This window comes from Vibrio sp. ECSMB14106 (assembly GCF_000972265.1).
In the GTDB taxonomy this organism is placed as follows: domain Bacteria; phylum Pseudomonadota; class Gammaproteobacteria; order Enterobacterales; family Vibrionaceae; genus Vibrio; species Vibrio kanaloae.
Genome location: NZ_LAUM01000001.1, coordinates 346,029 through 388,363, shown reverse-complemented (window position 1 = coordinate 388,363; position 42,335 = coordinate 346,029). Strand labels below are relative to the sequence as shown.

The 42,335-nt window shown below is 43.3% G+C and carries 32 protein-coding genes (1 of these 32 only partly in view); 10 read left to right on the top strand and 22 right to left on the bottom strand.

What is annotated here, in order from left to right; genetic code table 11:
• Positions 1 to 300 precede the first annotated feature (300 nt).
• Positions 301 to 708, top strand: coding sequence for a SulA-like leucine-rich domain-containing protein (locus WR49_RS01640; protein ID WP_046222841.1), 408 nt, complete (start codon positions 301 to 303; stop codon positions 706 to 708).
• A 306-nt stretch (positions 709 to 1,014) separates the two neighbouring features.
• Positions 1,015 to 2,118, top strand: a complete 1,104-nt coding sequence (locus WR49_RS01635) for a phosphoribosylaminoimidazolesuccinocarboxamide synthase (RefSeq protein WP_017055177.1) — start codon at positions 1,015 to 1,017, stop codon at positions 2,116 to 2,118.
• 148 nt (positions 2,119 to 2,266) lie between these two features.
• Here WR49_RS01635 and WR49_RS01630 read toward each other — a convergent pair whose 3' ends face one another.
• On the bottom strand, positions 2,267 to 2,644 hold the full coding sequence (locus WR49_RS01630) for a hypothetical protein (RefSeq protein WP_046222840.1): 378 nt from the start codon (positions 2,642 to 2,644) through the stop codon (positions 2,267 to 2,269).
• A 204-nt stretch (positions 2,645 to 2,848) separates the two neighbouring features.
• Positions 2,849 to 5,227 carry a helicase-related protein gene (locus WR49_RS01625; protein ID WP_046222839.1) on the bottom strand — a complete coding sequence of 793 codons (2,379 nt, stop codon included), beginning with the start codon at positions 5,225 to 5,227 and terminating at the stop codon, positions 2,849 to 2,851.
• 184 nt (positions 5,228 to 5,411) lie between these two features.
• Between WR49_RS01625 and WR49_RS01620 the strand changes: the two genes are divergently transcribed.
• The 3 genes from WR49_RS01620 to WR49_RS01610 all read left to right on the top strand — a co-directional run bounded on the left by WR49_RS01620 (position 5,412) and on the right by WR49_RS01610 (position 9,618).
• Positions 5,412 to 7,100 (top strand): NAD-dependent malic enzyme, encoded by a 1,689-nt coding sequence (locus WR49_RS01620; RefSeq protein WP_017055173.1) that lies wholly within the window; start codon positions 5,412 to 5,414, stop codon positions 7,098 to 7,100.
• Between the two features lie 149 nt (positions 7,101 to 7,249).
• Positions 7,250 to 8,002 (top strand): SanA/YdcF family protein, encoded by a 753-nt coding sequence (locus tag WR49_RS01615; RefSeq protein ID WP_046222838.1) that lies wholly within the window; start codon positions 7,250 to 7,252, stop codon positions 8,000 to 8,002.
• 245 nt (positions 8,003 to 8,247) lie between these two features.
• A complete protein-coding gene (locus WR49_RS01610; RefSeq protein WP_046222837.1) occupies positions 8,248 to 9,618 on the top strand; it encodes an SLC13 family permease in 1,371 nt (456 codons plus the stop codon).
• 151 nt (positions 9,619 to 9,769) lie between these two features.
• Here the strand turns inward: WR49_RS01610 and WR49_RS01605 are convergent, their stop codons facing one another.
• Complete coding sequence (locus WR49_RS01605) at positions 9,770 to 11,065, bottom strand: GGDEF domain-containing protein (protein WP_046222836.1); 1,296 nt, start codon at positions 11,063 to 11,065, stop codon at positions 9,770 to 9,772.
• A 310-nt stretch (positions 11,066 to 11,375) separates the two neighbouring features.
• Between WR49_RS01605 and WR49_RS01600 the strand changes: the two genes are divergently transcribed.
• Positions 11,376 to 12,200, top strand: coding sequence for a DUF2797 domain-containing protein (locus WR49_RS01600; RefSeq protein WP_046222835.1), 825 nt, complete (start codon positions 11,376 to 11,378; stop codon positions 12,198 to 12,200).
• A gap of 213 nt (positions 12,201 to 12,413) precedes the next feature.
• On the opposite strand, the gene WR49_RS01595 is transcribed toward WR49_RS01600, so the two are convergent.
• From WR49_RS01595 to WR49_RS01585, 3 genes are all read right to left on the bottom strand, one after another.
• Positions 12,414 to 13,649, bottom strand: coding sequence for a cysteine desulfurase-like protein (locus WR49_RS01595; RefSeq protein WP_017055168.1), 1,236 nt, complete (start codon positions 13,647 to 13,649; stop codon positions 12,414 to 12,416).
• Positions 13,633 to 14,292: a 2OG-Fe dioxygenase family protein gene (locus WR49_RS01590; protein WP_197078516.1), complete on the bottom strand. Its 660-nt coding sequence runs from the start codon at positions 14,290 to 14,292 to the stop codon at positions 13,633 to 13,635. Before WR49_RS01590 ends, WR49_RS01595 begins: the two co-directional genes overlap by 17 nt.
• Positions 14,293 to 15,069: 777 nt before the next feature.
• Positions 15,070 to 16,737, bottom strand: coding sequence for a GGDEF domain-containing protein (locus tag WR49_RS01585; RefSeq protein WP_046222845.1), 1,668 nt, complete (start codon positions 16,735 to 16,737; stop codon positions 15,070 to 15,072).
• A gap of 526 nt (positions 16,738 to 17,263) precedes the next feature.
• On the opposite strand from WR49_RS01585, the gene trxB reads away from it, so the two are divergent.
• From trxB to cydC, 3 genes are all read left to right on the top strand, one after another.
• Entirely contained in the window at positions 17,264 to 18,223 is a 960-nt protein-coding gene (trxB, locus tag WR49_RS01580; RefSeq protein ID WP_046222833.1) for a thioredoxin-disulfide reductase, read from the top strand.
• A gap of 162 nt (positions 18,224 to 18,385) precedes the next feature.
• The gene (gene cydD, locus WR49_RS01575; protein WP_046222832.1) at positions 18,386 to 20,170 is read left to right on the top strand and encodes a heme ABC transporter permease/ATP-binding protein CydD; all 1,785 of its coding nucleotides are present in this window, start codon (positions 18,386 to 18,388) and stop codon (positions 20,168 to 20,170) included.
• Positions 20,163 to 21,884 carry a heme ABC transporter ATP-binding protein/permease CydC gene (gene cydC, locus WR49_RS01570; RefSeq protein WP_046222831.1) on the top strand — a complete coding sequence of 574 codons (1,722 nt, stop codon included), beginning with the start codon at positions 20,163 to 20,165 and terminating at the stop codon, positions 21,882 to 21,884. The genes cydD and cydC overlap by 8 nt, the downstream gene beginning before the upstream one ends.
• Before the next feature lie 324 nt (positions 21,885 to 22,208).
• Here the strand turns inward: cydC and WR49_RS01565 are convergent, their stop codons facing one another.
• The 9 genes from WR49_RS01565 to WR49_RS01525 all read right to left on the bottom strand — a co-directional run bounded on the left by WR49_RS01565 (position 22,209) and on the right by WR49_RS01525 (position 34,178).
• Positions 22,209 to 24,092, bottom strand: coding sequence for a methyl-accepting chemotaxis protein (locus WR49_RS01565; protein WP_046222830.1), 1,884 nt, complete (start codon positions 24,090 to 24,092; stop codon positions 22,209 to 22,211).
• Between the two features lie 314 nt (positions 24,093 to 24,406).
• The gene (locus WR49_RS01560; protein WP_017055160.1) at positions 24,407 to 25,978 is read right to left on the bottom strand and encodes a BCCT family transporter; all 1,572 of its coding nucleotides are present in this window, start codon (positions 25,976 to 25,978) and stop codon (positions 24,407 to 24,409) included.
• A 258-nt stretch (positions 25,979 to 26,236) separates the two neighbouring features.
• A complete protein-coding gene (locus WR49_RS01555; protein ID WP_017055159.1) occupies positions 26,237 to 27,835 on the bottom strand; it encodes a BCCT family transporter in 1,599 nt (532 codons plus the stop codon).
• Between the two features lie 169 nt (positions 27,836 to 28,004).
• Entirely contained in the window at positions 28,005 to 28,643 is a 639-nt protein-coding gene (locus WR49_RS01550) for a response regulator transcription factor (RefSeq protein WP_017055158.1), read from the bottom strand.
• The gene (locus WR49_RS01545; protein WP_046222829.1) at positions 28,636 to 29,991 is read right to left on the bottom strand and encodes a cache domain-containing protein; all 1,356 of its coding nucleotides are present in this window, start codon (positions 29,989 to 29,991) and stop codon (positions 28,636 to 28,638) included. The genes WR49_RS01550 and WR49_RS01545 overlap by 8 nt, the downstream gene beginning before the upstream one ends.
• Before the next feature lie 106 nt (positions 29,992 to 30,097).
• Positions 30,098 to 31,381, bottom strand: a complete 1,284-nt coding sequence (locus tag WR49_RS01540) for a TRAP transporter large permease (protein ID WP_046222828.1) — start codon at positions 31,379 to 31,381, stop codon at positions 30,098 to 30,100.
• A 9-nt stretch (positions 31,382 to 31,390) separates the two neighbouring features.
• On the bottom strand, positions 31,391 to 31,948 hold the full coding sequence (locus WR49_RS01535; RefSeq protein WP_082082728.1) for a TRAP transporter small permease subunit: 558 nt from the start codon (positions 31,946 to 31,948) through the stop codon (positions 31,391 to 31,393).
• A 227-nt stretch (positions 31,949 to 32,175) separates the two neighbouring features.
• A complete protein-coding gene (locus tag WR49_RS01530; protein ID WP_443083141.1) occupies positions 32,176 to 33,276 on the bottom strand; it encodes a TRAP transporter substrate-binding protein in 1,101 nt (366 codons plus the stop codon).
• 509 nt (positions 33,277 to 33,785) lie between these two features.
• Positions 33,786 to 34,178, bottom strand: a complete 393-nt coding sequence (locus tag WR49_RS01525; RefSeq protein WP_046222825.1) for a hypothetical protein — start codon at positions 34,176 to 34,178, stop codon at positions 33,786 to 33,788.
• A gap of 220 nt (positions 34,179 to 34,398) precedes the next feature.
• Here WR49_RS01525 and WR49_RS01520 point away from each other — a divergent pair, with 220 nt between their 5' ends.
• A complete protein-coding gene (locus WR49_RS01520; protein WP_046222824.1) occupies positions 34,399 to 35,199 on the top strand; it encodes a DUF2982 domain-containing protein in 801 nt (266 codons plus the stop codon).
• Positions 35,200 to 35,372: 173 nt separating this feature from the next.
• Here the strand turns inward: WR49_RS01520 and WR49_RS01515 are convergent, their stop codons facing one another.
• The 7 genes from WR49_RS01515 to WR49_RS01485 all read right to left on the bottom strand — a co-directional run.
• Complete coding sequence (locus WR49_RS01515; protein ID WP_017055151.1) at positions 35,373 to 36,026, bottom strand: MBL fold metallo-hydrolase; 654 nt, start codon at positions 36,024 to 36,026, stop codon at positions 35,373 to 35,375.
• A gap of 100 nt (positions 36,027 to 36,126) precedes the next feature.
• A complete protein-coding gene (locus WR49_RS01510; protein ID WP_046222823.1) occupies positions 36,127 to 36,675 on the bottom strand; it encodes a YcbK family protein in 549 nt (182 codons plus the stop codon).
• Between the two features lie 199 nt (positions 36,676 to 36,874).
• Positions 36,875 to 38,413, bottom strand: coding sequence for a L,D-transpeptidase family protein (locus WR49_RS01505; RefSeq protein WP_046222822.1), 1,539 nt, complete (start codon positions 38,411 to 38,413; stop codon positions 36,875 to 36,877).
• Positions 38,414 to 38,493: 80 nt separating this feature from the next.
• Positions 38,494 to 39,573 (bottom strand): DUF1513 domain-containing protein, encoded by a 1,080-nt coding sequence (locus tag WR49_RS01500; protein ID WP_046222821.1) that lies wholly within the window; start codon positions 39,571 to 39,573, stop codon positions 38,494 to 38,496.
• A complete protein-coding gene (locus WR49_RS01495) occupies positions 39,563 to 40,624 on the bottom strand; it encodes an imelysin family protein (protein ID WP_046222820.1) in 1,062 nt (353 codons plus the stop codon). Before WR49_RS01495 ends, WR49_RS01500 begins: the two co-directional genes overlap by 11 nt.
• 177 nt (positions 40,625 to 40,801) lie before the next feature.
• The gene (locus WR49_RS01490; protein ID WP_046222819.1) at positions 40,802 to 42,190 is read right to left on the bottom strand and encodes a di-heme oxidoreductase family protein; all 1,389 of its coding nucleotides are present in this window, start codon (positions 42,188 to 42,190) and stop codon (positions 40,802 to 40,804) included.
• A gap of 110 nt (positions 42,191 to 42,300) precedes the next feature.
• Positions 42,301 to 42,335: the final stretch of an imelysin family protein gene (locus WR49_RS01485; protein ID WP_046222818.1), read on the bottom strand. Its footprint extends 1,225 nt past the window's final position; only the last 35 of its 1,260 coding nucleotides appear in the window; its start codon lies beyond the right edge, outside the window; it ends in the stop codon at positions 42,301 to 42,303.

Below are 42,335 nucleotides of genomic sequence, written 5' to 3'. Positions count from 1 at the left end.
CTTATCTTCTTATCTTCTTATCTTCTTATCTTCTTATCTTCTTATCTTCTATACGGAGGTATACAGTACTTTTATGCAAAAACCACTGTATACACCTGTATGAAACTCACATATTTTTCAACTTATGAGACAAAATAGTAAATTCATTCGAATTTAATTTATTATTTACTTTCATATAGTTAGATGATCACTATCTATTTTTTTGACAAAGATCGTCCAATAATCCCGCAAAAAACGCTTGATCTTATAAGCAATCAAAACTACTGTATACACATACAGCATGTATATAAGGACAGCAAAATGATTCAAGCACACGTTAAAGCACAACACTCTAGCCCGCTAGTTCACTGCGCATTTACATCAGTTTCTCGTAAAAGCAAAAATTCAAACGAGGAAGCGTTGTTTGCAAGAATGGCGTTGCTGTCCAATCAACATCAGTGGTTACTGTTTACCGCTCAAACACCAAGACCATCAGCTAAACAGCTTAAGCAACATAATGTTTGCTGCGACCGCGTTATTCATATGAAAGCCTCTCATCAAATGACTGAGGTAGAAACTGTTGAGAAAGCAATCTGTTCTAAGAATGCTAGCGCGATTGTTGCAAGTGCATCGATTGACCAATTCAGCCAACAGTACCTAAGAACACTAGGGTTACGCTTTCAATGTGAAGTCTTCTTTATGGATGCAAATTCAGAGCGTATTCACTAAACCACCTTGCTTAATAACATTTTGGCTCAAAAACATAGCTCACAAACATAGCTTAATCTTTTAGCTAACAAAGTTAACTTAACAAACATAGCTCCAAAACAAAGTCCAAATATACTGCCTTCCCCCGCCCTACAATTCGCCAATTTTTTAGCGGATTGTTAGGCGGGGGTTTTTATTTAAATAATAGATTTAGCAATCGATTGCTTTTTCTCTGGAAGCAAATAGTAGATTGGGTATAATGCCCGTCTAATCATGTGCACACCGCACTTCTCTGTACGACGTTTGATAAAAAATAGGAATGTCTAAATGAGCCTTGCTGATCAAGTTCTTGCCGTAAATGATGACCTACCAATCCGTACTGATAAACCTGTCCACAGTGGCAAGGTTCGTTCGGTCTACTGGTTAACTGAAGAAGATAGCCAACGACTAATTAAAGAGAAAGGCTACGATGTAGCACCAGATGCGCCTTTAGCAATCATGGTGATCAGTGACCGTATCTCTGCATTTGATTGTATCTGGCGTGGTGAAGGGAATCTTAAAGGTGTTCCAGGTAAGGGAGCGGCTCTGAATGCTATCTCTAACCACTGGTTCAAATTGTTTAAAGACAACGGACTTGCTGACAGTCATATTCTTGATATCCCTCACCCGTTCGTATGGATTGTACAAAAAGCTCGCCCAGTCATGATCGAGGCGATTTGCCGTCAATACATCACAGGTTCAATGTGGCGTGCGTACGCGAACGGCGAACGTGAATTCTGTGGTATCGAGATGCCTGAAGGCCTTGAGAAAGACAAGAAGTTGCCTGAGCTACTGATCACGCCTTCAACAAAAGGAATTCTGAAAGGTATTCCTGGCGTTCCAGAAGCTGACGATGTGAACATCACTCGTAACAACATCGAAGATAACTTTGCAGCCTTCAACTTTACTCAAGCAAGCGACATCGCGCATTACGAAAAACTTCTTAAAGAAGGCTTCAACGTAATCAGCCAAGCGCTAGCAAAAGTAGATCAAACCTTTGTTGATACCAAATTTGAGTTTGGCTACGTCAACGATGCTCAAGGCAAAGAAAAACTTATCTACATGGACGAAGTTGGTACTCCAGATTCATCGCGTATCTGGGATACTCAGGAATACAACAACGGCAACATCGTTGAGAACTCAAAAGAAGGTTTCCGTCAGTTCTTGCTTAACTACTTCCCTGATGCAGACATCTTGTTAAACAAAGAACGTATGCCAGAGCGTGAAGCATTGGCTCGTGATAATGAACTTCCACTTGATTCGCTAATGTCTCTGTCTCGCACTTACCTTGATATCGCAGCGAAAATCACAGGTGCAGAGATCGTACTGAGCGAAAATCCTAAGCAAGAGATCATTGATGTACTGCGCGCTGACTATGGTCTAATCGACTAGTCGCTTAATTGCTTAATCTCAAAATAAAAAGCTAGAACGCTAATAAGCTCGTAGACACAAGTTTTAGATACTAAAAGGGCCTCAATATTGAGGCCCTTTTTACGTGTACGTTTTACTATTCCTGAGAGAGGTTGTAGGCGAACTGAAGTTACAGCCTAATCGTAAACTCTTCTCCAGAATTAACCGCAAGCACTAAATGACTACGCGATTCGATATACTCTATCTGCTCTTCTTCAAGAGAATATGGCATCACAACTTTGAGTTCATTTATTCCTTCTAGCTTGGCAAGCTTGAGCAAAGTGACAATGTTTGATTCATCACTTTTACGCGTAGACATTGATTTCAATGCCATCTGCCATAAGCGATCTTCTGGGCTTGCTAGCTCTTTAATGCTATCGCGCCAGACAGTACTGAATACTGGGGTAATGGTGGTAAGTGCTTCCAGGAAAGTCCATTTTTTACTGCATGAGGCGCCAAGAAATGTTGTGTAATCAAATTCTACACGCGTCTCTTTCTGTTTATCCATGATGTCCCCCGACACTTTGGCAACACAATATACTCAATATCCACCAACTTCTTTTATATAGCAATAGGATATAGAAGAATGGTCTTTTATGACCTTTTGATTGGTTAAAAATGCATATAAAAATCAAGTTTGTAACAAAATACGCACTGATAAATCACATATGCGCCTATTTGATTAATATTTTAGAGATAAAACTTATCTAAGCTATTTTATATCGATAATACGGCTCGCTTTTTTATATTGAATACGCCATCCTGACCATGTTGGTAGTTCCCAACGTTTTGGCGATAACTTGCGACCACCCGATTGATAATGCACGTAAATCAGCTTTCTTCCGGGGAAGTATTCAACATCAAGCTGCAAATCAGCAAGGCTCAAAGAAAACGGATATTTTTCTGAAAACTCTGAATAAAGCCAAGTTGGGATGCCTTCAAAGGGAATATCTGACTGTTCGAACATTTCTAGCTCGCTAATGTCAGTAACCCCTAAGACTCCAAGTTGCTCTATAAACCATCCCTCAAAACTCAATTGCTCAATCTCTGGGGTATTGTGTATTTTCTCATCGAGCCCAAGTCTCACGTACAACTGCCAATGCTTGATCTCTTGAGTGCGGAGTTCTGCAAAACCGGGAAGCTGAGCACCGCTGACTACGAGGTCTACGATAGGCTTCAATGACAATTGACCTTCAGCCGCCACGAGTTTAGTCATAATAGGGCGGCCGGCATAGACCAACGCCACCTCGGTAAAAACACCCTCATCATAAACAACAGTTTCACCTTGCTGCCATTCACCTAACTCTGCTTCGACCACTAGCTCTAGAGGCACTGGTGCGGTGGTGGTCGCTAACGTGAGTGTCTGCTTCACGCCACGCCCCGGCAAGGTATGAGTGTCCAACGCCAACATGGCTTGTGCATTATCAGGAAAACGACTCTGACGACCGAGTACCACTTCTAACGCTCCATTGGCAAAGGCTTCTTTCCTTTTAAGTCGGCGCACAAACATCAGTTCAGGATGCAGATTTACAATGGTCTTGAGCAGTTCAATGCGTTGGAAACGTGACGCGACTTCTAGCTGAGGAAGTTCAAACACCTCCCGCATTTGCTTAGCCAGTCCTTGTGCTTCATTCAGTGCTTGTTGGTCGATATCTAGATGCGGATAATCACGACCGCGAACAATCTGAATTAACAGGGTTAAATCACACCCTTCTTTTTCTTGCTGAGCCAGCGCTTCAAGATGCTCTGCATTGTTAGGTAATTGGTACAAACGAGCCGGAACAGACAACGCAGCAGTGAGATCCACCATGGCTTCTTTTAGTGCTTTGGTTTTGATTCGAGTAACAATGTCGGCATACAAAGCATCAATCGGCAACGGGTAAAGATTTTTACCGTGCTCAGTAATTTGATGGTCGATATCAATCGCTTCCATTGTCAGTAAGGTTTGGGTCGCACTATTTAGCGACCTCTCAGGAATAAGGTCAAGAAAAGACAAGCTCTCAAGCGAGGTGCCGCAACATGCTGCAGCCAACATAGGTTCAGTCAGCTCTTCACGCTGTAACTCAGGCGGTGTGACTAACTCTAACGCCGCATGCTCTCCATATAGACGAACGCAAACGCCATCCATTACCCTACCCGCGCGGCCAGCTCGCTGTTTGGCACTCGCTCGTGATATGGATTTAAGCATCAGTGTGGTTCTGCCATTACGCTGGACGGTGCGCCTTTCTAATCCTGAATCTATCACCACACCAATGTCAGGAATGGTTAATGACGTTTCTGCAACGTTGGTCGCAAGGATGACCTTTCTCAGGGTATTTCCTTCAACATTGATATTGCGACCCGATAACGCTGAATCTCGCTCTTTATCACTGACCGACGCATGCAATTTAACAACTTGGATATCTGGATTTTTCGCTAAGACTTGTTCGCATTGCACGATCTCTTTTTTACCCGGCAGAAAAACCAACATATCGCCAGAAGAAGCGATCAGCTGATGATTCACTTCTTCCGCAATACGCTGTTCTAGATGTCGAATATCAGGCAGTGTTCTGGATTCGTTCGCTCGGTGCTCAATCTCAACTTGATAAGTTCGCCCTTCACAGCTTATGCGATTCGCATCCAAATAATGAGCAAGGCGTTCCCCCTCAATGGTTGCTGATGTGATCACCAAACGATGACTCGCTTTTTGCTTCAGAATCGCCACCAGCAGATCAATGTCCCAGCGTCTCTCGTGAAACTCATCCACCACGATGACATCAAAGCTAACGAGTCCATCTTCTGATAACCAACGCAGCGCGATACCGGGCGTCACAAAAACGACGCTAGTTTGCTCGTTGTATTCTGATTCAAGCTTAATCGCATAGCCCACTTTGTTACCAAGCTTCTCGCCCGATTGTTGCGCTAAATATTTAGCGAGTGACGTACAAGCGATTCGTCTTGGTTCAACAACCAACACTCGCCCATGCGCTGATGCCCAAACTGGTAAGCGTGTTGATTTACCCGACCCGGTTTCAGCTTCGACAACAAGATGAGAATTAGAGATCTGTTCATAGAAAGTCTTTTGATAAGAATCGATGGGCAGTGATGACATACAGAAGGTAACTAATGAAAAACGGTGAGCAAAGTATAACGAATTATGACGTTAGAATTCGAAAAGTGTGGGACATAATTAAGAATATCATTTTGTTTGCTCAGATCTCGGAGAAACTATTTACAATTGAATAACTAAACCGTTATCATTTTTCAGTTACCCTTTCTCCCATATTAGGCATCCAATGAACAACGATAAACGCCCTCTATATATACCTTATGCTGGTCCTGCTCTACTAAGTACTCCTCTTCTAAACAAAGGCAGCGCATTCTCAGCTCAAGAACGTAGTTCTTTCAACCTTGAAGGCTTGTTACCGGAAACAACCGAAACAATTCAAGAGCAAGTTGAACGTGCTTACAAGCAATATTGCAACTTCGAAAGCGATATGGATAAGCATATCTACCTGCGTAATATCCAAGACACAAATGAAACGCTCTTTTATCGTTTAGTTCAAAACCACATTTCTGAAATGATGCCTATCATTTACACGCCAACAGTTGGCGCAGCATGTGAGAACTTTTCAAATATTTACCGTCGTGGTCGTGGCTTGTTTATCTCATATCCGAACCGCGATCGCATCGATGATCTACTGAATAATGCAACCAACCACAACGTAAAAGTTATCGTGGTAACTGATGGTGAGCGTATTCTTGGTTTGGGAGACCAAGGGATCGGTGGTATGGGTATTCCAATTGGTAAACTCGCACTTTATACAGCTTGTGGCGGCATCAGCCCAGCTTATATGCTACCAATCGTGCTTGATGTTGGTACTAACAACCCTCAACGTCTTGCAGACCCTATGTATATGGGTTGGCGTCACCCTCGTATCACAGGGGCTGATTACGATGCATTCGTTGAAGAGTTCATCCAAGCCGTTCAACGCCGTTGGCCTGATGCATTAGTACAATTCGAAGATTTCGCTCAAAAGAATGCAATGCCATTGCTTGAGCGCTATAAAGACCGCATCTGTTGTTTCAACGATGACATCCAAGGTACAGCAGCCGTCACTGTAGGTTCTCTACTTGCAGCATGTAAAGCCGCAAACAGCAAACTTTCAGAACAGCGTATTACCTTCTTAGGTGCAGGCTCTGCCGGGTGTGGTATCGCTGAAGCGATCATCGCGCAAATGGTATCTGAAGGTATCAGTGATGCTCAGGCTCGTTCTCAAGTGTACATGGTTGATCGTTGGGGCCTGCTACAAGAAGGCATGCAAAACCTACTTGATTTCCAACAACGCTTAGTTCAAACCAATGCGAATACTAAAGGTTGGGAAAGTGATAGCTCAGGCTTCTCACTACTGGATGTTGTTCGTCACGCAAAACCAACCGTTCTTGTTGGCGTATCTGGTGCTCCGGGTCTATTCAGTAAGGAAGTCATCCAAGAAATGAATCTACACTGTGAACGCCCTATTGTGTTCCCACTGTCTAACCCAACTAGCCGTGTTGAAGCAACACCAAACGACATCATTCGTTGGACTGATGGAAAAGCATTGGTAGCAACGGGTAGCCCATTTGAGCCAGTAACTCATAACGGCACAACTTACCCAATTGCTCAGTGTAACAATAGCTACATCTTCCCAGGGATCGGCCTTGGGGTACTTGCTGTGAATGCGTCACGCATCACTGACGAAATGCTAATGGAATCGAGTCGTGCGCTTGCAACGTGCTCTCCACTCGCAATCAATGGTTCAGGTGCTCTACTTCCACCATTGGAAGAGATCCATACCGTATCTAAGAAGATTGCTCTCGCTGTTGGTAAAAAAGCGATTGAACAAGGTGTAGCTCTAGAGATCACCGACGAAGCACTACAACAAGCCATTGACCAACACTTCTGGCAGCCGGTTTACCGTCGCTACAAGCGCACCGCATTCTAATAAAAATTGTTACGCTTCTAATCAAAGCCTCTGTAATCACAGGGGCTTTTTCTTTACACAGTCTTGTCTTTTTAACTGATTTTTCTCATTTTTATTTGGTATTATCGAACACCAAAAATTTAATGTTCAACCAAAGGGCCATACCGAGAGTGAAATTCGATTCTCACGTTTACCGTACCTACTTACTAAAAGCTTACCAAAAACTACAAGGGTTTATGTTCGGCGCCTTCCTCGTATTCTTGGTAAGCTGCGCTGCAATTATTGCTATCGATTATTGGGTTTCATGGCAAGCAGAAGATCGCATCATTTACGATATTGATGAAGTACCTGAGCGCGAAGTTGCGGTTGTCCTCGGCACCAGTAAATATTTAGGTCGAACACTCAACGATTATTATAAATACCGAATTGAAGCAGCTATCGAGTTGTTCAATCGTGAAAAGGTGAATCAATTTTTACTGAGTGGCGATAACGCTCACCGTTCTTACAATGAACCTTGGACGATGAAACGAGACTTATTGAAAGCAGGTGTTCCTGATGAACGAATCAATCTAGATTACGCTGGATTTAGGACATTAGACTCAATTGTTCGTGCAAAAAAAATATTCGACACAGATAACTTCCTGATCATCACTCAAAAGTTTCACTGTGAAAGAGCGCTATTTATCGCTAATTCTTATGATATACACGCAAAGTGTTTAGCGGTTTCTGGACCAACTCATCACTCGGGAATGACCATACGCTTACGTGAAGTGTTTGCCCGCACCAAAGCGTTTCTTGACCTATACATTATTGGGACCACACCTAAATTTCTTGGCCCGAAAGAGCCAATTCAACTAAATCCAAAACAAGAATCATCACCTATCCCTCCGCCTATTGCAGGACCAGCAGAGACTGATGTGTAGAAAACTACACATTTTTAATTTGTTACCTCACACTTCCCCACTGTTACACAAAAACACACCAACACTCCTTTATTAACTTAAGTAACATTATCCCAACAAAGCCCACCCCTACATCGAGTCAATGCATTAGCACTGTATAGCTTGAAACAAGATAATTCGAAAACTATATACCTCGAAAAAATAAGAAGCATCGCTCTTTGGGTCAGGTGCACCAATAAAACGAGGATAAACAAAAGGAGCGCCTTATGACGGCACTTGTTACTACACTGAAACACTGGCTGTTTACACGCAACAGCATGATCTTAATTGGTAATTTCTCGCTATTTGCGTTATTGCTCAACACCTTGCCTTTCGAAGCTCAAGTGAATACAGGTCTAAGTATTCTCGTATTTGTCGCGATTTTATGGTTAACCGAAGCCATTCACGTCAGCATCACAGCTTTGCTCATTCCACTTTTGGCTGTCTTGTTTGGTGTTTTCAACACATCGGCTGCATTATCTAACTTTTCCAACCCGATCATCTTTCTGTTTATGGGGGGGTTTGCTCTTGCGGCGGCACTCAACAAACAAGAACTAGATAAAGCGATTGCTGATAAGGTGCTTCTAATAGCAAAGGGGAAAATGTCTGTCGCCGTCTTCATGTTATTTGGCGTAAGTGCTGGGTTATCAATGTGGATCTCAAACACAGCCACCACTGCAATGATGCTTCCCCTTGTTCTTGGCATCATGAATAAAGTTGACCAAAGTGAAGACCGCAATACGTATGTGTTCGTGCTTCTGGGTATCGCCTATTGCGCATCCATTGGTGGTATTGCAACTTTAGTCGGCAGTCCTCCAAATGCAATCGCAGCAGCGGAAGTTGGCTTGAGTTTTACTGAGTGGATGGAACTGGGTCTACCGATCTCAATGATCTTGCTTCCAATCGCGATGGTCATCCTATATGCGATGACTAAACCTAAGCTAAACCACAAGTTTGAGTTAGACCACGCTCCTGTAGAGTGGACAAATAGTAAGAAAATCACTCTATCTATCTTCCTCTTAACCGTTACGCTTTGGATATTTGGAAAACCAATCAACGCAATGATTGGCGGGTTCTCTAAATTTGATAGCTTGGTTGCAATTGGTGCGATTGTACTGCTTGGTGCTTCTAGAGTTGTTGATTGGAAAGATGTCGAGAAATCAACGGATTGGGGTGTACTTATTCTGTTCGGCGGTGGTATCTGCTTAAGTAATGTTCTTAAAGAGACTGGTACCAGTGTCTTCTTAGCACACTCACTCAGTGGCTTCTTGGAAACGGCTGGCGTGCTTCTCACAATTCTTGCTGTAGTTGCTTTTGTTGTATTCCTGACTGAATTTGCGAGTAACACCGCAAGTGCCGCACTGCTTGTCCCTTTATTTGCGACTATTGCTGAAGCTCTTGGTATGTCACCCGTTATTTTATCAGCGTTGATCGCCGTAGCTGCGTCTTGTGCCTTTATGTTACCAGTTGCAACACCGCCTAACGCAATCGTGTTTGCCTCTGGTCATATCAAACAAAAAGAGATGATGCGAATCGGTATGGTGTTAAACCTAGTTTGTATCTTAGTACTTACGTTGTTCGCTTGGATTTTCTGGTAAACATTCAATGTTTAAAGAGTCGACCTGATAGGTCAATACTTATAGGAATGCTCTAAAAATTGGTTGCAGTTCCCCCGGCTCACCAATATAAAAAATGCCACACGTTACATATGTACGTGTGGCTTATAAACTAACTAAAACAATTTTCAGATTAGTGACTCAAGATCACCTGATTTCGCCCCGAATGTTTCGCTTGGTACAAAGCCTCATCTGCACGAGCAATCGTCTCCGACCCCTTTTCTTGCTTCATTTCCGCAACGCCAATACTGCAAGTCAGAGGATCACCATGCACCCAAAGATGCTGACTAACCAAAAATCGGACTTTCTCAGCCTTCCTCTGTGCTTCATCAGCATCAGTATCAGGACAGAAAACGATGAATTCCTCACCGCCCCACCTCACTAGCTTATCAGTGTCACATATCGAACTGCCGACCACCATTCCGAACTCTCGTAAAACATGATCCCCCATTTGATGTCCGTATTTATCATTCACACTCTTAAAGTAGTCCAGATCGAGGTACAAGATACTCAACTTTCCGTGGCCTCGCTTAACGTGTTGAGACTGCATTTTCAGCCACTCACGAACGGCATGCCGATTTAAGGTCCCAGTCAATTCATCACGATGAGCTAATTCTGAAAACTCTAAATTCTGATCTCGAAGCGCTTGGTTAAGACTTTTAAGATGAAGGTGTCTTTTCTCCACTATCAACATACGCTTTCTTGAACGATGCAGTTCTGAAACTAAAAATGCCGTACCAGTACAAACCCAAATAAACAGCAGAATCATAAATAGGCTCTCTGTTGAAATAGACGAACCTTCAAATTCAATGCTGCGTATCACGATTCGATGATGGCCGATTTTCGCTCCAGAACCCGTCGCAAACTCAACCATGTTAACGTTCGAATACTCTGGTAAGGAATGCTCAAGATCAATATTGTTATCGGAAAGCCACCATGTCATGACTTGTAGGTTGTTGATGGGAATTTCAATAACTCCACCATCCACGCCAGGCGAAAATTCCATTCCGTTGTACTTATGCGTGTACTCGTCATCAGGAACAGAGTAAGCCGGATTATAATTTCTCAAATACGTTCTTAAACGAGCACTAGAACCTTCGTCTGTATGATAATCAATATTCACTCTAAAGGTATGGTACTGGGAAAGATCAAGGCCAACGGTGATGTCTGGGTTGATACGAATCGATAGGCCGCAATATGGCCAAGGGTACTCCGACACCTTCAGTTCACAATCGAGGATGTATTGCTTGTCTTCAAATGAGATTTTAGAGGTACTAACGCCCATGTGGATTTGATCACTGGTCGCGATAAATTCGTATTTTTCAGGGGTAATAGAAGTGATTAAACGATTTCCGTTCACTCGGTAATATTGCATAATCGCAAGTGTCGCAATAACTAAAAAGATGACTATTTTATGGATCCACTTCACTTCTAAGTTTCCGGCTTACTGCTTCTAAAATATAAAACTAATGGTATAAGAATTCAGAAGACCATTAATTTTGCGACAATTTATAACTAATAGTTCATCTACAAACGTTATATCACGCGTGAACAAAATGTCATACTATAATTTATAAATGGAATTTTTTATCAGTTACCCACCATGATAATCAAATAATCTTACGTATAAAAACGGACTCTATTTGTTATACTCAGCGCATAATCATCGTTAACCGTGGCGCCTGCTTACAGAGCGTCCGAGTCGACGAAATAATAATCAAAATACAACGAGTAATGTCATGTCTTTATTAGCAAAAGGAACACTCAAGAAGATGAGTGCTTCGCTCGATGGTGCGGTGACCTACCGTCTACCTGTCGGTGAAGAGTTTGTGGAGCTAAACCCTCTGATTGGTAAAACCATTAATCTCACTCACACGGGTAATATTTTTTGCTGTTCGTGTGGTAAGAAAACCAAAAAAAGCTATTCTCAAGGCCACTGCTTCGTCTGCATGAAAAAGCTCGCTAGCTGTGATATGTGTATTATGAAACCAGAGACGTGCCACTATGATCAAGGAACGTGCCGTGAACCTGAATGGGGCGAAGCAAACTGCATGGTTGATCACTTCGTCTATCTTTCGAACACTTCAAGCCTTAAGGTTGGTATCACTCGTCATACTCAGATCCCCACTCGCTGGATCGATCAAGGTGCCACTCAAGGCTTACCAATCTTGAAAGTGAAAACACGTCAGATTTCTGGCCTGATTGAAGTTGAGTTAGCAAAGCACATTGCTGACAAAACCAACTGGCGCACGTTGCTAAAAGGCGACGGTGACGATATAGAGTTGGCAGAAAAAGCCAAAGAACTCTTGCCATTGGTTGAGGATAAAATCCAAGAGATCAAAGCTAAGTTTGGTGACGATGCTATCGAGATTCTGAGCGAAAACATCACTTCACTGAGCTACCCAGTTGAGCAACACCCAGTGAAGATTGTGTCGCATAACTTTGATAAGAATCCTGAGGTGACAGGTGTACTTCAAGGCATTAAAGGCCAATACCTAATCCTAGATACGGGCGTGATTAACATCCGTAAATTTGGCTCTTACGAAGTGGAAGTATCAGCTTAATCATTTGCTAACACGAGACGAAGTCTTTCTTAACTTTAGCTCTCAGTAAATTAAGTGTTGAACAACTCACAACCAGTACATGCACAGTCGGTGTGGCTATTGTTAAATCAATAAGCTCAATGAAATAAAAAGAGCATACTCCCTACTCAATACTATTGAGGCAAGTATGCTCTTTTCTAATTCGATAACGGCCAAGGTATTAGTTACTTCTTGCTAGTTACTTCGCAAGATCCCTTCAAGTACATTGAACAGCAAGTCGATCTCTTCAATCGAGTTGTAATGCATACAACCAATACGTACCACGCCCTGCTCTTCGATACCCAACTGCTTCACCAAACCTAGCGCATAGAAGTGTCCATTCCACACACAGATATTATGCTCACCCAGCTTCTTAGCGATAAACTCTGGAGAGTGGTTATCAAAGGTGATTGCGAACGTTGGGGTTCTTAGGTTCGAATCAAACTCTGTCTTACCATAGAGTTTTGCCCCTTCCAGATCGGACAAACGTTTTAGGAAGTACTCACTAAGCTTGCTTTCATGCTTACTATACAGCGCATAACTTTGCTCTAAACGAGAACGTAATGAATCGGCTGGATCACCTAACTGCGCCAAGTAATCCACCGCCGCAATCACACCCGCAAGGCCTTCAAAGCTTTGCGTACCTGTTTCAAAACGGCCTGGGCCAATGTTTGTCGCTGGCTCTACCTTGTAAGGCTTTAAAGTATGTAGCCATTGAGGTGAAATATAAGCAATGCCAACATGCGGGCCGAAGAATTTATAAGCTGAACATGCCAAGAAATCACAATTCAGCTGCTGAACATCGATCAAATGATGTGGAGCGTAATGCACGGCATCGACATAAACCTGCGCACCATGCTGATGTGCAAGTTCGATAACTTTCGCCATGTCGACAATCGAGCCCGTCGTGTTCGAAGCAAACGTCACCGCGACAAGCTTGGTTTTCTCATTCAGCAGCGACTCAAAGTGCGCCATATCCAAACTGCAATCTGACTCATCCACACGAACTTGGCGAACAATAGCGCCTTTGTCGTCTGCCGCTTGCTGCCAGCTCGATACATTAGAATAATGGTCTAACGCCGTGACGATAACTTCATCGCCTTCTTGCCAATCGCGGCTGATCGCTCGGCTAAGTTGGAAGGTCAGAGATGTCATGTTCGCGCCGAATACAACATTGCCTGAAGATTCAGTGTTGAGTAGCGCTTGTACCGCTTCTCTCGCTTGCTGCATTAAGCCTGTCGTCTTTTGGCTCGAAAAATAGTGACCGCCTAGGTTTGAATTAAAGTGCCCAAGATATTCCGTCATTGATGCTAAGACATTTTCAGGAACCTGAGAGCCCCCCGGCCCATCAAAAAAGGTCACAGGCTTACCGTTATGGTATTGGCCTAGCGCGCTAAACTGCTGGCGCACATCGTTAAGAGTGAAGGACATTGCGCGCATCCTTAGCCGTAAGAACAAACACATCCATATAGCCCATCTCATCGTGGTCTATGGTACGAATTGGTTGTGCATTATGCCAAAGCTTACTGTCAGCCAGCATTGCCACTTCACCATCGCCTAATACTTTTCTAAAGAATGGCGCTTCATGTGAGTCTTGATACAGCATGATTTCACCGCCCACAATGTTATGTCGGTTCACACCGATTAAGGCGATATGATCAAAACCATCTTGGTGAACACCTTCCGGAGCGACCTGAGTTTCTTCAAAGATAGCGGCAATGCGGATCTGATGAATTTCGATTTCTTGCCCGTCTTCAAGCCCATTCGTTTCAATAAACAGTTCACACATCTCTCGCATGCCTTCACTGCTTATAATTTTCGCTTCAATCGGCTCAAACTGGCGAACAACATCACCTTGAAAATGGTTAATATCTTCAGACTGAACAAAGTTATGTTTGTTTAGTTCAACGACCTGTCCGTTGCGGAATTTAACCACTGAGTACCTTCTCAATCGAAACTGACCATCTGCATGCTCCGTACTTGGAAGCTTGGAGAATGAAGGTGACAGCTCCTCAACCGCGTGGTTACTGAGATGGGTAATATGTAGGGTATTTTCGTGAGCATGTAACATCATCGACTCCTTAATGATTGTTAATCCACATTCGGCATTTAACGTTTTATTTACATAAAGGATACTTGAAGATCTTGCCAAATCAACAATAAACAATCATTTATCCCGTCAAATTTAATAATTAAGATGATAAAACCAAATTCCAAATAAAAAGCAGTGTATAACACCAGAATAAAAGATGACCAACTCTTAAAACTAGCACACTCCACTAGCCAGTTAAAAACACCTTAAATTTTTTATATAGCGATATTATTAACTATCCTAATAAATTTCACACTCTATCAACCCTTTTTCTTCAATACGCCAGTCTCCTTGCATAAGCTCAGTCCTCACTATCGCCATCATTCATTTCTATATTTTTGCACAGTAAAATACGACCTACCTATCAGATGCCAAGCTACTGATGACTTAGCCAACAAAATCAAGCTGGTTAATTTGCGAGTAACCCAAAATTCACAAGCCTTTTCTTGCCCGTCTGGACAGGTCGAGTTAGGGGGAACTCGGCCGCCCTCAAATAGAGTGCTTTCTAACAAAGCCTACAATTATAAATGATGCATTTATTTGGAATATGACGGTCTGCCTTTATATTCTAACTTAGAATTCGTTAAAAATTGGCGACTATAAAGAGTGGGGATGTTCTATACAAACCAGATGGGAGGGTAAGCAAGCTTGAAAGGTTGATCGCTAAAAGAACCATCTTTGGTGAAATTTACACCAAAAGTCAAAGCGAAAATAAGTTAACTAGACTTAAAACGATTCATTTAAAAATAGTACAATGAGCTAAATCTCAATTTCACTGGACCGATTTTTGAAACCGTTCTTCGAGCGCTTCTGCTGGTACATTCGCTGATCAGCTAAGCTCAAACACTCAGAAAAATTGGCACATTCGAAACTAAATGCGCTTCCAAAGCTGAGGCCAGATTGGGGCCAATCAGCACTGCGAATTTGGTCTTCGACCTGAGCCACCCTATGCTCGATCTGAGAATAAAGGGCCTCACCTTGTGTATCTTTATCAACTCTCAATAACCAGATAAATTCATCGCCACCAGCTCGATAAACCATTCCAAGGTCTGTAAATTGTTCTCGCATCATGCGGCTGGTGTATTCTAAAAAGCGATCCCCTTCATCATGACCATAAGTGTCATTAATCGATTTAAGGCCATCACAGTCGATAAAGACGATGCAATAAGAGTTATGTGCCAATTGTTTACTGGCATCATTAAAATCCAGTCGGTTTCCAAGTCCAGTCAAACTATCCACCCTAGACTGGATATACGTTTTCTGATGTTGACGCTGTTGAATCCGCAACCATTCAGTCAGTGACAATAAAATACAGATGCAATCGATTGCCAATGCAACAACAACTATCACTTCTGTCGAGCTCTGAGTCGGCAATGGCGTAACATGCGCAAAAATGTAATATATCAAGGCCGCGCCATAAAAAAGTCCACCGACCAAATAATACTTAGCGACAAAGTTTCGTTGATAAGCCATTACTATACCAGTCACTATCATCGTCGGTACCCAGATTGCTGCAATCAAATGAGACATAACAAAAGTCAGAGGGAACGGGGCAAAGACATTAATAAACCCAATAATGACACACAGCCAACTAAAGATATGAAAGATAAGATTAATACGAATAAAGTGTTGCGGAAATCCAAACAATAATCTTGTGTAATAGCTAGAAAAAGCAACCGCAAACGGAAACAATACCATCCCAAAATAAACGGGGTTCAAACTTTGGCTTGGTAGTAAGTACCCCCAAGCGCCAGAAGCGGCAAACCAGCCCAAACCATGCAGCCCGACATAGCCAGCACAAGCCAGTGTAACCGGCTGCTTAGTTTGAAAATAACAAAATAGAGCGAGAATTCCCAATGTCAGCATAACCGTGATAGAAGCTAAAGTGAGCGTATTATTGCGGAAAACACGAATATGAAATGCATGTTCAGGTTGAAGAGTTAAGTTAATTGCCGTTGGGAATTTTTTTGCTTCCAAGTAAAGCCAAAGTATTCCAGATTCTCCTGAATTCAATATTAGTGGGAAGCTTTGCCTGTGCAGATGCGGAATGCTCTTATCACTTAATTGGCCAAAATCGAATATTCGTCTAACCTGACCATTTTTTGATTGCCAGTAACCCCAACCTTGGTCCAAATAGTTGACACGGAGCGTAACAATTTGGTGTAACGACTTAATTCCGGGGTTGGCTAAATCAAGCCTCAGCCCAAACGCCCCTTCACCACCAAATATCGTTTCAATCCTTGAAGATGATTCGATATGTTCTCTTAATATGGGAAAATCGACCGGAGCAGATAATAGAGGCACTTCATACCATTTTACAGCCTCACCAGCTAACACAGATTGCTCCCCATTGACTTGCAACGGAGAAGCAAAGGCTAAATTTAGGCACACACTAAACACACTGATAAAAAGGAGGAGAATCTGCATATAGTTAAAATAATTCCGCATGATATATAAATATCAATAATAACACATACAAAAAAATAACAACCGAGAAACGCTCAATAATTCAAGTGTTAACCAACATTAAACCGATTCATTATCATATCGTTCATACCAAAAGAGGCGCCTTGTGATCGCTTATCTGCGACCTAATTTTGATGAACTCATGCAGTGTCCTTTAAGACAAATTTTTTAAGATAAAAACATAATATTCAGCTCTTTTTGTTTTCTACCCATCAGGACATATACAAAAAGAAATATCTGTTCTAGAAACATTATTCTCACGAAAGCTCTTAAAATGAGCAATCAAGTATTGCTATTTGCAAGAGTACTTCCTTAACTTATTACTTTTGGTCTAACACAGGAATACAAGACGCCATTTATTTCGGTTATGTTCTAACCTATAACGATTAATTACACTTCAGCCCTTGTTTAACCTTTTATTGCCTCCATATTTTCCATACAATCCTAAGCGATTATAAATAAAAACAAATTCAATTTCGGAGTCCTCATGAGCGACGTAAAGCACTGTAATTTATTGATTCTTGGTTCTGGCCCTGCTGGCTATACAGCTGCAGTTTACGCTGCTCGTGCAAACCTAAACCCAGTACTTGTTACCGGTATGCAGCAAGGTGGTCAGCTTACCACCACAACAGAAGTGGAAAACTGGCCGGGTGATGCTGAAGGTTTAACGGGTCCAGCACTAATGGATCGCATGAAAGAGCACGCAGAGCGCTTTGAAACAGAGATCCTGTTCGACCACATTAACGAAGTCGACCTATCAAACCGCCCTTTCCGCCTTAAAGGCGATTCTGGCGAGTACACATGTGACGCTTTGATCATCTCAACGGGCGCATCAGCTAAGTACCTAGGTTTAGATTCTGAAGAAGCATTCAAAGGCCGTGGCGTTTCTGCTTGTGCAACGTGTGATGGTTTTTTCTACCGCAACCAGAAAGTAGCGGTTGTGGGTGGTGGTAACACGGCGGTTGAAGAAGCACTTTACCTATCTAACATCGCGTCTGAAGTTCACCTAGTTCACCGTCGTGACACGTTCCGCGCTGAAAAGATTCTAGTGAAGCGTTTAATGGACAAAGTAGAGAACGGTAACATTGTTCTTCACACTAACCGCACGCTAGAAGAAGTTCTGGGCGACGATATGGGCGTTACTGGCGTTCGCATTAAAGATACTCAGTCTGACAAGACAGAAGATATCGAAGTAATGGGCGCGTTCATCGCTATCGGTCACCAGCCGAACACTGAAATCTTCAAAGGCCAAGTCGACATGAAAGATGACTACATCATCGTTCAGTCTGGTCTGGAAGGTAACGCAACACAAACCAGCATCCCAGGCGTGTTCGCTGCAGGTGATGTAATGGACCACAACTACCGCCAAGCAATCACTTCTGCCGGTACGGGTTGTATGGCTGCACTGGATGCTGAACGCTTCCTAGACGGCCTGAACGATAAATAAAATCTGAGATTACAGATTTAAATATCGAAGTCCTTGCCTCAGTGGATGCAGGGCGTCATCACAATTTGTTATAAATCCCTAGAGCCCAGTGGTATATCCACTGGGCTTTCTTTTGTATACTACTGGCCCTCAACGAATAATAATTATCATTAAGCCTTCATAATGGATAAGAAAAAACAACGCAGCTTGAATAAGTGGCTGAAGCAACAAAGTAAGTTAGCAAAACGCTGGCTTATGATTGCGATTAGCCTTGGCGTACTTTCAAGCGTGTTTTTAATTGCTCAAGCAGCTCTTCTCGCCTCTATTCTTCACCAGCTGATCATCGAGAATGTCGATAAATCTGAACTGGTTGGTCATTTCGCAGGCTTGGCATTATCGGTCGTTGGCCGTGCTGGCTGTACATGGGGACGTGAAATCGCAGGTTATCGCTGTGGTGAACAGATCCGTGTCTACATCAGACAACTCATCCTTGATAAGTTACGTGAGTTAGGCCCTGCTTATATCAAAGGCAAACCTGCGGGTACGTGGGCAACCCTATTGCTAGAGCAAGTTGAAGACATGCAAGACTTCTTCTCTCGCTACTTACCTCAGATGTCTTTGTCGGTGATGATTCCGTTTATCATTCTTGTAGTCGTGTTCCCGATAAACTGGGCTGCCGGCTTGATCTTCTTGATTACCGCGCCACTGGTACCGATGTTTATGGCGCTTGTCGGCATGAAAGCCGCAGATGCAAACCGTAAAAACTTCAAAGCACTTCAGCGTCTTTCAGGTCACTTTTACGACCGTTTGCAATCAATGACAACCATTCGTCTGTTTGATCGTACAAGCGCAGAAACAGAAGTATTGAAAGGTGCTTCTGAAGTGTTCCGAACTCGTACCATGGATGTATTGAAGATCGCTTTCTTGTCTTCTGCGGTTCTTGAGTTCTTCACATCTATCTCGATTGCGATGACGGCGGTTTACTTCGGTTTCACTTACATCGGTGAACTGAACTTTGGTCATTACGGCGTTGGCATTACTCTATTCGCGGGTCTGTTTATTCTTATCTTGGCACCGGAGTTTTACCAACCTCTGCGTGACTTAGGTACGTTCTACCACGCGAAGCAACAAGCGGTTGGCGCAGCCGAAAGTATTGTCGAGTTCCTAGAAACAGACATCACTAAGGTTAAATCAGGTGACACTCAACTAAACCCAACCCAAGGCATCAATATTGAAGCTCAAGACTTGAAAGTGTTGAGCCCTGAAGGTTTTCAACTGGTTGGCCCTATCTCGTTTGCGCTTAATACTCGCCAGTCGACTGCATTGGTTGGCCCAAGCGGTGCGGGTAAAACAAGTTTGATCAACGCCATACTTGGTTTCATGCCTTATGAAGGAAGCTTGAAAATCAATGGCATTGAATTGCGAGACCTAGACTTAGCCTCTTGGCGTAAGACGATTAGCTGGGTTGGTCAAAACCCGTTGCTACTGCACGGCACAATTCGTGACAACGTCACCCTTGGTAAGCAAAATATTACTGACCAAGTTGTCGAGAATGCACTCGAGCAATCTTTTGCTAACGAATTCGTAAACGAACACGGCTTGGATTACATGATTTCTGATCGTTCGGGCGGTCTGTCTGTTGGTCAATCTCAGCGTTTGGCTTTAGCTCGTGCGATGATTCAAGACGGTCAGTTCTGGTTGCTCGATGAACCTACTGCCAGCTTAGATACTCGTAGCGAACAGCTGGTAATGAAAGGCATCAATAGCAATATTGAAAGCCGCACTGCCCTGCTTGTAACGCACCAACTTGCTCCTCTTCAATCGGTCGATAATATTCTGGTTATGCGCGATGGTGGTCTTGTTGAACAAGGTCATTACTCTCAGCTTTCGACTGCGGGTGGTTTATTCGAAGAGATGCTTAACGCGAACTTAGCTCAACAAGATAATAAGGGTAATTTAGATGCGTGATTTACTGCCTTACCTGAAACTCTATAAAAAGCATTGGTTTGGCCTATCGCTGGGTATGCTATTAGCTTTTGCAACACTGTCGGCTTCAATTGGCTTGTTAACGCTATCAGGTTGGTTCATTTCAGCCTCTGCTGTTGCTGGCCTTACGATTGCGCGTGAAACCTTTAACTACATGCTACCGGGTGGTGGTGTACGTGGTTTAGCCATGGGCCGAACAGCGGGGCGTTGGGGCGAACGTGTTGTGAGCCACAATGCAACATTCAAACTGTTAACTGATCTACGTATCTTCTTCTTCAAAAAACTGGCACCGCTGATCCCAGGTCGTATTTCAAACCTTCGTGACGCAGACCTACTGAATCGTTTGGTTGCTGATGTCGACGCAATGGACCACGTGTATCTGCGTTTAGTAAGCCCAGTGACGGTTGGTGTGTTCGGAATTTTCTTTCTAACTCTTTTCCTGATGTGGTTCGATACTGCCCTTGGTTTAATTTTAGGTTCAATCCTTCTCATCATGCTTCTGGTTTGGCCGATCTTGTTCTACAAGCTGGGGAAACGTAACGGCGGTGAACTGACCCAAAACAAAGCAGAGCTGCGTGTTACGACACTAGATTGGATTGAAGGCTGCAGCGAGCTAACTCTGTTCGGTGCTGAAGAGCGTTACCGCAACGCCATTCTAGATACACAACAGAAGCTGATGGCGAATCAGTTTGTCAATGCCAACTTAACCGGCATGGCATCAGCTGCACTGATGCTGTTCAACGGTTTGACTCTGGTTCTTATGCTTTGGCTTGCTGCTGACGGCGTGGGTGGTAATGCACCAGACCCGTTCATCGCGCTAATGGCATTCGCAACTATGGCAAGTTTTGAACTGCTGATGCCTATTGCAGGTGCATTCCAGCATTTAGGTCAAACTCTGTCTTCTGCTCGTCGCTTGAACGAAGTAATTCTGTCTGAGCCTGAAGTTCAGTTCGCGGAAGAGAAGCTCGACATCAACAAGCCGCTTGATATTACGTTCTCAAACGTGACGTTCAACTACCCTGATTCTAAGCGCAGTGTTCTAAACGCAGTTGATCTAACGATTCTGGCAACGAATAAGGTTGCGATTGTTGGTCAAACTGGTTCTGGTAAATCAACTCTAATTCAACTTCTGACACGCTACTGGGATCCTAAAAAGGGTTACATCTCAATTGCGGGCATTGAACTGACACACTGGAATGAATCACAACTTCGTGAATCAATCAGCGTGGTCAGCCAACGAGTAGACATCTTGAATGGTACTCTCCGTGACAACTTGTTGATTGCAAGACCAGAAGCAACCGATGATCACTTAGCGAATATCCTAAAAGACGTTGGCCTAGAAAAGCTGCTTGAGAATAATGCACTTGATAGTTGGTTAGGTGACGGTGGTCGTCAACTTTCTGGTGGTGAGAAGCGCCGTATTGGTATCGCACGTGCGATTCTTCATGATGCCCCTATCCTGCTTCTCGATGAGCCAACAGAAGGCTTAGACAAGCAAACAGAGCAAAGTATTATGACAATGTTCGAAAAGCACTTTGAAGGTAAAACGGTTATATTCATCACGCACCGCTTGATTGGTCTAGAGTCGATGGATTCTATCGTTCTGATTGAACAAGGAGAGATTGTAGAAAATGGCTCTCACGAGAAGCTGTTAAACGAAGAAGGACGTTATTTCCAGCTTCGCCAAGCAATCTAGCTTCTTCATAAGTTATAAAAAACCATTCAAGGCCCGAGTTTATGCTCGGGCTTTTTTATCCGCTCCCTCGAACTATCAGTTCCTCTATGCACACCAAGCCGGTAACGCACACAGGAGACTAATGGTAGTGCCAATGTCAAACCGACGTTACCAGAACTGCAAGTTGATAACGCGCTATTTATGAGCGCTGAGTTACTCTGATTGGTATAACTCTCTCATGCGCAAATGCAAAAAAGCCGAATATGATAATCACATTCGGCTTTCAATTTCGTTGTAGCGTATTAACGACTAAACGTTACTTTCTTCTACTTTTTAGCTATTCACTTAAAGCTTGAAGCGGCTGATTTCGCTTTCTAGTTCATGAGACAGCTCAGAAAGCTGAGCAGCTTGTTCGGCGGCTTGGTGCGCTTCGTCTGCTAGTTCATTAGATACGTCACGAATTCCTTCGGTATTGCGAGTAATCTCAGATGTTACTGAAGCTTGCTCTTCTGCAGCTGAAGCAATCTGTGTCGCCATATCACTGATACGTTCAACGGCTGCATGAATTTGCGTTAGGCTCGCAGCTGCTGAGTTCGCGTCATCGACACTGGTTTCAGCAAGAGTACGACTATCATTCATGATGTTAACCGCTTTGCCTGTTGTGCCTTGGAGCAGTTCAATAGTCTGTTGAATCTCTTGCGTTGAACCATGTGTACGTTGACTCAACACTCGAACTTCATCCGCTACAACTGCGAAGCCTCGACCCTGCTCACCTGCACGTGCAGCTTCAATAGCAGCATTAAGTGCAAGTAAGTTAGTTTGCTCAGCGATGCCTTGAATGTTAGACAAGATAGTGTTGATGCTATTACCGTGCTCTTCTAGTTCTAGAATTACGTTAGTTGCGATTTGAACTTCTTGAGCAAGGTTTTGGATTGAGCTTTGAGTCTGTGTCACTTGACCAGTACCGTGTTCACACGCGCCAACGGCTTCAGATGAGTTCTGAGCGGTGTGGTCGGCGTTACCCGCGATCTCTTGTGTTGCAGCTGCCATTTCGTTAACAGCTGTTGCGACCATATTGATTTCGTCTTGTTGCATTTGGATACGAGAGCTACGCTCTTCAGCTTGAGAAGCCGTTTGACGTGCTTGGTTACCCAATGCAGCAGACACTTCGCTTAGCTTAACAACCATAGTGTGCATGTTGCCCACAAAGCGGTTAAAGTTTTCAGCAAGCTTACCAATCTCATCATCACTCTTAGGCTCAAGTCGTTGAGTAAGGTCACCTTCACCTGATGCAATTTCTTCTAGCGCAGCAGAAACACGATTTAGGTCGCGGAAGAGGAAACTAACTAACCAAGAAACCAGTACGATCACAATTAATGTGATCACAACAGCCGTTGTGATCAACTGAGTAAGTAGTGTTGAGTGGTTCGCTTCTTCTGTTGCTTTGTCCATCTGAACCGCAAAGATCCAGTTAGTGTTAGGAACCTTCGTGAAATAAAGAAGCTTCTCAGCACCGCGCTGTGTAAAGCTCTCTATGCTGCCAGTACGCACAGCATTCTCAATGATAGACATCGAGATATCGCTTGAAAGTTGGCTCACAGGCTTCAAGCTTAACGCTGAATCTGGATGTGCTAGGAACGTGCCGTCAGAGGCATCAATTAGCATTGCGTATGCGTTGTCACCCACATCCAAGCTGATTACGTCGTTAACCAATTGGTCGATCAGTACGTCTGCGCCGACTACACCAACAAGCTTGCCGTTGTGACGGACAGGCTCTGCAATCGTTACTAAAAGCGCTTTCGTGATCGCATCTTGGTAAGCAGTAGTTATGATTTGTTTGCCTGCCGCGTTTGCTTCTTGGTACCAAGGGCGTTGACGAGGGTCGTAATCTGCACGGTTACGATCAGGATGTGAACGGTACATTCCGCCTTCTGGAGTACCTAAAAAAATATCGTCAAAGCCACCCGCGATACGAGCTTGCTTAAGGAAAGGGACAACATCTCTTTCTTGTGAAAACTCATTAAATGCCGAAGCGATATCCTTACGAATAGTTATCCAGTTTTTAATACCTTCAGATGCTGCTTCTGATACGCTTTCTGCTCGTAGATATACGCCATTATGAGTCTGTTCAAATAATTGATTTGCTGATAGCCAAGTCAATGCTGTTGCCATAACGACAACAGCAGATAGGCTAGCGCCTATAAGCTTCTGTTTAAGTGTTATTTTCATTATAAGTTTTCACGAGTGGTGGGAAATCCTGCGCATATTACCCAATATCAGTATTAAATTCGAGCGATTTCACAATTTAATATCGTTATATAATTTAGATAAACCATAAACTTAAATTATGTCAATTCCTTGGCATTTTGCCAAAATAAAGGCGGCACTTTAAGCATGGTTATTTAGAAAGTGTGGGGGGAAGGAGATTCGTTATTAGGTGGTAAACAGCCACAAAAAAAGCAGGAAAGTTCCCTTTCCTGCTTTTCGTATTATCTAATGTTCAACGATGATACAAAACCATGTATCACTGTGAATCTTAGGAGTTAGCGCTTTTCAGTACGCATACCCATTAGCAAACTCACACACATCAGCAATAGAATGATAGTGAACGGTAATGCAGTTGATATTGCACCCGCTTGCAGAGCTTGTACTGCTTCAGTACCACCAACCCACAGTAAAGCTACCGCAATAGCACCTTCGAGGAAAGCCCAGAAGATACGTTGAGGAACTGGAGTATCAACCTTACCACCAGAGGTGATGCTATCGATAACTAAAGAGCCAGAATCGGATGATGTAATGAAGAACACAAGAACTAATACAATCGCAATGATTGATAGCAGCGTACCAAACGGCAGAGCATCAAACATTTGGAACATTGCTAGTGATACATCTGTCAGACCATCTTGGCCAAGTATGCCAATATTATTTACGATTTGATCAATCGCCATCCCGCCAAACACTGACATCCAAATGATAGTCACAGTGGTAGGAACAATCAGTACAGCTGTAATGAATTCACGAACAGTTCGACCTTTAGAAACACGTGCGATAAACATACCGACGAATGGAGACCACGAAATCCACCAAGCCCAGTAGAACACAGTCCAACCGTGCAGCCACGCTTCATCTTCACGGCCGTGAGGATTACTCAACGGAATAATGTTTTCGATGTAAGCCATCAATGTAGTTGGTATTGAAGCAAAAGTAACGGCATAACCAATCAGCGCAACCAGAACTAATAGCATAAAAGCAACTAACATGTTGATATTACTGATAACTTTAACACCGCCATCAATACCACGGACTACAGAAACCACGGCAAGTAAAGTTACTACCGTAATAACAATAACTTGTAGCCCTAGACCAGCTTCAACTCCAAATACATGTTGAATACCACTTGCCGCTTGTTGAGCACCTAAGCCTAGCGATGTAGCCAAACCAAAGAGTGTCGCCAGAACCGCAAGAATATCAACAATGTGACCAGCCCAACCCCAAGCTCTATCACCTAAAATTGGGTAAAAGATAGAACGAATAGAAAGAGGCAACCCTTTGTTATAAGAGAAGAAAGCAAGTGAAAGTGCCACTACACCATAGATCGCCCAAGGATGTAGACCCCAGTGATACATGGTTGCACCAAGTGCCAATCGAGCAGCTTCAGGTGTGTTAGCTTCAACACCAAGCGGCGTTTCATACCAACCAGTGAAGTACGCAGCAGGCTCTGCCACGCTCCAAAACATTAAGCCGATACCCATACCTGCAGCGAATAGCATGGAGAGCCAAGACATAAATGAATAGTCAGCGGTTGCATCAACACCACCAAGACGGATTTTACCAAACGGAGAAACTATCAAGCCCAAGCAGAAAATAACAAAAATATTGCCCGACCAAATGAACAACCAATCAAATGAATTGATGATTTGGCCTTTCACACCATCTAGAGCGGCTTTTGCTGATGCAGTATCTGTCAGTAAAATAGCAATCAGAAAAAGAGCAATAAGTCCTGCACTAATACCAAACACAGGGTTGTGAACATCAAACCCCCACTTTTGGACGTTATCTTGACCGACAGTGTAATCCGTACTGTCAATACTGTATTTATCTATACCTTTAGTCATTATCCCTCTCTACAGAATATTACTAATATCCTTTAATTTACCTGTGACTTAATCATAAACTCGAACATACGATCCAAGTAGAACAAGCATGTTGTCACAACAATTCAAATACTTGGATGTTGAAAGTCTAGCAGGTTAACTTATTGTTTTCAGTAAATCAGAATCAGTTCGATTAATTTTCAAACAAAATTCACGTAATTACTCAAATTTATGAAGAGACAAAGGCCGAATACATCGACCTTGTACTCTAAAATACTTTTAGCTCAAAGCACTTTGTTGTTGAACCAATTGATTTTCTGTTCGTAAACCAAGCGTTAAACTTAGACACATAAACAACAATATGAACGCAAATGGTAATGCCATTGATACCGTTCCAGCTTGCAATGCTTGAATTGATTCAGTACCGCCAACCCACAGTAAAACAGCCGCAATAGCACCCCCCATTAATGCCCAAAATACACGCTGTGGAACTGGAGCATCAACTTTCCCCCCTGAGGTAATACTATCAATCACTAGCGAACCTGAGTCTGAAGAAGTAATGAAGAACACCATAATCAAGCCGATTGATACAACAGATAGCGCAGAGCTCATAGGAAGTGCGTCATAAGTGTGGAATAGAGAAAGCGTAATATCTTGTAGGCCATTCACCCCGATCTCACCAACTTTATTTGCCACCTGATCGATAGCTATACCACCAAAGATAGCCATCCAAATAATGATGACCGATGTTGGAATAAACAATACAGCGACCATGAACTCACGAATTGTACGACCTTTAGAGATACGAGCGATAAACATGCCTACAAATGGTGACCAAGATATCCACCATGCCCAATAAAATACTGTCCAAGCTTGCATCCAAGTTTCATCATCACGACCATGTGGATTACTTAGAGGAATAAAGTTTTCTACGTAACCCATTAGGGCCGTTGGTATCGATTTGATGCCCGCCATACCACCTGCAATGGTTACGAAGACCAACACAGCTAAAGCAACCAACATATTAACGTTACTTAGAAGCTTGACACCACCGTTGATACCACGGATAACCGACATCGTCGCCAAAAAGGTAACCACAGCAATAACAATCAACTGCATGCCAATACCACCATTAGTCCCAAACACATGGTTAATACCACTGGTAGCTTGCTGTGCCCCTAAGCCTAGCGATGTTGCTAAACCAAATAATGTCGCTAATACCGCAACGATATCCACAATGTGACCAAACCAGCCCCAAGTTCTATCCCCTAAGACAGGGTAGAAAACAGAGCGAATTGACAACGGTAATCCTTTATTGAATGTAAAAAAGGCAAGCGCTAACGCAACAATGGCGTAAATAGACCAGCCGTGTAAGCCCCAATTATAGATCGTTGCACCTAATGCCAATTTTGCAGCTTCAGGAGAATAGGCTTCAACATTCAATGGGGTTTCATACCAACCCGTGAAATAAGCAACAGGTTCTGCAACACCCCAGAACAATAAACCAATCCCCATGCCCGCAGCGAATAACATTGACATCCAAGAAAGGCTAGAGTGCTCTGCTTTGGCATCATTGCCACCTAGGCGGATGTTGCCATAAGGGGATACAATGAGGGCAAAACAGAAAATTAAGAAGATATTTGCAGCCCACATGAACAAACCATCAAAGTTACCGATGACCTGCCATTTAATTCCATCAAGTGCGGCTTTCGCGGTTTCTGGATCTGCCACCAGAAGAGCGATCAAGAAAATAATGATCGCTCCTGCACTGATTCCAAATACAGGGTTATGAACATCAAAGCCCCATTTCTGAATGTTATCTTGTCCAACTGTATAATCGGTATTTTCAATACTATACCTATCTTTTACAGGCTTCATGTTTCCTCTCTAATTTGTAGCGCACAGTTTGCAACATTGCATTCGGCGCTTACATTTTGGAAAAAATAATATCAACCTGTCGCAAAAATACTAAAAAAACCTCTGAAAAGTTGGCCTAAATGGCAAAGTTAGTAATTAAATTACACTTTTGATGTAATTTAGCGTAAGATCACTCTACAAGCCCAGAATTAACAGCATACTTAGCCAATTCTGCAGTTGAGTGAATATCCAGCTTATGCTTAATATTTTGCCTATGAGTTTCGACTGTCCGATAACTGATATTCAGCGTCTTCGCGACCTCTTTGCTACTCTCCCCTTTCGCTACTAATTTCAACACCGCTTCTTCACGTCTGCTCAATGGATTCTTTACAGATTGTGTCGGGGTAATTGGCTGAGTAAATAGATTTTGCGTCACTTTTTCGCAAAAATAAGTCGAACCTTGATTCACCGTTTTTATCGCTTGAACCATCTTTTCTGCAGAAATCTCTTTCAACATATATCCAACCGCTCCTGACTGCATCACTTTCATGATGTATTCACGGTTGTTATGCATGGTCAACATCAGTACTTTCGCTTCAGAATCCTCTTCTTTGATCTGATTAGTCGCGTCAATCCCATTCATGATGGGCATACTGATGTCCATTAACACAACGTCAGGACGAAGAGTTTTAACTATTTCTACCGCTTCTAAACCATTGCTAGCAGTACCTATCACGCTAATATCTGACTCAAGCTCCAACCTCGCCATAAAGCCATCCAGTACCACTTGGTGATCGTCAGCGATCACAACTCGAATAACTTCACTCATTCACTAATCCCTCTAGTGTCAACAACACTGTAATTTCCGTTCCGAAGCCAATCTCGCTCATCAATTCAAAATCACCGCCAATGAATTCGACTCGCTCTCTCATATTGCGTAGGCCAATCCCTCGTTTTTCCATCGCTTTATAAGTATTAAAGCCCACGCCGTTATCTTGAATCAGCAATTGCAATACATTGCCGATTTGTTGTGCAATAACCGTTACCTTGGTCGCTTTTGCGTGCTTCTCTATATTATTCAATGACTCTTGCACAACTCGATACAAGGTCGTTGCGACCTCCGATTTCAATTTTCCAGGATTGGTTTTAAATAAAGTATCAACTTCAATACCGGAGTGAGCCTGAAAATCCAAGAGTAATGACGATAAAGCCGCTTCCAAGCCAATATCATCTAGGGAGCTAGGGCGAAGCTGGTGAGAAATATGCCTGACCTCCTCAATTGCTCTCATTAATGAGTGCTGAGACTTATTCAAATGGGACTTCAGATCTTCACTTTGTAATTTATAACCTAACAACTCCAAATGACATCGACTTGAGACTAATAACTGGTTAATACCATCATGTAATTCACGAGCTAAGTGTTTTTTTTCATCTTCTTGAAACATTACCGTTTTATGGGCAAGTTCCTTCAAATTGTTATCGGCAATACGGTGTTCATGCATGTTAATGGCTAATGTAAGCACAATGATCACCGCCACTGTCACACTAATAATTACAACGATAGAAAAGAACGTGGTTTCAATATTTTTGTTGATCGCGTCCTGCATTGAAGCCACTTCCTGATGCACGTCTTCAATATACAAACCCGTGCCAATCATCCATCCCCATCGTTCTAACCAAGCGGCATAACTCAACTTCGGAACGACCTCTCTAGTTGATGGCTTTTGCCACAAATACTGGTGAAACCCGCCCCCCGTTTGAGCCTCTTTCAGCAGGGCCTCTATAAGAAAGTCACCATCTTCATCTTGCAGTTGAAGTAAGTTTCTCCCTATCAATTCAGGCTGTATTGGATGGACTAAATTGGTTCCATGACGATCATATGCGAAAAAATACCCATCGGATCCATATCTAAGTTTAGATAATATACTCCGAACTTCAGTCTTGGCGTGTGCTTCTTGGATCTCAGGGTCGTTGTAGATGTGCTCGATGGCATCAAATGCGAGATCGACCGTATCTTTGAGGGCGTTTTCACGAGATTTAATTAAGCTGTCCCTGAAGATCTCGACCTCTTTCGCACCCAACGTTTTGGTTTGGTGTAACGAGATCCAACTTATGCTCGCGGTTACAAGCAGCAACGGGAGTAACGTCAGCAAAATCAGCTTAGCTTTAAGAGGCATTCCTTTCCCTCACAAAAAAAACGGCTTACTGAATATCAATAAGCCGTTTTACTTTACCAATTTATAGATAGCCGTTGAAACATATCATTCACATTCTAGGCTTCACTCACATTCCATAGAAAGATGGGAAAGCGAGAAGTGATCCAAGTACGATGATTTGAATCAGAATGAACGGCATCACGCCTCGGTAGATATCCTTGGTAGTGATGCCTTTCGGTGAAACTCCCTTCAAATAGAACAAACTGAAGCCAAATGGCGGCGTTAGGAATGAAGTTTGTAGGTTCATTGCGATAAGGATAGCGAACCAAGTCATGTTGATGCCCATCAATTCAGCCACTGGCGCTATGATCGGGACGATAATGAAACAGATCTCTACAAAGTCGATGAAGAAACCCAAAATCAAAATAACCAACATGGTGATGATTAAGAAGCCCCACTTTTCACCTGGCAGTTGCAGCATCCACTCTTCGACTAAATAGTCGCCACCGGTATAAGTAAACGCCATCGAAAATGCAGTAGCACCAAGCAAGATAGCAAAGACCATTGCGGTAACCTTCACTGTCTCTTTAGACGCAGCAAATACCATCGACCAACTAAACTGACCGTATAACAGTGCGAGAATCAATGCACCAGCACCACCTAACGCTGCCGATTCAGTTGGCGTTGCCACACCTGCAAAGATAGATCCCAATACCACAATGATGAGCGCTAGCGGTGGGAGAATCGCTTTCAGTGCATTAAACACTTCCTGCTTACGGCTGATGGAGTCATCACGTTCAATAGGTTGAGCCGCTTCAGGGTGTAGCTTTGCGTATATCAAGATATAAACGATGTACGCGCCGACCAGCATCACGCCCGGCCAAATCGCCGCTTGGAACAAGTCGCCTACTGGAACACCTAGAACATCACCCAATAGAATCAATACGATGGAGGGTGGAATGATCTGCCCTAGCGTACCAGACGCACAAATAGTGCCGCAGGCTAAGCCTTTGTCGTAATTGTACTTGAGCATTACAGGTAGGGAGATAAGTCCCATTGCAACAACAGAAGCACCAACCACGCCAGTAGAAGCGGCAAGCAGAGAACCTACGAGTACCGTCGAGATTGCGATACCACCACGAACACCACCAAACAGTCGTCCCATAGACTCAAGCAACTGCTCAGCGAGCTTGGTCTTTTGCAAAACAAGCCCCATGAAAACAAACAATGGAACGGCCATCAGCACCGTGTTTTCCATAATTGATTGGATTCGATATGGCATGAAGGCAAACATTTCGATGCCTTCAGCCCAAACACCAAAGATTAACGCGATACCACCAAAGGTGAACGCCACTGGGAAGCCAAGTAAAAGTGCAAACAAGGCGACGAAAAACATTACTATTCCAATCATGTTCAGCCTCTACTTATTCTTTGTATTAGTATTGTTTGCATGGATAAGGTGCGGATTAAAGATCTTATTCAGTGAGTGCAGGATTAAACCCACGCCACTGAGTGCCATTAAGAAGAATGACAGCGGGATCATGGCTTTAATGATCCAGCGATATGGCAAGCCACCCGGGTCACCTGAGGTCTCACCTAATTCATAACTCTCTTTAGCAACATCAATACCAAACCAAGCAACCAATAGACAGAAAGGCATCAAAAAGATAAATGTGCCAAGTAAATCAATAATTGCCTGGGCTTTAAAACTCAATTGTTCATAGAACACATCCACTCGCACATGACCACCAGCCTTGATGGCATAAGGAACACCTAATAAGAAAACGGCTGAGAATAGGTGCCATTCCATCTCTTGAAACGCAATTGAGACATCATTGAAGGCATATCTCATGACAACGTCATACACGACGTTAGCGATAAGTAAAATAAACAACATACTGGAAAGCCATCCCAGTGCGTCACCGATACGATTAAACAGGCGTTCAATATAAATTAGACTTCGCATTCCCGACTCCATGGAATTTGAAAAGGCATCGCGTATTAGAGTTAGTGCAGCTACAACGACTAGCGCTAACAAGATGCACGACGTAGAAAGGGTTCTTGAGCGTATTACAGGGTTTATCCTGCTTAATTATTATGGTTTAAATGAACCCGCCGCTTGCTCACTAACTATTTGTTAACTAGTTATCTGTTAACTAATAAGCAGGCTTTGGGTTCATTTAACTTCAGTTCAACAACTGTCGATTATTTCGCTTGGCTATTAAGGTAAGCTCTGTGTGAAATATCCGTCCATGAGCGCACTTGCTCTAGGTAACTTGCTTGTGAAGCTTGAATTTCTTTTGCCAATGCATCTTTCTCAGCGTGCTTAGCAAGTAGGCGATCGTTCGCTTCTTTCAATGCAGACATTACTTCTGGTGGGAAATCTTTCACTTGTACATCTGGGTATTCTGTCTTTATTGAAACCCAGTTCTTGCCGCTTTCATGTGTTGCTTGCGTGTACATGTCGTAAGCCGCGGTGCGCATTGCAACGCGTAAGATTTCTTGTAGGTCTTCAGGAAGTTTGTTCCAAGTGCGTTTGTTCACTAGGAATTGAAGCTCAGAACCCGGCTCATGCCAACCTGTATAGTAGTATGGCGCGATCTTGTGAAAACCCATTCGCAAATCAAGTGATGGACCAACCCACTCTAGTGCATCAATTGTGCGGCGCTCTAGCGACGTGTAAAGCTCTCCTGGGGCAATATTGGTGGGTTTAGCGCCTAGCTCTGCTAGAATCTCACCGGCAAAGCCTGGGATCCGCATTTTCAAACCTTGTAGATCTTCGACACTGTTGATCTCTTTTTGAAACCAACCGCCCATTTGAACATCAGTATTACCGCCGGGAAATGACATCAAGTTGTGTGGAGAGTAAACCTGCTCCATCAACTCCATACCACCACCGTGATAGAACCACGCGTATTGCTCTGCAGGGGTCATACCAAAAGGCATAGAAGTGAAGTAAAGAGTATTTGGAACTTTACCTTTCCAGTAATAAGAGCCTGAGTGACCCATGTCGTATTGACCAGACTTAACCATGTCAAAAACGCCAAGCGGTGCTTTGTGTTTGTTCGCTGAATCGATTCTGATTTGCAGCCGGCCATTCGACATTTTCTCAGCCATCGCAGCCATGTTCTTGGTCGCGTCACCGAATACAGGGAAGTTTGGTCCCCATGTTTCAGCAAGCTTCAAGCGATAAACCTTATCAGCAGCAGTTGCACCGGTAGCGACCAAAGCTAAACAAGCCGCTGCAGTTACCGCAACGTTTTTAAAAACTCGTGTGAGGGAGTTAGAAATGAGACTCATGTTCACGTCCTTTTGTTGGGTTAATACTCTTTCTTTGAGTATTTTTTGTGATTCAACATAAGAGTGCACCTTGATGAGGCAACTAGATATCAGGGAGAGCACGCACCACGGATTCACACAAACTGCGTATTAGACCAAAGGATTACGTAGAACTACGTAGGAGATAATTGAGATATGTCGATTTTAAAGGACTCACTTTATTCACGAGAAGAGTGCTTATTGATAAATACTTAAGTAGATCTATTGAGCCGAAATTAACAATTGATTCCCATTGCGTGATGAGAATCAATTCGTTGCTACATTCTGGGGATATCAACCAGCGATTTATCACTACAGACGCCCTACTTTAATGCTTGCTAATAAAGCGCATGAACGTCAGACAAGGGAATCATTTTCGAAGAGCAAAAGATGAGATGTGAAGCTGTAAAACTGAGTTTGGCACGATTCGTCAGATACAAAAAAGCCTCGATGATCGAGGCTTAAAAACTTAACGAAGCGAATATAATCCTAAGGGATTAGATAGCTTTGTAGATAACCTTGTTACCTGCTAGCTGTTCTTTCGCTACTAGGTTTTCTTCAAGAAGTTTTTTCAATGCGCCTGTTGCCCATGAAGCTGCTTTCGCGTCTTCTTGACCAGCTTTTAGACCGATACCTTTAGGGTTAATGCCATCAGCATTGCTAACAACGATATCTAGAACTTGTTGTTGCTTAGGAGTCAGTGCTACTGCAACTTCTTTAGTTGCTGCTACTGTTTTCTCTACCGCTGGTTTTGATGCTACAGGTTTTTCTGCTACCACTTTCTCTGCGACAGGCTTCGCTGTTTTAGGCGTTGCCACTGCGTTTACTACAGCCGCTTTAATGCGTTTCTGCAGTTTAGCCTGCACCTTACGCTTATGAGCAAGTCTCATTGAATATTTCTCCAGTTCACTGCTCTTATCGCAGTGGTGAAAATTTGAAGCGCGATTTATACCAAAAAACAGGAACTATTTGTAGAGTGAAGCGTCGAAAGTCGACGAAAAATACCGATATTGTCTACTAGAGTCTATTATTTAAACATCGACTTATCAATTCAGGGTCATATATACTGGTTATCCATCCAGACAAAAATATGAAAACTTGGTGTTGCCTATGGACACTCGTCACCTTACAAATTTCTCTTTACCTTCATTCACACGCTCGTACCGAATTATCACTGTTATTTTGGGTTTCATTTGCTTGATCGTTGCTCTATACAGCGACAATGCAAAGCTACTAATCGTCGGCGCATTTTGTATTATTGTTCTTCTGGGGACTGGGTATTATTTAATGCTGCGAAGTAGAGTGATGCTTACACTCACTCCAACTCATTTTCAGCAACACTTTTATAAAGGTGGCTGGGTTTTACAATGGCGCAACATTCAAAAGATTGGCCTTTGTACTTATGAACAAGAAGGGTGGCACCAACCTTTACCTTGGGTCGGTATTAAGATTAAAGATTACTCTCCCTATCTTGACTCTATCTGCCCAAAGATCACTTGTGAGTTATTGCTGAGCCAACGATCACTTTTGTATCTAGGAGCTAAACAAGCGGGTAAAGAGTCAAACTTTGAGGATATAGTGCTCGACTCATCGCATTACCACACTCGCTGTACTGAAAATGGTTGTGTTGAACTGAGCCAATATAAAGAATCACAAAATACTGACGAAGTTAGTTTCAGCGATAGCCAAACACAGACTAGCTCTGATTCATCCAATAAACCGAAGAATCAAAACACAGTCATTAAAAACTATTCTGGGTTACAGGCAATGCTTGCGAATAGGATGAAGTACCAAAGAAGTTTCCACGGTTACGATATTTTCATATCAACTCAAGATTTGAATATGAGTGGAGAAGAGTTTATTGGATTAGCTCGACGCTACTTGGCTGCAGCTGAGCGGCTTTCTGATTAAAACGAGCACGTTTGAAATTAGAGCGTTAAATTTAAATAAACTAAAAGTTGATATTAAAACAAGCATGCTCGCATACGCGTAAAATTAAAAAAGCTTAGCTTTCAGTACAAAAGCTAAGCTTAATTTTTCAATCAACCTCAACACGAATAATCGGCTGTCAATCAAAGACTTAATTAGTATAAAGGCATTTCATCCGCTACGAACGGATTAGATGCGCGCTCACGACCAAATGTAGATTCAGGGCCATGACCCGGAACAAATGTTACGTCATTGCCTAACGGCCAAAGCTTAGTTTTGATTGAATCAATCAGCGTGTTGAAATCCCCTTGAGGGAAATCAGTACGACCAATCGCACCGTTAAACAACACATCACCAACGAATGCTAGACGAGCTTGCTCACTGAACAGTACAACGTGTCCAGGTGTGTGGCCCGGAGTGTGGAACACATCGATAACTTGGTTACCAAAAGTCACTTTGTCCCCCTCATCTAGCCAAGTATTTGGTTCAAAGGCTTTACACAGAGGGAAACCAAACATCTGGCTTTGATTCTCTAGGCCTTGAAGCCAAAAATTATCTGCCTTGTGTGGGCCAACAATGCTAACCTTCAAGATCTCAGCAAGGGGTACAGTGCCGCCGACATGATCTAAGTGACCGTGCGTCAATACCAAGTTCACCACCTTAACACCTAGTTCTTCGATGATAGCCGCTAGTTGTTGAACATCACCGCCCGGATCGACGACGATGCCTTCCATGGTTTCATCACACCATACAATCGAGCAGTTTTGAGAAAAAGAGGTAACAGGTACAACTTGATACTTAAGAGACATATACAAACCTTAGAGGGCAAACTGAAATTTGGGCAAACTATGACATTGGATGTCTACTTTGACAAGTGTCTACCGTATCGCTCTTCCACTAAGTTTAGCTCTACCAGCTGCGTACTGGACCAGTATCAATATGGATAAAGTTGCTACGCGCATAATAACCCACACCACCTGCATGTAAGCTTTTAGCTACGTCTCTCAACTCTTTCAAATCCACACCATCAATACGAAAATCGATCGCTTTGCCTAACATGTGGTAGCTCTTCTTCGCCACACCACTCGACTTAGAGCGTATCGCTTCATTCGTCGCTGGAGAGCGGTAGCCAGAAATGATTTGAACTTCTTCTTGAATACCTAGGACATTTTGAATCTGAGTTATTTGATCAAATAAATTCTTATCCATTGGATGAATCTCGTTTCGGCGGAAATCACGACATAATTTGCTTAGGCGAGCCATCTCATCACCAACATAATTAGTGCCATCGAAATAACAGGTCTCTAATCTCTCACCGGTGTGAAGGTTATTCATACTAATCGTTCTTGGTCGATCTGGGTACGAAGCAAAAGCAATAGAAGGAGTGATTGAAGCTATAACAGCAGTACCACCAGCGTAAGCCAAAAACTGACGGCGAGAAAATAAACTTTGAGACATACAGCAAGAAAATCCAATTACATCGAACAAAAAACGCACGATACATAATGAGAATTGCTGCGTCAACGTACAAAAACGCACCAAAAGGCCAGTAACTCTAACCTTTTAAACGTTAGTTATTGATACACATTATAATTTTATCAATAGAAACGACGTTGTCATTTTTTGGTCAATATCGCCTTTTTTAATCAGATTTGAATCAACCGCCCTCTTTGTCGTATTGATAGATGTCACTACGGTATTGGATCCCCTCCTCTTCAAACAACACGGTTTGATAGATGATATGCACCGGAATCCTCTTTTTGAGACGGACCTTAGTGTTAGGAGCAAGATCATAGCTCTGATTGGGAACTTTCCTTACCTTAGTTGCAAACAACAACTTTGCTAGTTGTTCCGCATGCTCGACACGTATACAGCCTGAGCTATAGGCACGGGAGTCACTATTGAACAGACTTTTACTTGGCGTATCGTGCAAATAGATCGCTCGTTTATTAGGAGTATTAAACTTATACAAACCTAATGCATTACTCGATCCAGCCTGTTGACGCATGCGATATGGAAACGAGTTAAAATTGATGGTCTGCCAATCGATCTTTGTGGTATCGACCGTCTCCATTGTGCGCCAACCGTCAATCACTTGGAAGTGGTGTGTTTCTAGGTAGCTTTCATCCGCTTTTACCTTGGGCAGAATGTCTTTTACCATGATTTTCCATGGCACATTCCAAGTCGGGTTTAGTATGACCGAATCTAGGTTTATCTCTAAAAGTGGTGTTTTTCGCGACTTTCTGCCTACGACGACTTTGGACTCAAACACCTCTTCGCCACCCTCCCAATACTTCATATCAAAGCTAGGAACATTCACCACAATGAGAGAGTCTCTATTTCTTGGCCACAAGCGAACGCGTTCTGCATTTAAGGCTAACGCATTCAATCGATCATCGAAGCCCATGTTTATCCACTTGATCGTATTAGGCCCGATAATTCCATCGGCTGTCAGGCCATGCATGTGTTGAAACAACTTAATCGCGCTTTCTAAGTCGCGATCAAACTTGGGAAAATCGACAGCAATCATTGATGTGTCGACACCCACTAAAGCTATGCGCTCAACGAGAACGGTTTTGTTTGAAATCAAGTCCCCCAACCGTTTCAAACCCTTTTGTTTATATAGCTCAATAGAGAGTTCAGAAGCAGTTTTTAGGACAGAGTAAGTCGCCTTAAATTGATCGAAGTTACCAACGGGAGGCGCGTAAGACAGCACCATCTCTAACAAATAATCATCGGCTACACTGCTTTTTAATCTCATAAGAATATGAGGGGAAGGCGCTGGCAGCTTAGAATGCAACTTACCTGAAAAGTACCACGCCTTACCGGCTAGTGGCGCATTTTCAACGTAGCTTAAGTAATAGATAAAGGTGTCGGTGAGTAAGATGTCTAACTCTTGCCATTGACCTCGAGATTGATATTGACGGATTTGCTTCAGTTGTCGATCAAAAAGGGGAGCCATTTGCGCTTGCTCTAAAAGCGACAGCTGAAATTCAAACGCTTTAACAAGTTCAGGCGAATCCCAAAGAATAGGAAGAGAAGAGTCTTGATAAATACTCTGGGTGAGCTCTGGATAAATCAGCATAAAAGAGAGCTCTGAATCAGCCGGTATAAATCGACTCTCGTCAGAACTCGTATAGCTCCATGCATGCACAGAAACTAACGCCAACAATCCACAGAAGTATTTCGCGAACATGCTTCACTCCATTTCCTATCATCCAATAAGTATGGCAAAAAAATCGGAGTGAGCATGTTATTTTTACGAGGCGATATAAATCAGATAGAGCTCCAATGATTATCCCACTGGATGGGCGATTGCTGTGTCGACTTTTGATAAGGTGTACGTTGACTAACCACACTACCCGCCCCAGAGCTTAATCGAAACTCACCATCAAGCAGCACAGCACCAGAAGCGTCAGATAATGCAGACAGTTCTACTAATTCTTTAGTCTCTTTAGACCAAATACCATAACAATTACCTCGTGGTGAGGTCGCAATGATCCAGTCATCAGACGCCGCAATACTTGCGATGTAGTGATTGAACCTTGCCCATTGCTCAGGCTCCGCGTTCAGTGATTCAAACTGCCCGCCTTTGGTATGCATCGCCAACAGCGAAGGATACTCATCTGGCTCACCACGATATTGCTGGCCACAAAGCACGGTTTCAGCACCATCATGGGCTAAGTGTCGAATACTCAGCTTCTTGTCTAGCAATTCAACCTGATCAAGCACTGCACCTTCAGGTGAAACATAACTTAAACTAGGCTGCATTGAATCGAGGTTTTTCGGTGTTCTGCCATCAGTATGAACGCCACCAACACCAATCGCGAGATTACCATCAGGCATGATGATCACTTCATGTGGGCCGATACCGAAACCAGTGAACTCTTCAACCTTACGATACCCTTGCGCGACATCATAAACGCCAATCACGCCTTGGCTGGTGTCCGTTTTCCCTTCGGTGGCATACAGAAACTTGCCATCCAATGAGTAAACGCCATGACCATAGAAGTGGCGGTTGTTACCTTTCACGACCATTTTGATTTGCTGACCATTTTTATAGTCAAACACCATAAAATAGTCACCTGGGCGACGAGCAAACACCACAGCATGCGATGAGGTTGGGCAAATAGCAACGCCGTGACCACGATCGGGGATAGGCAACTGACTCAACGGCATACCATATTCATCAGCCACCACCGCTGAATATTGACCACGTCCATTTAGCGCACAGCCAATCAACTGGGGATCATTCGATGCACTCTTTCGAGTCGCACACCCAAATGGCAGTACTGGAACAGCTGCGCAACCCAGTGCAGCCTTGAGTAGCATTCTTCTCGTATTATCAGTCACCATCGGTAGCATTAAATCCTATTACCACGCCAAGCTCTATCGCCACTTCTTCATGAATCAGGTACTTCAAGTGTTCTAGCTTATTGTATTGAGTAAGCACCGTTCGGTAGCCTTCTTTACTCTGCAATAGTTCAAACAAACTTGATTCTGTAGGCCAACTATCTAGCGTTAGCGTAAATTGAGCAGCAACACGATCTGCAAGGCCACCTAAGCCCTTCTCTCTCAACAAGCCATCTAGTCCATTGCCATCAGCCAAATAAAGCTTTTGAAGTGCTGCTACATTGGCTTTTAGTTGAGTCATCGAGGTTTGTGCACGCCATGATTCTGAGAAGTAAGGACGCGGATGACCGATTTTCGCCATCGGACGACTCAGCTTTTTCATGCTGTAATCAAGTTGGTTGGTCAATAAAGCGATGTATTCCGACTCCCAACGAGTCTCGTCTTGCACTAACCAAGGGTTAACTTGCCAAGCTTCAGCAATAGAAGCCGATTTCATCGCCAAGTTTTGTGCGATAGCTTGTGAAGATAAACACCCTAGCGCTTTATCTTGAAGCAGTGACGACTGCTCGTCGTACAGAGACCATTCCAATGCGCCAAGCCCTTGAACAGTCACACTTTGCTGCGCGATTTCGTCTTGTGACCAAGCTTTATCTTGCTGAGTCAGCTGACGCATTTTTAAGCCTGTGGTATTCTTTTTGTCTGGCCAAAACTGAACATTCCAACTCTCTTCAAGTGCCGCTGTTGGGCCTCTTTCTTGGCCTTGCAATGCCATCCAACTATTCATTGTTAGCTGCCACTGGTTTTTCAACGCATCTAACTCAACAGTGTTGGTTTCACAGTAACCCTGCATCAAGACTTCCAGCTCACTGGCTTGCTTAGCAAATAGCACTGCTGAATCAAATTCTTGTTGATACACGCTACGACTGATATGAGTGGTCGTGTCTGCTTGATAAGAGACTCCGTTAACCTCAGATGAAGCCGTTTGCTCACCCGATGATTGGCAGCCTGCCATGATTAATACCGACAAAGGCATTAACAAAAATTTATGTGTCATGCTGTTACCTTACTTCCTAATTTTTCTTTTAATTATATGAGTTCAACCTATTTAAAAATTACCGCTGGCCTCGCATTCCTACAAGTTCAGCGGTTATGTTCTTTTGGCTAACTTATTCTTCGGATTAGCTTGTTCTTTAAGTTAACTGGGGCGTTGAGCTACTGAATCTCATACCGACTATAGCGAATTCAAAAACGCCAGCAGTGCTTCACGCTCAGTCGCATTCAAAGACAGAACCTTTTGTCTCGCCATTTCTGCTTCACCACCGTGCCAAAGCACCGCTTCCATAACGTTTCTTGCACGACCGTCATGAAGCAAGAAGGTGTGACCGTTCACTTCTTTGGTATAGCCTAATCCCCACAATGGCGTGGTGCGCCACTCTTGACCATTGGCAAGATACTCAGGGCGATTGTCGGCTAAGCCTTCACCCATGTCGTGTAGCAACATGTCCGTGTATGGGCTAATTAACTGGTTAGATAATGCAGGCAGACCATCTCGCTCTGCTGTGCGAAATTCGGCTTGGTGACAGCTTTGACAACCAATATCTTTGAACAGTTTTTTACCTTGCAAAACAGCAAGAGAATCAACATTACGACGAATTGGAACCGCTAAGTGCTGCGAATAGAACTCAACAAACTCTAGAATGTTGTCGCTGACTTCTAGTTTGCCACCATTTGGAAAATCATCACAAGTTGATTGCGCTGATGTGCAGTTTTCATTCGGGAATAAGCGACTCGTTAAGCCCAAATCACCGTTAAACGCCGCCGCATTTTGCTGCATTAGGTTTGGCTGTCCGGCTTTCCAACCGAAGCGACCGAGTGCCATGTCATTGGTTTGAACATCAAGAACATAGTTAGCTTTACCCGACACGCCCTGTTTGTCTGCCAACTGTTGGTCAGCAAATCCTAGAATCGTTTCTTTTGGAATGCTCTCAAGCAAGCCAAGGCCGATCATTGGCGGAGCAACACGAGCTGAAAACTCTGTTTTAGGGTGCATCTCGCCAAAAGCAAGATCAGTAATCTTTAGGGTTGGTTTACGCAGAGTCACGACTGTGCCGTCTTTGAATTCAACCGGAACATCTGTGTAGCTGATGTTCACTTTACCCTCTGGTTTAACACCTTGAAGTGCGAAATCTTGAAGCTGACCACCGTAGGTCGGTTCTGGAATACCACCATCGCGAATAAAGGCTTGTCTCTGATCTGGTGTTTCAGCCGGAATGCTTAAACGAACCAACATGGATACTGCGTTCTCATCGCCTTTTTCTGGCGCGTGACCACGACCATCTTTGATGTGGCAGTTTTGGCAACCATTGGTGTTGAACAATGGCCCCAATCCATCACGAGCATCGGTTGATGATGGCGCAGGCACCCAAGGGTTTCTAAAGAAGCTGTTACCTACGCTGAAATCTAAGCGCTTGCTCATTGGTAAATTGGCAGCAGGAAGAGAAAAAGCATTCGCTCCCTCTTTCTTCACAGTAGTTTTACCACCAGAGTAGGTTTCATGGGCGTGTAATGGAGATAAGAAAAACAGTGCGGTTAATAGTGAGGCTGAGAGATACGACTTCATACATTGCCTTGCTGTGCATTTGATTTTAGTTTTTTTGATAATGACTTTCTTGAATAGCAAACAATTAAGGGCTCAATAAGAGCCCTTGCATTAGTTTTGGCCTCGGGTTCTTAGAACTCGTGATCAGCCGTGTCTGGGTTTAGAC

Bases quoted from the DNA above. Each gene is read 5' to 3' on its own strand.
- WR49_RS01640 (WP_046222841.1), top strand. From the start codon at position 301: ATGATTCAAGCACACGTTAAAGCACAACACTCTAGCCCGCTAGTTCAC.
- WR49_RS01635 (WP_017055177.1), top strand. From the start codon at position 1,015: ATGAGCCTTGCTGATCAAGTTCTTGCCGTAAATGATGACCTACCAATC.
- WR49_RS01630 (WP_046222840.1), bottom strand. From the start codon at position 2,644: ATGGATAAACAGAAAGAGACGCGTGTAGAATTTGATTACACAACATTT.
- WR49_RS01625 (WP_046222839.1), bottom strand. From the start codon at position 5,227: ATGTCATCACTGCCCATCGATTCTTATCAAAAGACTTTCTATGAACAG.
- WR49_RS01620 (WP_017055173.1), top strand. From the start codon at position 5,412: ATGAACAACGATAAACGCCCTCTATATATACCTTATGCTGGTCCTGCT.
- WR49_RS01610 (WP_046222837.1), top strand. From the start codon at position 8,248: ATGACGGCACTTGTTACTACACTGAAACACTGGCTGTTTACACGCAAC.
- WR49_RS01600 (WP_046222835.1), top strand. From the start codon at position 11,376: ATGTCTTTATTAGCAAAAGGAACACTCAAGAAGATGAGTGCTTCGCTC.
- WR49_RS01595 (WP_017055168.1), bottom strand. From the start codon at position 13,649: ATGTCCTTCACTCTTAACGATGTGCGCCAGCAGTTTAGCGCGCTAGGC.
- WR49_RS01590 (WP_197078516.1), bottom strand. From the start codon at position 14,292: ATGATGTTACATGCTCACGAAAATACCCTACATATTACCCATCTCAGT.
- WR49_RS01585 (WP_046222845.1), bottom strand. From the start codon at position 16,737: ATGCAGATTCTCCTCCTTTTTATCAGTGTGTTTAGTGTGTGCCTAAAT.
- trxB (WP_046222833.1), top strand. From the start codon at position 17,264: ATGAGCGACGTAAAGCACTGTAATTTATTGATTCTTGGTTCTGGCCCT.
- cydD (WP_046222832.1), top strand. From the start codon at position 18,386: ATGGATAAGAAAAAACAACGCAGCTTGAATAAGTGGCTGAAGCAACAA.
- cydC (WP_046222831.1), top strand. From the start codon at position 20,163: ATGCGTGATTTACTGCCTTACCTGAAACTCTATAAAAAGCATTGGTTT.
- WR49_RS01565 (WP_046222830.1), bottom strand. From the start codon at position 24,092: ATGAAAATAACACTTAAACAGAAGCTTATAGGCGCTAGCCTATCTGCT.
- WR49_RS01560 (WP_017055160.1), bottom strand. From the start codon at position 25,978: ATGACTAAAGGTATAGATAAATACAGTATTGACAGTACGGATTACACT.
- WR49_RS01555 (WP_017055159.1), bottom strand. From the start codon at position 27,835: ATGAAGCCTGTAAAAGATAGGTATAGTATTGAAAATACCGATTATACA.
- WR49_RS01550 (WP_017055158.1), bottom strand. From the start codon at position 28,643: ATGAGTGAAGTTATTCGAGTTGTGATCGCTGACGATCACCAAGTGGTA.
- WR49_RS01545 (WP_046222829.1), bottom strand. From the start codon at position 29,991: ATGCCTCTTAAAGCTAAGCTGATTTTGCTGACGTTACTCCCGTTGCTG.
- WR49_RS01540 (WP_046222828.1), bottom strand. From the start codon at position 31,381: ATGATTGGAATAGTAATGTTTTTCGTCGCCTTGTTTGCACTTTTACTT.
- WR49_RS01535 (WP_082082728.1), bottom strand. From the start codon at position 31,948: ATGGAGTCGGGAATGCGAAGTCTAATTTATATTGAACGCCTGTTTAAT.
- WR49_RS01525 (WP_046222825.1), bottom strand. From the start codon at position 34,178: ATGAGACTTGCTCATAAGCGTAAGGTGCAGGCTAAACTGCAGAAACGC.
- WR49_RS01520 (WP_046222824.1), top strand. From the start codon at position 34,399: ATGGACACTCGTCACCTTACAAATTTCTCTTTACCTTCATTCACACGC.
- WR49_RS01515 (WP_017055151.1), bottom strand. From the start codon at position 36,026: ATGTCTCTTAAGTATCAAGTTGTACCTGTTACCTCTTTTTCTCAAAAC.
- WR49_RS01510 (WP_046222823.1), bottom strand. From the start codon at position 36,675: ATGTCTCAAAGTTTATTTTCTCGCCGTCAGTTTTTGGCTTACGCTGGT.
- WR49_RS01505 (WP_046222822.1), bottom strand. From the start codon at position 38,413: ATGTTCGCGAAATACTTCTGTGGATTGTTGGCGTTAGTTTCTGTGCAT.
- WR49_RS01500 (WP_046222821.1), bottom strand. From the start codon at position 39,573: ATGGTGACTGATAATACGAGAAGAATGCTACTCAAGGCTGCACTGGGT.
- WR49_RS01495 (WP_046222820.1), bottom strand. From the start codon at position 40,624: ATGACACATAAATTTTTGTTAATGCCTTTGTCGGTATTAATCATGGCA.
- WR49_RS01490 (WP_046222819.1), bottom strand. From the start codon at position 42,190: ATGAAGTCGTATCTCTCAGCCTCACTATTAACCGCACTGTTTTTCTTA.